This window comes from Pseudomonas sp. GW821-FHT04D07, from assembly GCF_059420225.1.
The window spans coordinates 97,157-147,844 of the sequence record NZ_JBWKTH010000016.1; the positions used below are offsets into that span (position 1 = coordinate 97,157).

Genomic DNA, 50,688 nt, shown 5'->3' on the forward strand with positions numbered 1-50,688 from the left:
CACCATATTGCGTTACTTGTGCCAAAGCTGCCTAATGGCGCACCCGGCAGGACTCGAACCTGCGACCATCCGCTTAGAAGGCGGATGCTCTATCCAGCTGAGCTACGGGCGCCTTATTAATCTGTATTCGCTGACGACTACAAACCAAGTGCTTCAATCTTGCTGAGCCAGACATCAACTCTGCTCGACCTTCTCAACCAGTGCTAGGCTATGCCCGACAAGCGCGACAGATGTTATAGACGAGTCGAAAGGTCGTCAACTCCTTTTTGAAAAAAACTCAGAAATATAAAGGGCTTAGGGGAATATCCGGACCAAGCGCCTTTGCCCTCGCGCCACGACATGCGAGAATGCGCACTCTTTTTCAACCCCTCTCGATGGTTAATCACGCGTCATGACTGCACAACTAATCGACGGCAAAGCGATCGCCGCCCATCTGCGCAAGCAGATCGCCCAACGTGTCGCCGAGCGTCGCCAGCAGGGCCTGCGCACGCCAGGCCTCGCGGTGATTCTGGTCGGCAGCGATCCTGCCTCTCAGGTTTATGTTTCGCACAAGCGTAAAGACTGCGAAGAGGTCGGCTTCATTTCACAAGCCTATGACTTGCCCAGCGACACTACGCAACAGGCGCTCACCGAGCTGATCGATCGCCTCAATGACGATCCGCAGATCGACGGCGTGCTGCTGCAATTGCCGCTGCCGGAACATCTGGACGCCTCCAAACTGCTGGAGCGCATTCGCCCGGACAAGGACGTCGACGGCTTCCATCCTTATAACGTCGGCCGCCTGGCCCAGCGCATCCCACTGCTGCGTCCGTGCACTCCGAAAGGCATCATGGCCCTGCTGGAAAGCACCGGGGTCGATCTTTACGGGATGGATGCGGTGATTGTCGGCGCCTCCAATATCGTCGGTCGCCCGATGGCCATGGAGCTGCTACTGGCCGGCTGCACCGTGACCGTCACCCACCGCTTTACCCGTGATCTGGCCGGCCATGTCGGCCGCGCCGACCTGGTCGTGGTGGCCGCTGGCAAGCCGGGCCTGGTCAAGGGTGAGTGGATCAAGGAAGGCGCCATCGTCATCGACGTCGGCATCAACCGCCAGGCAGACGGCAAGCTGGTGGGCGACGTGATCTACGAAACCGCCCTGCCCCGCGCCGGCTGGATCACTCCGGTCCCGGGCGGCGTAGGCCCGATGACCCGCGCCTGCCTGCTGGAAAACACCTTGTATGCCGCTGAAACGCTGCATGCCTGAAGCCAGGAGGCCTCCCGCGGTGCCACGCCGCTGAGAGACCTTCAGCCAACAAAAAACCGCCGAATGGCGGTTTTTTGTTTTTACCCAGGTCCGACTCAGTCAGCCAGACGCCAGGTGGTGCCGCCCTTGCCGTCTTCCAGCACCACGCCCATCGCGGTGATCTGGTCGCGGATCCGGTCGGATTCCGCCCAGTCCTTGTTGGCCCGCGCCGTCAGGCGCGCCTGGATCAACGCTTCGACTTCAGCCGCGTCGACCCGCCCTTCGGCGCCCGCCCGCAGGAAATCATCGGCTTCCAGCTGCAAGACACCGAGCACGCTGGCCAGTTCTTTCAGACGCGCGGCCAGACCGGCCGCAGCCGCCGGATCGCTCTCGCGCAGACGGTTGATCTCGCGCACCATTTCGAACAACACCGCACAAGCTTCCGGCGTGCCGAAGTCGTCGTTCATCACCTGGGTGAAACGCTCGACAAAAGCCTCGCCACCGGCTGCCGGCACCTTCGGCAGGCCTTTCAACGCATGGTAAAAACGCTCCAGGGCACCCTTGGCGTCTTTGAGGTTGTCTTCCGAATAGTTGATGGCGCTGCGGTAGTGGCTCGATACCAGCAGGTAACGCACGACTTCCGGGTGATACTTGTCCAGCACGTCGCGAATGGTGAAGAAGTTGTTCAAGGACTTGGACATCTTCTCGCCATTGATGCGAATCATGCCGCAGTGCATCCAGGCATTGGCGTAGGTCTTGCCGGTGGCCGCCTCGCTCTGGGCGATTTCGTTTTCATGGTGCGGAAACTCGAGGTCGCTGCCGCCGCCATGAATATCGAAGGTCTCACCCAGACAGCAGGTGGACATCACCGAGCACTCGATATGCCAGCCCGGACGCCCGGCACCCCATGGCGATTCCCAGCTCGGCTCGCCGGGCTTGGCGCCTTTCCACAGGACGAAGTCCAGCGGGTCCTGCTTGGCTTCGTCGACTTCGATCCGCGCACCGATGCGCAGGTCTTCGATTTTCTTGCGCGACAGCTTGCCGTAGCCCATGAACTTGGCGACGCGATAGTACACGTCGCCATTGCCCGGAGCGTAGGCGTAACCCTTGTCGATCAAGGTCTGGATCATGCTCAGCATGCCCGGGATATGATCCGTGGCGCGCGGCTCCATGTCCGGCTTGCGGATGTTCAGGCGCGCCTCGTCCTCGTGCATCGCGGTGATCATGCGCTCGGTCAGCGCCCCGAACGATTCGCCGTTCTCGTTGGCCCGATTGATGATCTTGTCGTCGATGTCAGTGATATTGCGCACATACGTCAGGTCGTACCCGCTGAAACGCAACCAGCGGGTCACCAGGTCGAAAGCAACCATGCTGCGACCATGGCCCAGGTGGCAGTAGTCATACACGGTCATCCCGCAGACATACATGCGCACCTTGTTGCCATCCAGCGGCTTGAAGACTTCTTTGCTCTTGGTGAGCGTGTTGTAGATCGTTAGCACAACGCTTTCCTTAAAGAATCACTGGCCCCACGAATCACGCAAGGTCACGGTACGGTTGAAGACCGGAGCACCGGGTTTCGAGTCCTTGATATCCGCGCAGAAGTAACCTTCGCGCTCGAACTGGAAACGGTCTTCCGGCTGTGCATTGCCCAGCGAGGGTTCAGCACGACAACCAGTGAGCACTTGCAGGGAGTCAGGGTTGATGTTGTCCAGGAAACTGGCGCTGTCTTCGGCCTTCTCGGGGTTGGCCGAACGGAACAGACGATCGTACAGGCGCACTTCGCACTCGACGCTGGCCGCCGCCGGCACCCAGTGGATCACGCCCTTGACCTTGCGGCCCTCGGGGTTCTTGCCCAGGGTCTGCGGGTCATAGGAACAGCGCAGCTCGACGATATTGCCGTCGGCATCCTTGATCGCCTCATCGGCACGGATCACATAGCTGCCGCGCAGGCGCACTTCACCGCTCGGTTCCAGGCGCTTGTAGCCCTTGGGCGGCTCTTCCATGAAGTCTTCGCGATCAATGTAGATCTCACGGGCGAATGGCAATGCGCGCACGCCCATGTCTTCTTTCGGGTGGCGCGGCAGTTCGAGGTTCTCGACCTGGCCTTCCGGGTAGTTGGTGATCACGACTTTCAGCGGGCGCAGCACGCACATGGCGCGCGGGGCACTGTGGTCGAGGTCGTCACGGATACTGAATTCCAGCATGCCGAAATCCACCACGCCATCGGAACGGTTGGTACCGATCATTTCGCAGAAATTGCGGATCGATTTCGGCGTATAGCCACGACGACGGAAGCCCGACAGCGTCGACATGCGCGGGTCGTCCCAACCGTTGACGTATCCCTCGTCGACAAGCTGCTTGAGCTTGCGCTTGCTGGTGATGGTGTAATTCAGGTTCAAACGGCTGAACTCGTACTGGCGCGGGTGCGCCGGCACTGGCAGGCTGTCCAGGAACCACTCATACAGCGGACGGTGGCTTTCGAACTCCAGGGTGCAGATCGAGTGGGTAATGCCTTCGATAGCATCCGATTGACCATGGGTGAAGTCGTAGTTCGGGTAGATGCACCACTTGTCGCCGGTCTGGTGGTGATGTGCATGGCGGATGCGATACATGATCGGGTCGCGCAGGTTCATGTTCGGCGAAGCCATGTCGATCTTGGCCCGCAGCACGCGTGCACCGTCCGGAAACTCACCAGCGCGCATGCGCGCAAACCAGTCGAGGTTCTCTTCCACCGAACGCTCGCGGAACGGGCTGTTCTTGCCCGGTTCGGTCAGGCTGCCACGGTATTCCTTGGCCTGCTCCGGGGTCAGGTCGTCGACATAGGCCTTGCCGGCCTTGATCAGTTCCACCGCCCAGTCGTGCAACTGGTCGAAATACTGCGAGGCGTAGCGCACTTCACCGGACCACTCGAAACCCAGCCACTTGACGTCGCTTTCGATGGCATCGATGTATTCCTGGTCTTCCTTGGCCGGGTTGGTGTCGTCGAAACGCAGGTGCGTGACGCCACCGAACTCCTGGGCCAGGCCGAAGTTCACGCAGATCGACTTGGCGTGGCCAATGTGCAGGTAGCCGTTAGGCTCGGGCGGGAAGCGCGTCACGATCTGAGTGTGCTTGCCCGAGTCCAGGTCGGCCTGAATGATCGGGCGCAGGAAGTTGACCGGGACAGCCGGTCCGGTCTTGGCGTTCGAGGTAGGGTCGACAGTGGGCTTGCTCATAGGATCCTTGGGCTTGCGGGTGCGCGGCCGGGTCGGCCTGATCAATCAAAACGGATATCATAGCCGATGCGATCAAGCCCCTGACAGTGGCGCGCCGAAAACGGGGCCTATTAATAGCGACTGGATGAAAAAACCGCCTCGAAATTCCCGCGCCGCACGCTAAACTGCGCAACCTGGTGGATTGATGCCAGATCGGTTCGGACCCGCGGGCGCTACCCGCACTCCGAAACCCACGAATTCCTTCAAAGAGTAGCCAAGATGACCCAAGTCAAACTAACCACCAACCACGGCGAAATCGTCCTGGAACTGAATGCCGAGAAAGCCCCGATCACCGTGGCCAACTTCATTGAGTACGTCAACGCCGGCCACTACGAAAACACGGTGTTCCACCGTGTGATCGGCAACTTCATGATCCAGGGCGGCGGTTTCGAGCCGGGCATGAAAGAAAAGAAAGACAAGCGCCCGAGCATCCAGAACGAAGCCGACAACGGCCTGCCGAACGAGAAGTACAGCGTCGCCATGGCCCGTACCATGGAGCCGCATTCGGCCTCCGCGCAGTTCTTTATCAACGTCACCGACAACAGCTTCCTCAACCACAGCGCCAAGACCGTCCAGGGCTGGGGCTACGCGGTATTCGCCAAAGTGGTTGCCGGCACTGACGTGGTCGACAAGATCAAGGGCGTGGCCACCACCATGAAGGCCGGCCACCAGGACGTACCCGCAGAAGACGTGATCATCGAGAAAGCCGAGATCGTTGAGTGATACTGCTGATTTCAGATTTGCATCTGGAAGAGGAGCGCCCGGACATCACCCGGGCGTTTCTGGATTTCCTCGCCGGACGCGCCCGTTCGGCACAAGCGCTGTATATCCTGGGCGATTTTTTCGAAGTCTGGATCGGCGACGATGCCATGACCCCCTTTCAAAGCTCGATCTGCGCCGCCTTGCGCACGTTGAGCGACAGTGGCACGCAGGTTTTCCTGATGCACGGCAATCGCGACTTCCTGCTCGGCAAGGCCTTCTGCAAAGCGGCCGGCGCCACCCTGCTCAAGGACCCGAGCGTGGTGCGGATGAATGACGAGCCCGTGCTGCTGATGCACGGCGACAGCCTGTGCACGCGGGACGAGGCTTATATGCGCCTGCGTCGTTATCTACGCAACCCCATCACCCTGTTCATCCTCCGGCACCTGCCACTGCGCAGCCGCCACAAGCTAGCGCGCAAACTGCGCAGCGAAAGTCGCACGCAGACACGGATGAAAGCCAATGACATTGTTGATGTGACGCCGCCGGAGGTCGTGCGGGTCATGCAGCAGCATGGCGTGCAGACCCTGATCCATGGCCATACCCATCGACCAGCCATTCACAAGTTGCAACTCGGCGCGCAAGCGGCGAAACGGATTGTGCTGGGCGATTGGGATCGCCAGGGCTGGGCCTTGCAGGTGGATGAGCAGGGTTTCCAGCTGGCGGCGTTTGATTTCACGCCGCCAGCCTGAACACAGAATCCCTTGTGGCGAGGGGGCTTGCCCCCTCCACATCAGCACCTCGCCGTCAGTGTCCGGCCGCCGCCGGCCCGGCCTTCGCCGCGAACGGTGGCTTGGCCAGCCATACCAACAGCATCAAGGCCATGAAGCCCCAGCCCAGCAGCGTGAAGTAATCCACGGTCGAGAGCATGTAGGCCTGGCTGGTGAGCACCTGTTCCAACTGAGCATAAGCCGGGCTGCCCGCCCCGCCGAGATTGCCCAGGACATCACGGGTCGCCGGGTCGAAGGGGGTGATGCTTTCACTCAGGTAAGCATGGTGCTGGTCGGCCCGGCGAATCCAGATCCAGGTCGTCAGCGAGGCCGCGAAGCTCCCCCCCAGCGTACGCAGGAAGGTGGCCAGACCGGCACCATCGGCGATCTGGCTCGGTGGCAGGTCCGACATCAGGATGCTCAAGGTCGGCATGAAGAACAGCGCCACGCCGATCCCCATGAACAGCTGCACCATGGCGACATGCTGGAAGTCCACCTCGTTGGTGAACCCGGCGCGCATGAAGCAGCTCAGGCCGATCGCCAGGAACGCCAGGCCGGCGAGCAAGCGCAGGTCGACCTTGTTGGCATATTTACCGACGAAAGGCGACATCAGCACCGGCAGGATTCCGATCGGCGCCACCGCCAACCCCGCCCAGGTGGCGGTGTAACCCATCTGGGTCTGCAGCCACTGCGGCAGGATCAGGTTGATGCCGAAGAATCCGGCGTAGCCAAGGACCAGCACAATGGTCCCGATCCGGAAGTTGCGATGGGCGAACAGGCGCAGATTGACCACCGGATGTTGGTCGGTCATCTCCCAGATCACGAACACTGACAGGGCAATCGCCGAGATAACTGCACCGATCACGATGAAGTTCGACTCGAACCAGTCCAGATCATTGCCTTTGTCGAGAATCACCTGCAAGGCCCCCACACCGATGATCAAGGTCAACAAGCCGACATAGTCCATTGGCTGGCGACTGATCTCCACCGGTCGGCTCTTGAGTTGCTGGCGCACCACCATGGCGGCGAATACGCCGATGGGTACGTTGATAAAGAAGATCCACGGCCAGCTGTAGCTGTCGGTAATCCAGCCACCGAGAATCGGTCCGGCAATCGGCGCGACCACCGTGACCATCGCCAGCAGCGCCAGGGCCATGCCGCGCTTGGCCGGCGGATAGACCGCGATCAACAGCGTCTGGGTCATCGGGTACAGCGGCCCGGCCACCAGCCCTTGCAGCACGCGAAAGCCCACCAGCTCGGGCATCGAGGTGGAAATACCACAGAGAAACGAAGCCATTACAAACAGGATCGTCGCCCAGATAAACAGCTTCACCTCGCCAAACCGCCGGCTCAGCCAACCGGTCAGCGGCAAGGCGATGGCGTTGCTCACGGCAAAAGAGGTGATGACCCAGGTGCCCTGCTCCGAACTCACGCCCAGGTTGCCGGAAATGGTCGGCAAGGCCACGTTGGCGATGGTGGTGTCGAGCACCTGCATGAAAGTCGCCAGCGACAGGCCGATGGTACTGAGCAACAGGCTGGGCGGAGTGAAAGATGCGTTCGAGCTCATCGCGAATCCTTGGAAACGAGGCAGCTGCCGCGACGTTCGGGTCGCGGCAGGATTGGCGACTCAGCGTTGCGCGGTTTTCGCCGCGGTGGCGCTGTTTTCATGGATCAGACGGGTAATCACCGCATCGGCATCGGCCAGTTGCTGGGTGTACACGTTGGTGCTGAACGAAGCTTTTTGTGGCGGCTGCTGGGCCAGCACCGGACCGCTCTGGTCATGCAGATTGACGTCGACCTGGGTCGACAGGCCGACCCGCAGCGGGTGTTTGGCCAGCTCTTCGGCGTTGATATGAATACGCACGGGGACCCGCTGGACGATCTTGATCCAGTTGCCGGTGGCGTTCTGCGCCGGCAGCAAGGCAAAGGCGCTGCCGGTGCCAGCACCGAGACTGTCGATGGTGCCGCTGTATTTCACCGAACTGCCATACAGGTCAGCCTCGATGTCCACCGGCTGGCCGATACGCATGTCACGCAGTTGGGTTTCCTTGAAGTTGGCATCGACCCACAGCTGGTCCAGGGGAATCACCGCCATCAGCGCGGTACCCGGCTGAACCCGCTGACCCAGTTGCACGGTGCGTTTGGCGACATAACCGGTGACCGGCGCAATCAGGGTGGTCCGGGCGTTGGCCAGATAAGCCTGGCGCAGTTGCGCGGCCGCGGCTTTGACATCCGGGTGATTGGAAACCACGGTGTCGTCCACCAGGGCGCTGCTGGTGTTGAGTTGATGCTGGGCGTTGTTCAGGGCGCTCTGGGCGGAGGTCAGGTCGTCACGGGCGTGGGACAGTTCCTCCTGGGAAATCGCACCACCGGCCGCCAGGTTCTTGCGGCGAGTGAAGTTATCCTGGGCTTTCTGTACCGCGGTCTTCTGCTCCGCGACCTGGGCCTTCATACCGTCGACATTGCTGTAGAGGCCGCGCACCTGACGCACGGTCTTGGCCAGGTTGGCCTCGGCGCTTTGCAGGCCGACCTCGGCATCGCTCGGGTCGAAGTTCAGCAGCACCTGGCCTTCGTGCACCAGGTCGCCGTCGTCGGCGCCGATGCTGACCACGGTGCCGGTCACCAGCGGCGTGATTTCCACCACGTTGCCATTGACGTAGGCGTCGTCGGTGCTTTCGCTCCAGCGCCCGTAGACTTCATGCCAGCCCCAGACGCCGAGGCCGCCGAGGATCACCAGCAGGGTGAGACCGGTCAGCATGACTTTGCGCTTGCGTGAATTGCCAGCGTCCTGGGTTGTTTCAGTAGTGTTGGTTGCAGTGGCCATGGCAGGTACCTTGAATTAATAAGTCTGAGCCGAGGGGCGGGTGGCGTTTGCGGCGATGTTGTCGGCCTGAAAACCACCGCCCAAGGCCTGCATCAGCTGGATGGAAAAATCGATCTGCTGGGCATTCAGGTCCGCCAGTTGACGCTGGGCCTGCAACAGGGTCTGCTCGATGGTGAGCACGTCCAGGTAGTTGCCGATGCCGGCGCCATAGCGCTGCAACACGGTGTTATAGGAGTCCTGGGCGATATCCGCCGCATGTTGCTGGGCCACGATCTGCTGGCCGAGGGCGCGCAACTGCTGGAGGGTGTCGCTGACATCGCCCAGCGCCTGGACCAGGCTCTTGTTGTACTGCGCCACCGCCAGATCGTAGTCGGCGTCCTTGGCATCGAGGCCGGCGCGCAGGCGACCACCGTCGAAAATCGGCAGCGAGACAGTCGGGGCAATGCTGAAGAAGCGACTGGCGGAACCGAACAGGGCGTCGCCCAGCAGCGATTCACCACCGGCGGTGGCACTCAGGTTGAGGTTGGGGTAGAAGCGGGTCTTGCCAGCGGCAATGTCCTTGCTCGCGGCCTCGACGCGCCAGCGTGCGGCCACCAGGTCCGGGCGCCGTCCCAGCAGTTCCGCCGGGAGCACCGACGGCAGAGCCACGGCACTCGGCTGGAGAATCTTCGGCCGGGCGATCTCATTACCACGATCCGGCCCCTTGCCCAGCAGGACGGCCAGGGCGACCTTGGCACTTTGCAGCTTTTTCCCGGCGTCGATCACTTGCTCTTCGGCGCTGGCGGCGAGGCTTTCGGTCTGTTGGTACTGGTAGTGGCTGTCGATGCCGGAGCTCAGGCGGCGCTTGCCCAGGTCCAGCAGCTTGTGAGTGCGCTGCAGATCATCGTTGGCCAGGTCATAGACGATATGCGCCTGCCCCAGGTTGCTGTAGGCCCGCGCCACGTCGGCGGCAAGGGTCAATTGCGCGGCCTGACGATCGACTTCGGCGGCACGCGCCTGACCCAACGCGGCTTCCCAGGCATCCCGCTGACCACCCCAGAGATCGAAGCTGTAGTTGAAGCTGACGCCCAGCTTGCGCACGGTGTCATAGACCCCGCCGCGACCGCTGGGGTCCTGGTCTCGCGCCAAGCGCGAACGGCTGACACTGCCGCTGGCATCCAGGGTCGGCATCCGCGCCGCATCGGCGGCAGAGGCCGCCGCGCTGGCCTGGTGCGCCCGCGCACTGGCGACCTGCATGTCAGGGCTGTCATGCAAGGCTTCGCGGATCAGACCATCGAGTTGCGGGTCGCCGAGGCTTTTCCACCAGTCGTTTTTCGGCCAGGCCGCGGGTGACAGGGTCACGCCCTTGAGGGATTGTGCGGCCTTGAGGTTTTTCGCCTCGAGGCTGACGCCTTCGGTGTGCAGGCCGCTATAGCTGGCGCAACCGGCCAGGAGCATCGACAGGAACACCAGGCTGAAACCGCTACGCAGGGTTTTACTGCTCATTTTTTTCACCCACCCGCAGCAGGGTGATCGAGTCCCCGGCCGCCAGCAAAATTTTTTTCAGGATGTCTTCCAGAGTCCGCAACTCTTGCTCGGTGACAGCCCCCGCCAGTTCGTTCATCGCATCGGCACCGATTTCCGGCAGACGGTCGGCGAGAACCTGCCCCTGTGCCGTGAGCACCAGTTGGACCTGACGCCGATCACCCTCCGAACGCCGACGGGCGAGCAGATCCTTCTGCTCCAGGCGATCGAGCATGCGAGTCATGGAACCGCTGTCCAGGGACAGATGGCGGCACAGTTCGGCCGGGGTATCGACCCCGAACTGGGCCATGATGATCAACACCTTGAACTGCGCGGCCGTGATGCCGTACGGCACCATGTGGGTGTCGATGATCCGGTCCTTGAGCAACGCGGCACGGCCCAGGAGCAAGCCGAGATGGCAGTTGTGAAAGTCGTCCGGGGTGAAATGCTTCATAAGGCCACCAAAAGCTGCTTAGGCAGAGAGTTGCTCAAATATTACTGCTTAGGCAGCTAATGTCAAAGCATTAGTTAGCAGGCTTTTTATTTACCCGATAGAAGGCCAGGTCGCGAATAGATAACTCTAGACACACCTTTGAATTCGATGTTTGATAGCAGGACGGCTAGGATTCCCTGACATACCTGACAAGGAGTCACAGGTGAAAAGCAGGGATTTGATCGCCGAACTGGAGGCCGCTGGCTGGATGCTGCAACGAATCAGGGGCAGTCATCATGTTTTCGTCCACCCCAGCAGCCCCCACTCGATCCCCGTGCCACATCCGAAGAAGGATCTGCCGCTCGGGACCATCAGAAGCATCAGAAAACGGGCGGGCTTGTTATGAACCCGTTCAGTCAGGAGACCATCATGCAATATCCCATCGCCATCGAATGGGGTGATGAACACACCGCCATCGGCATCCAGATTCCGGATATTCCGGGTGCCGTGACCGCCGGCGATACGTTCGAGGAGGCGTATAACGCCGCCCTGGAAATCGCCCATATCATGCTCGAGGAGATCGTTTCGAACGGCCAGCCCGTGCCGACGCCATCGCCCTCCTTCACCCATCGGAAAAATCCCGAGTTCGCGGATATGGGCTGGGGCATGCTGGAAATCGATATCTCGCCCTATCTGGGCAAGACCGAGAAGGTCAACGTGACGCTTCCCGGCTTTGTGATCCAGCGCATCGACCGTTACGTGCGCGACCACCGGATCAAGAGCCGTTCATCGTTCCTCGCGGACGCGGCGCTGGAAAAGCTGGTCCGCACTTAAGCACCGGCAAGGGCCGGGACACCGCTGTGGAAGCGGAATTCGTCGTCGGGCGACTCGATCAGTTCCTGCTCGACCGCCCGCACCCGCTCGATGACCCGGCCAATATCCTCGGCGTCGCCGTACTGGTAGGCCAGTTTCAGGTAGCCCTGGAAATGCCGGGCCTCGCTCTTGAGCAGGCCGAAATAGAATTTGCCCAATTCTTCGTCCAGGTGCGGCACCAGGGCTTCGAAGCGCTCGCAGCTGCGCGCCTCGATAAAGGCACCGACCACCAGGGTGTCCACCAGCTTGACCGGTTCGTGGCTACGGACCGCCTTGCGCAGCCCCGAGGCATAACGACCGGCGGACAACTGCTGCAACTCGATCTTGCGTCGCTTCATCAGGCGCATGACCTGTTCATGGTGCACCAGCTCTTCCCGGGCCAGGCGCGACATCAGGTTGATCAGGTCGACATGGGAATGGTACTTGGCGATCAGGCTCAACGCGGTGCTGGCCGCCTTGAACTCGCAGTTCTTGTGGTCGATCAGTAGCGTTTCCTGATCCGCCAACGCCGCCTGCACCCAGCCTTGCGGGGTCGGGCAACCGAGGAACTCGTGGATTTCCGGCAGAGTCACAGGAAAACTCCCGTCACAGGAAAGGCTTGGCAGGGGTGCAGCACGGGAATAGTCGACATGGGACTCACAAAAACCGGGGGGGGCAGGCAGGACAAGGCCGCCGATTATACGGGGCCCGGGGCAGATCGCCAGCCACCGCACTTGATATGCATCAAGGTTGCAGTCGGCAGACTGCAACTATAGTTGTAAGCAGTCGCCTTCAACCTTCCTTGGAGCACCCCGACCATGCAAGCCATCCGCAGCATCCTGGTGATACTCGACCCCGACCACGCCCACAGCCTGGCCCTCAACCGCGCCAAGCTGATCGCCGGGGTCACGGATGCGCACCTGCACCTGTTGATGTGCGACCCCAAGCACGATCACAGCGCCCTGCTCAGCCTGCTCAAGAGCCAATTGCATGACGACGGCTACAGCGCCACGGCCGAGCAGGCCTGGGACCAGACCCTGCACGACACCATCATCGGTGTGCAACAGGCCGAAGGCTGCGGCCTGGTGATCAAGCAGCATCGCCCCGACAGCCCGCTGAAAAAAGCCCTGCTGACCCCTTCCGACTGGAAACTGCTGCGTTACTGCCCCTCCGCCGTCTTGATGGTCAAGACCGAGACGCCCTGGTCAGGCGGGGTGATTCTCGCGGCGGTGGACGTGGGCAACACCGATGACGAACACCGCCATCTGCACGCCAGCATCATCGATCACGGCTATGACATCGCCAGCCTGGCTAAGGGCCATCTGCACGTGATCAGCGCTCACCCCTCGCCCATGTTGTCGGCCGCCGATCCGGTGTATCAGCTCAGGGAAACCATCGAAGGCCGTTATCGCGATCAATGCCGAGACTTCCAGACGCAATTCGATATCGATGACGAGCACCTGCACATCAAGGAAGGCCCCGCCGACGTGCTGATTCCCCATATGGCCCGCACACTCGGGGCCGCGGTGACGGTGATCGGCACGGTGGCACGCACCGGGATTTCAGGGGCACTGATCGGCAATACTGCGGAAGTGGTGCTCGATGTACTGGAAAGCGATGTGCTGGTGCTGAAACCCCAGGAAATCATCGATCACCTGGTGGAGACCGCACCGCGGCCCTGAAGGTATCTAGCGACCTTTTGATCGCCTTCGCGGGCAAGCTCCGCTCCCACAGGTCCCGTGCCGTACACAAAATTCAGACCTGACTCAAAAACACGGTGGGGGCGGAGCTTGTCGGGACGCCGCACCGCTGCGAAGAGGCCAGAATAGGCGCAACAGCTTCAGGCGCCGAACGCATCCTTGAGAAAACCCGGGGCGATATAGCGCTGGTAATGCGCCTCGGACAGCAGGAAAAACTCCCGGTCGATGGCATCGCGCAGCTCCGGCAGGCCCCAGTCGCGAAACTCCGGTAACAGCACCATGCCGTAGGCCTCCAACTGGCTGATCACCCGCGCGCCACGGGCAATCAACTGGTACGCCCAGCAATATTCCGATTGATGCGGCACGAAGCGAATCTTGCGGGCCTCCAATTGCTGGCGCAGCTTGGGCGGATCGAACACCTCGATTTTGGCGACCATGACCTGGACCAGCAATTGCTCCAGGCGCAACCACACCGCACGCTTCTCTTCCTCGTTGTAGCCGTTCCAATGGATGACTTCATGATGGAAGCGCTTGCAGCCGCGGCACACCAGATCGCCGTAAACAGTGGAGCAGAGGCCGACGCAGGGAGTCTTGATGGTCTGATTGGACATGGGCAGGGGGCACGCGAAAAAGCAAAACAGGTCCGCATGTTAGCCCTTTGTCTAACAAGGGTCACCCCCGAACCTGTAGGGCTTAACTTACCTTTCTTTGGAATATACCGTAGAATCAGCCTGCCTTTTTAGGCGCCAATGTCCGTTGGAAGCTGTTTTCAAAGCGTCACGAGCACAGTGTAGGGTGAAATTACGTCCGATGACGCTTCACCCATCGGGCGTAAATCGCCCTCGATCCTAAAGAACGGCGTTGGCGCAGGAATTCCCCCCGGAAACCCCTGCGCCGACCCTCATCAGCTCCCGTTCCGCAGGCGTAAAACTTTGAAAACAGCTTCTGTTGGAAAGCTTGGAAACTCTGGCTAAGCGGCTCAAAAAGCCCCGCAGCGCATGAGTGCCGTGCATTTCTGGATGAGCGTCCCGGACACCCATTTGGGACCACTGATGAGGGTAATAACTGTGCTTGAAGCCTACCGCAAACATATCGAAGAGCGTGCAGCACTGGGTATCGTGCCCCAGCCGCTTAACGCCGAACAAACCGCAGGCCTGGTCGAGCTGCTGAAGAATCCCCCGGCTGGCGAAGAAGCTTTCCTCGTTGACTTGATCACCAACCGCGTTCCGCCTGGCGTGGACGAAGCGGCCTACGTCAAGGCCGGTTTCCTTTCCGCCCTGGCCAAGGGCGAAGTCAAATCCCCCCTGATCGACAAGAAGCGCGCGGTAGAACTGCTCGGCACCATGCAGGGCGGCTACAACATCGTGACCCTGGTCGAGCTGCTGGACGACGCTGAGCTGGCCGCCGTTGCCGCCGCGCAACTCAAGCACACCCTGCTGATGTTCGATGCCTTCCACGACGTCGCGGAAAAAGCCAAGAACGGCAACGCTCACGCCAAGGAAGTGATCCAGTCCTGGGCCGACGGCGAGTGGTTCAAGAACCGCCCGGTACTGGCCGACAAGATCAGCCTGCGCGTGTTCAAGGTCACCGGCGAAACCAACACCGACGACCTGTCGCCGGCACCAGACGCCTGGTCGCGTCCGGATATCCCGCTGCACGCCCTGGCCATGCTGAAAATGGCCCGTGACGGTATCGTCCCGGACCAGCAAGGCGCCATCGGCCCGATGAAACAGATCGAGCAGATGCGCAACGACGGCTTCCCGATCGCCTACGTCGGTGACGTGGTCGGTACCGGTTCGTCGCGTAAATCGGCCACCAACTCGGTGCTGTGGTTCTTCGGCGACGACGTCCCTTACGTGCCGAACAAGCGCGCAGGCGGCTTCTGCTTCGGCAGCAAGATCGCCCCGATCTTCTACAACACCATGGAAGATGCCGGCGCACTGCCGATCGAGTTCGACGTTACCAACATGAACATGGGCGACGTGATCGACCTGTACCCACATGCTGGCAAAGTCACCAAGCACAACAGCGATGAAGTCCTGACCACCTTCGAAATGAAGACCCCGGTCCTGCTCGACGAAGTCCGTGCCGGCGGTCGTATTCCGCTGATCATCGGCCGTGGCCTGACCGAGAAGGCGCGCACCGAACTGGGCCTGCCACCTTCGACCCTGTTCAAGCTGCCGGAAGCCCCGGCTGAAAGCACCAAGGGTTACACCCTGGCGCAGAAAATGGTCGGCAAGGCCTGCGGCGTGACAGGCGTTCGTCCTGGCACCTACTGCGAGCCGAAGATGACCACCGTCGGTTCCCAGGACACCACTGGCCCGATGACCCGCGACGAGCTGAAAGACCTGGCCTGCCTGGGTTTCTCCACCGACCTGGTCATGCAGTCGTTCTGCCACACCGCGGCCTACCCGAAGCCGATCGACGTCACCACGCACCACACCCTGCCCGACTTCATCATGACCCGTGGCGGTGTTTCCCTGCGCCCGGGCGACGGCATCATCCACAGCTGGCTGAACCGCATGCTGCTGCCGGACACCGTCGGTACCGGTGGTGACTCCCACACCCGTTTCCCGATCGGCATCTCGTTCCCGGCCGGTTCCGGTCTGGTGGCTTTCGCCGCCGCCACTGGCGTCATGCCGCTGGACATGCCGGAATCGATCCTGGTGCGTTTCAAGGGCAAGCTGCAACCCGGTGTCACCCTGCGTGACCTGGTTCATGCCATCCCTTACTACGCCATCCAGAAAGGCCTGCTGACCGTTGAGAAGAAAGGCAAGAAGAACGCCTTCTCTGGCCGCATCCTGGAAATCGAAGGCCTGGAAACCCTGACCGTCGAACAGGCTTTCGAACTGTCCGACGCCTCGGCCGAACGTTCCGCCGCCGGTTGCACCATCAAACTGTCGAAAGAATCGATCGCCGAATACCTGAAGTCGAACATCACCCTGCTGCGCTGGATGATCGGCGAAGGCTACGGCGATGCCCGCACCCTGGAGCGTCGTGCTCAGGCGATGGAAGCCTGGGTAGCCAACCCAGAGCTGCTGGAAGCCGACAAGGACGCCGAGTACGCGGAAATCATCGAAATCGACCTGGCCGACGTCAAGGAGCCCGTGCTCTGCGCGCCGAACGACCCGGACGATGCGCGCCTGCTCTCCAGCGTTGCTGGCGAGAAGATCGACGAAGTGTTCATCGGCTCCTGCATGACCAACATCGGCCACTTCCGCGCTGCGGGCAAGTTGCTGGAACAGGTCAAAGGCCAGTTGCCAACCCGTCTGTGGCTGTCGCCGCCGACCAAGATGGACGCTCACCAGCTGACCGAAGAAGGCTACTACGGCATCTACGGCAAAGCTGGCGCCCGTATGGAAATGCCGGGCTGCTCGCTGTGCATGGGTAACCAGGCACGGGTAGAACCGAACGCCACCGTGGTTTCGACTTCGACCCGTAACTTCCCGAACCGTCTGGGCGACGGCGCGAACGTCTACCTGGCTTCGGCCGAGCTGGCGTCCGTGGCTTCGATCCTGGGTCGCCTGCCGACCGTCGAGGAATACATGGAGTACGCCGGTAAGATCGACAGCATGGCTGCCGACGTTTACCGCTACCTCAGCTTCGACCAGATCGCCGAGTTCCGTGAAGCCGCGGCGAACGCCAAGATCCCGGTCGTTCAAGCCTAAGCTCTACGCGCAATAGAAAAAGCCCCGATTAGTCGGGGCTTTTTTATGTCAGCAGAAACCTGATTTTTACCCAGGGAAATAGGACCTTGAAAACGCTATAAAACCTGTGGGAGCCGGCTTGCCGGCAATGAGGCCCTTGAGTTTTGCATCGTCCTTTCAATCGCCATCGCCGGCAAGCCAGCTCCCACAAGGTTAGCGTTCAACCTTACTGCCGAACCAACCGCAGGTTCTGAAACTCGGCCTTCTCGGTACTGCGATACGGATTGATATCCAACCCGCCCCGCCGCACATAACGCGCATACACGGTCAATTTCTCCGGTTTCAGCAAGCGCTGCAGGTCGAGGAAGATCCGTTCCACACATTGCTCGTGGAAGTCCGAGTGCTGGCGGAAGCTCACCAGGTACGCCAGCAAGCTCGCGTGATCCAGCGCCGCACCGCGATACTCCACCACCACACTGCCCCAGTCCGGCTGGCTGGTCACCGGGCAATTGGACTTGAGCAAATGGCTGTGCACCACCTCCTCGACCCGCCGCGATGCGTCGCAACGCAGCAGTTCCGGACGCGGATGGGCGTAGTCGCTGACGCTGATCTCCAGATCGTCGATGCACACCCCCGGCAAGGCGACTACGCCCTCGGCCTGTACCTCGCTCAAACGGCGGACCCGCACGCCCACCGGCTTGCCGGCCGCCGCCGATAGATCGGCACGCAGCACCGCTTCCAGGCTGGCGGTGTCGACGAACGGCGTCTGGTTCAGGGAATTGAGGTACAGCTTGAAGGACTTGGATTCGATGATATTCGGCGAATCCGCCGGGATACTGAACTCGCCGATCGCCACCACCGGCTTGCCGGACGGCAGCAACCAGGACAACTCGAAGCAGTTCCAGAAGTCCACGCCGACATACGGCAAGGTCTCGGCGCTCAGGCCCAGCTCGGCCCATTTGGCCGCCCGTGGAATCGGGAACAACAAGGAGGGTGTATAGGTGGCGATGTACTCACTGGACTTGCCCAGTGGCGAGTGTTCGGCGGCGGGATGCATGACAAAAACCTGACTGAATAAACCCCGCCAGTCTAGCGCAAATCACCCACTCGCACGAAAGCCCTCGGTCCAGCCAGATCACTTCAAGGTTCGATCTTCAACGTCCCGACCATCCCCGCCTGGTAATGCCCGGGAATATTGCAAGCAAACTGCAGGTTCTCGGCCTGACTGAAGGTCCAGGTCAACTCGGCGGTCTTGCCCGGTTCCACCAGCACACTATTGGGATCGTCATGCTTCATTTCGTGCCCCATGGACGCGTGATCCATACCGGCCATATTCATATCGTTCATCTGCATGCCGGTGGCCGTCAATTGGCCACCCTGCTGCATCTTGAGCATCTCCTGCTGGTGCTCGGCATGGGCCGCCGCATGCCCCAGGTTGAATTCATGCAGCAGATGGCCTTTATTGATCAGCACGAAACGCACGGTTTCACCGGCCTTCACATCCAGCTCCTTGGCACTGAAGGCAATATCGGTCATGGTCACTTCAATAGTGCGCGTGGCCTTGCTCGCCGGTGCCGGCTGGCCGAAGTCGTAGCTGCCCGCAGGCGAGGCCCAGACTGGCAAGCTCAGGACCAGCAAACCGACAAGCAGCAAGCTGTTACGCAAAAACATAGTCACACTCCAACTTCGATGGGCTCCAGATTGTGTGAAACTGTAAGGCCAGGTCGCTGGCATTGAGCTGACCCGCAGATTACAACTTTGTCAGTTTGCCCCTCGTCCACCGCGTGCTCGGTATAACGCACCGTTCCATTTACCACGAGTCATCCATGAAACTGCTGATCGTCGAAGACCAACCAAAAACCGGCCAATACCTGCGCCAGGGCCTGAGCGAGGCCGGCTTCAACACCGAACTGGTGGCCGACGGCACCACCGGCCAACACCTGGCCCTGACCGGCGATTACGCGCTGCTGATCCTCGACGTCATGTTGCCCGGTCGCGATGGCTGGCAAATCCTCCAGGCCGTGCGCAGCGCCGGCCTGGACATCCCGGTGCTGTTCCTGACCGCCCGCGACGCCGTCGAGGACCGGGTCCATGGCCTGGAACTGGGGGCCGACGACTACCTGGTCAAGCCGTTCGCCTTTTCCGAACTGCTGGCCCGAGTCCGCAGCCTGCTGCGCCGAGGCAGCGCCGCCACCCAGGAAACCCAGCTGCAACTGGCCGACCTGCGCCTGGATCTGATTCGCCGCCGGGTCGAGCGGGCCGGACAACGCATCGACCTGACCGCCAAGGAGTTCGCCCTGCTGGAAATGCTCCTGCGCCGCCAGGGCGAGGTACTGCCGAAATCCTTGATCGCGTCGCAGGTCTGGGACATGAATTTCGACAGCGACACCAATGTCATCGAAGTGGCTATCCGCCGCCTGCGCCTGAAGATCGACGACGCTCACAGCCACAAACTGATCCATACCGTGCGCGGCATGGGTTATGTCCTCGAAGAGCGCAACACCTGATGCGCCGCCTGTCCCTGGGCAGCCGCCTGGCCTTGCTGTTCGCCGCCTGCACCGCCGTGGTGTCGTTGAGCGCGGGGGTGCTGTTCAACCGCGCCAGCGAGTCGCACTTCATCGAACTTGACCAGCAACTGCTCGACGCCCGCCTGCTAGCGCTACGCAGCACACTCGCGGGAGTCAAGAACCTCGACGACTTCCAGCAGCGCCGCGAACGGCTGCCTGCCGAAATCAACCTCAGCCCGGATCTGGCCTTGCGCGTCAGCGGCACCGATGGCCAGCGCTGGTTCAATACAGCGAATGCCCTGCCCGGCGACTTGCCGACACAAACGGGGCTCACCAGCCTGTGGATCGAGGGCACTGCCTATCGGGTCTTCAATGCCCCGCTGGAGCCGAACCTGGCCGACTCGCCGCAACTGACCCTGATCCTCGATATCACCCACCACCAGCACTTCCTGCAACGCATGCAGCACCTGATCTGGCTGACGGTCAGCCTCTCGGCCCTGGCCACCGCCCTGCTCGGCGCCTGGGCCGCGCGCAGCGGCTTGCGGCCGTTGCGGCGCATGAGCGAAATCGCCGCCGGGGTCTCGGCCAGCTCGCTGACCCAACGCCTGCCCGAGGAACAGATGCCGCCGGAACTGGCCGAACTGGCGCAGTCGTTCAATGCCATGCTCGCGCGCCTGGATGACTCGTTCCAAAGACTCTCGGCGTTCTCCGCCGATATCGCCCACGAACTGCGCACGCCGCTGTCGAACCTGTTGACCCACACCCAGGTCACCCTGACCCGGCCCCGGCCGCTGGAGGACTATCGCGAAGCCCTGCACAGCAATCTTGAGGAGCTGCAGTGGATGGCGCAATTGGTCAACGACATGTTGTACCTGGCCAAGGCCGATCACGGCCTGCTGACGCCGCGCCGCGAAGCGCTAGAACTGGCCGATGAGGTGGACGCCCTGCTGGAGTTCTTTACGCCGCTGGCGGAAGAGAATCGGGTGCGACTCAAGCGCGATGGCAAGGCGAGCTTGGCGGGAGATCGCGGCATGCTGCGCCGCGCTCTGTCCAATCTGCTGGACAATGCCTTGCGCTTCACCCCGGAAGAGGGCGAGATCACGGTCAGGCTGGAGAATGTGCCGCAGGGCTTGCGGGTCAGCGTCGAGAATACCGGGGAAGGTATTGCGCAGGAATTGTTGCCGCAGCTGTTCGACCGATTTTATCGGGCCGATCCGGCACGCCGCGAAGGCAGCAGTGAACATGCGGGGTTGGGACTGGCGATTACCCAGTCGATCATTCGTGCCCATGGCGGGCAGATTCGTTGTGAGTCAGAGGCGGGCTGGACACGGTTTGTGATCGAGTTACCGCGTCAGGCTTAAGACCACGTCGCGGCCTTCGCGGGCAAGCTCCGCTCCCACACTGTTTCTGAGTCAGGCCTGGATTTTGTGTACGGCACAGGACCTGTGGGAGCGGAGCTTGCCCGCGAAGGGGCCATCCCCGACTACGAATAGCGCAGAGCGTGCGCCGGCTCGATCTTCGCCGCCCGATACGCCGGGTACAGCGTTGCCAGAAAGCTGAGAATAAACCCGGCCGAACAGATCAAGAGCACATCCCCCGCCTGCAACTGCGATGGCAGATTACTGACGAAATACACGTCGGAACTGAAGATATGCTGCCCGCTGACGCGCTCGATCCAGCCCACCATCTGGCTGACATTCAACGCCGCGATCACCCCCAGCACGCCACCGATCAAGGTCCCGACAATCCCGATCACCGTGCCCTGAACCATGAAGATCGCCATGATCTGCCGTGGCGTGGCGCCGATGGTGCGCAGAATCGCGATGTCCGCGCCCTTGTCGTTCACCACCATGATCAGGGTCGCGATGATATTGAACGCCGCCACCGCGACGATCATCAGCAACAACAAGCCGATCATGGTCTTTTCCATCTTCATGGCACTGAACAGACTGCCCTGGGTGTGGGTCCAGTCATCGGCCTTGAAATCGCTGCCCAGGCTCGCGGCGATATCCGCGGACACCTGCGGCGCCGCATACAGGTCCTTCATCGCCAGCCGCACGCTCTGCACCTGGTTCGGCTGCCAATGCTGGATATCCGCCGCATCGCTCATATGAATCAGCGCCATGGAACCATCCAGCTCGGCACCGACCTTGAACACCCCGACCACATTCAGGCGTTGCAGGCGCGGAGTAATACCGCCAGGCTCGGTGCTGGGTTCCGGAACGATCAGGGTCAGCTTGTCGCCAACATTCACCCGGAAGCGCCGCGCGGTGATTTCACCGATCACCACCCCGAACTCACCCGGCCTCAGATCTTCCAGGCGGCCCTGGACAATATGCTGGGCCACAATCGACACCTGGCCTTCCAGGGCTGGATCGACGCCACTGATCTGGATCGGCTGCATCGAACCCTTGTAGGAGAGCATGCCGTCCATTTCGGTAAAGGGCACCGCCGCCGTCACTTCAGGATTCTTCAGCGCTGCCGCGGCCACCGGCTGCCAGTCGTCGACAGGCTTGACGCCGACGATGGTGGCATGGGGCACCATGCCGAGGATCCGCGAACTCATTTCCTTCTGGAAACCGTTCATCACCGACAACACCACGATCATCGCCAACACGCCCAGGGCGAGGCCGATCATCGAGGTCATCGAGATAAAAGAGACAAAACGGTTGCGGCGCTTGGCGCGGGTATAGCGCGTGCCGATGAAAATCGATAACGGTCTGAACATTCGCTGGCCACCGTAGAAAAATAATCGACCCGACACCCGCGCAATTCAACGGGTGCAGGTCCTGGCGAATCAGATAGCGACGAGTTTCCCGTCTTCCAGGTGCAACACGCGATCCATCTGCCGGGCCAGGCTCATGTCATGGGTCACCACCAGGAACGCCGTGCGCATCGAGGTGCTGAGCTCCAGCATCAGGTCCTGGATGCCCTGGGCAGTGTGGTGGTCGAGGTTGCCGGTGGGTTCGTCGAGCATCACCAGTCCCGGCTTGTTCACCAGGGCCCGGGCAATCGCCACCCGCTGGCGTTCGCCACCGGACAGTTCCGCCGGTTTGTGCTCCAGGCGGTGGCCAAGGCCGACCCGCCCCAGCAACGCCGTGGCGCGCTGACGCGCCTCGGGAATCGCGGTGCGTCCGATCAACAGCGGCATGCAGACGTTCTCCAGCGCGGTGAACTCGGGCAGCAGGTGGTGGAACTGATAGACGAAGCCCAGCGAGCGGTTGCGCAGCAGGCCACGGGCTTTCTCGCCAAGGGCGGAAAGCTCCTCGCCGGCCAGCCAGACGCTGCCCTGGGACGGTGTATCGAGGCCGCCGAGGAGGTTGAGCAAGGTACTTTTGCCCGAACCCGAGCTACCGACGATCGCCACCCGCTCACCGGCGTGCAGCTCCAGTTGCAGTCCCGACAGGACCACCACCGATTCCGGGCCTTCCTCGTAGGACTTGCCCAGGTTGCGGCAACTCAGCACTGCTTTTTCACTCATGCCCAACTCACTCATAACGTAGCGCCTCCGCAGGCTGGGTGCGCGCCGCACGCCAGGCTGGATACAAGGTGGCGAGGAAACTCAGGAGCAATGCCGCGCCGCAGACCATCAACACATCCTCGGCCATCAATTGGGACGGCAGGTAGTCGATGAAGTACACGTCGGCATTGAGAAACTTGTGCCCGATCAGGCGCTCGAGGGCGGCAATCGCGGCGCTGACGTTCAGCGCCGCAAGAATCCCGACCACCGCGCCGATCAGCGTACCGATCACCCCGATCACAGTGCCCTGGACCATGAAGATCGCCATGATCTGTCCGGGCGTGGAGCCCAGGGTGCGCAGAATGGCGATATCACCCTTCTTGTCGTTCACCACCATCACCAGGGTCGAGATGATGTTGAACGCCGCCACCGCCACGATCAGCAACAACAACAGGCCGATCATGGCCTTTTCCATCTTGATCGCCTGGTACAGGTTGCCGTGGGTACGGGTCCAGTCACGGGCATAGTAATGACCATCGCCCAGTTGCTGGGCAATTTCCCAGGCCGTGCGTGGTGCCTGGAACAGGTCGTCGAACTTCAGGCGCAGGCCCTGGACCTGGTCCGGCTTCCAGCGGTGCAGGCGCGCCAGGTCGTCGAGGTTGGTCAGGCCCAGGTAGCCGTCCAGCTCACCGGCGCCAACATGGAAGATACCGACCACGGTAAAGCGCTTCATCCGCGGAAACATGCCCGCCGGGGTCACCGTGACTTCCGGGGCGACGAAGGTCAGCTTGTCGCCGAGTCCGACGCCCAGCTTGGTCGCGGCCTTGTCGCCGATGACGATGCCAAAACTGCCTGGGGTCAACCCGTCGAGCTGGCCCTGCTGCATGAACTGGTCAATGATCGAGACCTTGCGCTCCTGCGCCGGATCGATGGCATTGAGGATCACCTTCTGCACCTGGCCGTTGTTGGTCAACAAGCCCTGCATCTGGGTGAACGGCGCGACCGCCAGCACTTTCGGGTTCTTCAGGACCTTGTCGGCCAGCGCCGGCCAATTGCTAATCGGCTCGTCGGACTCGATGGTCGCGTGGGGCACCATGCCCAGCACGCGGGTGCGCATCTCATGATCGAAACCGTTCATCACCGAGAGCACCACGATCATCACGACCACGCCAAGCGCGAGTCCGATCATCGAAGTCAGGGAAATGAAAGAGACAAAATGATTGCGACGCTTTGCACGGGTATAACGCGTGCCGATAAATACGAAGAGTGGTCTGAACATGTCGGGGCTTGTTCGGAGGAAAAGAAGACGTCCTTGTGGCGAGGTAGGGTCAGCAGCTTTACACTCAGACCATCACCTCTGCCCTGGGTTCGCCATGTCGACATTAGATGAAGAAGATCGCCGCGAATACTACCGTATCGAGGACACGATCGCACTGGAAATCAGCCCCTTGTCCGCCCCCGACGCGGCGAACAAGGAAGTGTTACAAGATGCTTCGCCGCTCTTCAACCTGCTGAGCGAACTGCACCTGAGCGAATTCGAGTCCCAGCACCTGCTGCGCCAGATCAGCGAGCGCGATCGAACCCTGACGGCCTTCCTCAAGGCCCAGAACAAGCGTATCGACCTGCTGAGCCAGGTGATGGCCTATTCGGTCCTGGGCGAGTTCGGCGAACCGCAACGAGTGACCCTGTCCGAAGGTGGCCTGGAGTTCGAGCATCATATCGCCTACCCCGCCGGCAGCCACCTGGCGGTCAAGATGGTATTGATGCCCCAGGCGCTCGGGCTGTTGCTGCGGGCCCAGGTGACCCATTGCGCGCCCCGCCACTTCGGCACCTTCGACATCGGCGCCGAGTTCGAAGCATTGACCGATGCCCAACGCCAGTTGCTGGCGCGGCATATCTTGCAGAAACAGGCGCAGGAGCGACGCCTGGCCCGGGAACAGAACGGCCCCGAGGCCACTTGAAGCCGGCGACTGAAACCACCCTACCGTCTTAACCTTGCAACAACATTTTCCCCCTGAAGGAGCAGTCGTGACTCTGATTTATGGCCATCGTGGCGCCAAAGGTGAAGCACCGGAAAACACCCTGACCAGTTTCCAGGAATGTCTCAAGCACGGCGTACGCCGTTGCGAACTGGACCTGCACCTGTCCATGGACGGTGAGTTGATGGTCATCCATGACCCAACCCTCAAGCGCACCACCGACCGCCGTGGCAAGGTGGTCGAGCATTCCGCCGCCGAACTGGTGACCTATGACGCGCGCCAGGGCGGTCCGGGCTGGATCAAGCCTTGCCCGATTCCACGTCTGGACGAGTTGTTCGAACAGTGCGATTTCGAGCATTGGCAACTGGAAGTCAAGAGCGCCTCGCGCACCCGAGCAGCGACCACCGTGCTCGCGATCCGCGAAATGGCCCAACGTTTCGGCCTACTGGACAAGGTCACCGTCACCTCCAGCTCGCGGGAAGTGCTCAAGGCGGCCCTGGAACTGACCCCGGACCTGTCACGCGGGCTGGTAGCCGAATACGCCTGGCTCGACCCGTTGAAGGTCGCCCAGAGTTATGGCTGCGAGATCCTGGCATTGAACTGGACACTCTGCACCCCGGAACGCCTGATCAAGGCCCAGCGCCAGGGTCTGCATGTGTCGGTGTGGACGGTCAACGAACCCGCGCTGATGCGCAGGCTCGCCGACTTCGGCGTCGATAGCCTGATTACAGACTTTCCCGGTTTGGCCACGGCCACACTTGGGAAAGGCTGAAATCGGTCTCCCCGGCCGGCTCAGGCCACCGGCCGGAGCCGCTCAAAAAAGCCGGTTGAGACCATCGTAAGCAGCTACCCGATAGGCTTCGGCCATGGTCGGGTAGTTGAACGTGGTGTTGACGAAGTACTTCAGGGTGTTGTTCTCGCCCGGCTGGTTCATGATCGCCTGACCGATGTGCACGATCTCCGATGCCTGATAGCCGAAGCAGTGCACACCCAGCACTTCCAGGGTTTCACGGTGGAACAGGATCTTCAGCATGCCTTGCGGCTCGCCGGCGATCTGCGCCCGGGCCATGCTCTTGAAGAACGCCTTGCCCACTTCGTAAGGCACCTTGGCCTTGGTCAATTCTTGTTCGTTCTTGCCGATCGAGCTGATCTCCGGAATGGTGTAGATCCCGGTTGGCACGTCATTGACGAAACGCCAGCTGCCATTGTCGACAATGCTGCCCGCCGCCGAACGCCCCTGGTCATGGGCGGCACTGGCCAGGCTCGGCCAACCGATCACATCGCCGGCGCCGTAGATGTTCGGCACACAGGTACGATAGTTCTCGTCGACTTCGATCTGGCCGCGGCTGTTGACCTTGACCCCGATATTTTCCATGCCCAGCTTGTCGGTGTTGCCGGTACGGCCGTTGCACCAGAGCAAGGCGTCGGCCTTGATCTTCTTGCCGGACTTGAGGTGCAGGATCACCCCGTTGTCCAGGCCTTCGACCCGGTCGTACTCCTCGTTGTGGCGCACGGTGATGTTGTTGTTGCTGAAGTGGTAGCTCAACGCCTGGGAAATCTCCGAGTCGAGGAAGCTGAGCAACTGGTCGCGGTTGTCCACCAATTCCACCAGCACCCCGAGACCACTGAAGATCGAGGCATATTCGCAACCGATGACACCGGCCCCGTAGATGATCAGTTTGCGCGGCGTGTGGCCGAGGCTGAGGATGGTGTCGCTATCGTAGATACGCGGGTGATGGAAATCGATATCGGCCGGACGATACGGGCGCGAGCCGGTGGCGATGATGATGTGCTTGGCCACCAGTTTCTCGACCACCCCGTTGGAGCAGACCACTTCGATGGTCTGCTCGTCGGCGAAGCTGCCTGTGCCGAAGAACAGGTCGACGCGGTTGCGGGCGTAAAAGCCGGTGCGCGAAGCGACCTGCTTGGCGATGACCTTCTCCGCGCTTTTCAGCACGTCCGGAAAGGAAAACCAGCGTGGCTCACCAATGGCCCGAAACATCGGGTTGGTGTTGAACTGCATGATCTGCCGGACCGAGTGACGCAAGGCCTTGGACGGGATGGTCCCCAGGTGGGTGCAGTTACCGCCGACCTGGCGACGGCTGTCGACCATAGCCACCTTGCGCCCCGCTTTCGCGGCGTTCATTGCCGCGCCTTCACCAGCCGGGCCGGAACCCAGTACCACTACGTCGTAGTTGTAGACAGCCATGCGTACTCCTCAGAACAGGCCGAGGCACCCCTCTGGCACCTGCGGCTAAATCATGTCGCGGCCAGCGACATGAAGGATCAAATCTCGGTGTGCAGTCTATAGAAGCTTCAACGCCGCGCACATTAACCCTTGGTCGCGTCGTAGGCCAGCTTTGCCTGCACTACATGTTATGCCCGTCACCCGTGACCAGGCGTTCGAACGCCTGGTTTGTCCGTGTCACGAAACCTGTATCGGCACGCATCACAAAAAATGCGCCGATGTTGTGTTTCTCCGCGTACTCCCAGCCGCGCTCGGGACCCAGTATCAGCAGCAGGGTCGAGAGGCCGTCGGCCATCAGCGTCGACGGATGAATCACCGTGACCGACGCCAGATTATGGGTAATCGGCGCGCCGGTCAGGGCGTCGAAGGTATGGGAATAGCGTTTGCCGCCCTGTTCGAAATAATTACGGTAGTCGCCCGAGGTGGAGACCCCATAACCATCCAGGGCGATGATCCGTTGCGCCACTTGTTCGTCGTCCCGTGGCACCTCCAGGGCGATCCGCCAAGGGCTGCCATCGGGCTTCTTGCCCACGGCCTTCAGTTCACCAGTGGCGTCGGCGAGAAAGCTGTCGAGGCCCATCGCTTTCAACCGAGCGACGATACGGTCCACCGTGTAACCCGCCGCGATGCTGTTGAAGTCCACCTCCACCGCGGCATCCTTGCACAACTGGTCGCCGTCGATACGCAGGTACCGGTGTCCGACGCGCTGGCGCACCTCGGCCAGTTGCGCCGCGTCCGGCACCTTCTCTTCGCGCCCCTGCGGGCCAAAACCCCAGAGGTTCATCAACGGCTCGACCGTCAGATCATAGGCACCGTCGCTGTCCTGCGACAGCTGTTCACCGACCCGGACCAGTTCCAGGATCGCCGCTGGCATGACCTGGCAACTGTGGGCCGGCAGCTCGTTGAAGCGCGCGATCAGCGAGTCACCGCGATAGGTCGACATCTGCCGGTCGACCTCGGCCAGGATCGCCTCGACCTCAGGCTGAACCTCGGCGACCGCCGGGCCACCGGCATGCCGGATATACTGGATGGAATAGGTACTGCCCATGGTCGGGCCGCCGAACTGCTCCAGCGAGTCGGCGTTGCCGCAAGCGCCGAGCAAGGCCAAAAAACCACCCAGCACCAGGGTTCGTAACAAAGACGCGCTAGCTTGTAGATTTGGCATAGTTTCAGGGAAGGCTCTTTTCGAGATTGGCCATTATGCGTCAGACAACCAGCGGCTTATTACCGATCTTCTCACCAGCCTGGGCCAGCCCTGCCAAACACCTGCGGGAAGCCCTCTAGATCAAGGGTTATGCCACTTAGCCAGCAAGCCAGGTTTTTTGTTGCCTGATGACGCTATTACACATATCGTTACAAAGCTGTCCTGCCAGCGTGCGTATGCCTGAACGGTTCAGTGAGGACGAGCAGAGACGACGGATTGCTTATAAGACAGATAAAGCGAGTGGACAAAAATGGCCTCAAATACAGGCAAGGGCAAGGCGATTTTTCGCGTTGTCAGCGGCAACTTCCTTGAGATGTTCGACTTCATGGTTTATGGCTTTTATGCCACGGCCATCGCTAAAACCTTTTTCCCCAACGACAGCGCTTTTGCGTCCCTGATGCTCTCGCTGGCTACCTTCGGTGCCGGCTTCCTGATGCGCCCGCTGGGTGCAATCTTCCTCGGTGCCTACATCGACCGTCACGGCCGTCGCCAAGGCCTGATCATCACCCTGGCCCTGATGGCCGCGGGTACGGTACTGATTGCCTGCGTGCCGGGGTATGCGACCCTGGGTGTCGCGGCACCGCTGCTGGTCCTGCTCGGCCGTTTGCTGCAGGGCTTCTCCGCCGGCGTGGAACTGGGCGGTGTCTCGGTGTACCTGGCCGAGATCTCGACGCCGGGTCGCAAGGGCTTCTTCGTCAGCTGGCAATCCGCTAGCCAACAGGCCGCGGTGGTCTTCGCCGGTTTGCTGGGCGTGGGCCTCAACCATTGGCTGAGCCCAGAACAAATGGGTGACTGGGGCTGGCGCGTGCCGTTCCTGGTGGGCTGCATGATCGTTCCGGCGATTTTCATCATTCGCCGTTCGCTGGAAGAAACACCTGAGTTCCAGGCACGCAAACATCGTCCGAACCTGTCGGAAGTAATGCGTTCGATCGGTCAGAATTTCGGTCTGGTACTGGCAGGCACGGCCCTGGTGATCATGACCACCGTGTCCTTCTACCTGATCACCGCCTACACCCCGACCTTCGGTAAAGCCGAACTGCACCTGTCGGATTTCGACGCGCTGCTGGTGACCGTGTGCATCGGTATATCGAACTTCTTCTGGCTGCCGGTCATGGGTGCGCTGTCTGACAAAATCGGGCGCAAGCCGCTGCTGCTGGCGGCGACCATCCTGGCGATCCTTACTGCGTATCCGGTGTTGTCCTGGCTGGTATCGGCGCCGAGCTTCAGTCACCTGCTGATTGCCTTGCTGTGGCTGTCGTTCCTCTACGGCTCCTACAACGGTGCCATGGTGGTGGCCCTGACCGAGATCATGCCGGTCGAAGTGCGGACCACCGGTTTCTCCCTGGCCTACAGTCTGGCGACGGCGACCTTCGGTGGCTTTACCCCGGCGGTCTGTACCTACCTGATCCACGTACTGGACAACAAGGCGGCACCCGGCATCTGGCTCAGTGCCGCAGCGGTACTCGGGTTGATCGCGACCCTGGTGTTGTTCCGTGGCAACAAGCATGAACTGCGCACCGCGCAGATGGCCGTGTCCAGCCGCGGCTGAGCAGACGCCTTCACCCGCCGGCAAACGCCCGCAATGCAGGCGCTTGCCGGTCACCTCGCGCGCGGCACGGACGCCGCGCGGCGGTTTGCCAAGGACTCTCCGCGCCCATCACGACCCCGGTTTTGGCGGTTCCGCCCGCTGCTCACCGGCGACCTTCAAGGACTGGCTCCACCCCCCTCCCAGAGCTTTGTACAGGTTCACCTGATTGATCTCCCGCGCCAACTCCAGTTGCGACCATTTCTGCTGCGCCTCGAATAGCGAGCGATGGGCATCCATCGTCGAGAAGTAGCTGTCCATACCCGCCTCGAAACGCAATCGCGACTGGCGATAGGCCTCCTGATAATCCTCCACCAGACGCTTCTGCGCCGCCACCTGGGTGAGCATCTCCTGACGCGCATTGAGCGCATCGGCGGCTTCGCGAAAGGCATTCTGCACCGTCGCTTCATAGGCCGCGGCCCGGCCATCGAATCGCGCGTGCGCACCATCCACCTGAGCCCGTCGGGCACCGCCATCGATCAGGGTCACGGAACCACTCAGGGCGGCCGACCAGAACTGCGCCGGGGCGCTGAGCAAGCGGGAAAAATCGCCGCTCAGGCTGCCCAGTGCCGAAGTCAGGGAAAAGGTCGGGAAGTAGGCGCTACGCGCTGCGCCAATGTCCGCATTGGCCGCTCGCAGCAAGGCTTCGGCCGCCATGATGTCAGGGCGGCGCGTCATCAGTGACGAAGGCAGCCCGGCCGGCACATCGGCGGTGGCCAGGGACTCGCCCAGCACCCCGCTGGGCAATAACGCCGCCGGCACCGGCTGCCCGACCAGAACCCGCAGTGCGTTCATATTCTGCGCCACTTGCATGCGATAGGTATTGATCTGCACCGCCGCGGTATTGGTTTGCGCATCGGCCTGATGCACATCGATCTGCGCGCTGGAACCCAGGTTGTAGCTCTTGCGCAGCAACTGCCCGTAGTTGTTCTGGGTCTCGTAGGTGGTTTGGGCCAGATCCAGCAGGTTCTGGCTGGCCTTGAGGCTCAACCAGGTGCTGGCAACCTCGCCGATCAGCGCCAACCGAGCCGTCTGATAGTCCGCCTCGGAGGCTTCGAAACGAGCACCGGCGGCGCTTCTCTGGCTGCGTATGCGCCCGAACAGATCCAGCTCGTAGGAGGTGAAGCCGGCTGTCGCCTGGAAGGTGTTGGCGATACTGCCCGCGCTGTCGCCACCGCCCGGCGTGCGCACCAGCGGCGGCAACTTGCTGCGTCCAGCGTAGGTATCGATACCGATCGAGGGAAACAACCCTGACTGTGCGCCGGCATAGCCGGCCCGGGCCTCTTCCACGCTGGCGGCGAACTGACGCAGACCGCGATTGTTCTCCAGTGCCAGCTCGATCAGGCTACGCAGCCGCTGATCGACGATAAACCCATGCCAATCGTGATCGAACGCCTCCCTGGCCGCACAGCAGGAGCCTGTCGAGCTGGCCGGCCACTGCTCGTCGATCGGCGCATCGGGCTTTTTGTAGGACGGGTCCAGTGAACAAGCGCTGAGCAGCAACAACGACAGCAGACAAGTAGAAGGTACGCAACGGTTCATGATCCACCTCTATCAACGCATGCCCAACAAGGCCCGCAAGGGTGAAACCAGGGCATCCCACAGGCCACCACGGGCCCCGGCCACCCGTGACAGGGGCTGTTTGCGCAAACGCACAGCCGCTCGATAACTTGGTAGCGCGTCATATGACGGTAGCCTGGATGGCCGAGAGAAAGACGGCCGTGAACGGCGCTCGCCCAGCAGCGAACGGCGCAACAAAGTGCCAAAGGCCATGGCCGGCTCGGCCTGGCTGGCCACATTGACGCTGGCATCACTGAACAGCCGGGCGATAAGGCGCTGGCGCAGCCGTTCATCGAGGTCGACAAAACGCACCCCCAGACGCTCATTGCCCTGGTTGCGCATGACCTCGACCTCAAGCCAACCGAGCGAGCGGATCCACAATTGGCCACGCACACCTGGTTTGATCAAGGCGGCCAAGGTGCAAGACAAGGACGCCCCGCTGACCGAAACATCCACCAGACGCCCGGCAAAGGTTTTCGTCCCCAGGCGCAAGCCAGTGGCTTCATCGAAGGGAAAGCGTTCTTCGCCATGCAGCCGCGGCCGGTCAACGCAGGCCACCAGCGTCGCCAGGTTGTAGATCAGCGCGACCACGGTCCAGCACAGGTTGAACAGCATGTTGCCGTCAAAGGCCGCGGCCGTGGCAATGGCGGTGAACGCGCCCACCTGGGAAAACAGGATCAACGCCAGAAAGAACCCGAACAGCTTCCAGTGGATCAGCGTACGGGTCCGATCGAGGCCCTTGGCGGTCACCTTGAAGGGGCGGCCGAACGGACGAATCATTGCACTGGCAATCGTCGCGGTGACCGCCAGGGACGCGACGATCTGCGTGACTTCGGTGAACACCGGCAAGGTTCGACGTGCCGTGACCCAGGTGCCATACCCCCAGAAGGCGATCAGTGCCGGCATGCCGAAGGCCAGGAAGTCCACGGGTTTGGCATAGAACCCGGCAATGCCGAAGTACCAGTAGAGCACCGGTGACACCAGCAGCATCAGGATGAAGGGCTTGGAGAACCAGTGCATCAGGCCGTGCAGATAGTGCACGCGATCATTGAGACGGTAGCCACTGCCACGCAGCGGCCCCTCCTTCAACAGCGCGACCTGCAGGGTTCCCAGACACCAGCGCGCGCGCTGGTTGATGTATTCGGTCAAGCCCTCCGCCGACAAGCCAATGGACAGCCGTTCGTTGAGCCAGCGGGTCACGTAGCCTTGTTGCAGCAAGCGGCAGGTGGTGTAGATGTCCTCGCAGACCGAGCCGGTGGGAAAACCGCCGATGCGGGTAATCAGGTCGCGTCGCACCACAAAGGAGGTGCCTACGCAAAACGCCGCGTCCCAGCCGTCCTTCGCCGGCTGGAAGACATCGAAGAAGACTCGCTGCTCGTCCACCCAGCAGTCGGAGGAGCCAAGGTTGTGCTGGATCGGATCCGGGTTGTAGTAGAACTGCGGCGTCTGCACCAGGCCCACCCGTGGGTCATCGAACAACCCCAGGATGCGCATCAGGATCGGTTGCTGGGCGGCGAAGTCGGCGTCCAGCACCAGGATGTACGGCGCATTGCTGCTGGCGGCCGACTGGCGCAGCCCATTGTTCAGATTGCCGGCCTTGGCATGGGTATTGTCCGCACGCCGGGCATACTGCACCCCGGCCTGGGCGCAATACTCTCGCAACCAGTCGCGCCGGGTATCGTCCAGCACCCAGACGGTGAAATTGGGGTAATCGATGGCCTGGGCGGCAATAATGGTTTTCTCGAGGATCTCCAGGCCTTCGTTGTAGGTGGCGATAAACACATCCACCGCCGGCACGTCGTGCCCGGCCGCCCGTAAACGGCGCTCGCCAGCATCGGCACTGGCCCGATGATCGCTACGACCGAGCATGACGATAATGGAAAACAGCGTGTAACCAATGGCCATCAGCTCGAAAAACAGAAAGCTGTAGGCCCATACCGTGGCAAATCCGCCATGCCCGTCGGGCAAGGTATCGCGGATGCGCCAAGCGGCGTAATTGATCAGCAGCAAGGCGGTGATGGCACCAAAACCAGCTCGGGCCCCCCATTGCTCACGCCGGGTCAGGCAACTGAAAAGAATGACCACCGCCAGGGTCCAGAAATTGATTTGCAGCAGTTGCAACGAGTCCAGTGCCTGCATGTCAGTTCGCCTCCTGGGCGCCGGTAAAAGGGTTGACGCCGGTGGCCGCAATAGCGGCCCATGCCGTGGCGCCCAGATGAGGCAGGTGGTAGTAGAAAAAATCGTTGCGCGGCGAGTCCGGGCCGATGGCCAGCCCGGTGCTGATTTGCGCCTGCGGCGTCGCGAAGAGCCAACCGTGGCTGGCCTGCAACGCCAGTAACACCTGCCACAAGGGTTGGGCCCGGTCGGGCAGGCCACTCAGGCGCGCCACCGCCGCGGCCTGGGCGGTGCCCTCGGTCCAGACGCCGTCGGGATTGCGGTTGAACCCATAGCCGTCGGCGAAACGGTGGCTTTGATCGATAAAGGCAAATACCCGACGCCAGTCCTGCGGTGGATCGGGAACCGCCAGCAACGGCCAGAGCTGCGCATCCAGCCCTGAGCGCTGGCGATCCGACGTCCGGCCGTCTTCGCCCGTACCAATCAGGAAGCGCCCCTCACGGTCATCCCACTGGCTTTGCACGAAGCGCAGGGCAACCTGCGCCTGCAGCCGGGCATCCGGGTCCGCCGCCAGGCGGTCGAGTGCGGTCCAGGCGGCCATCAGATCGACATTGTGCTCGGTGGACTTCCAGCCTTGCCGAACCTGCCGGTTGAGGTAGCCATAGACGCCACCGCTGAAGCCCAGGGGTACCTGGGTGTCGTAGGTGTTCTGCTGGACCCAGTGCAGCACCCGGCGTGCCGCTGCAAGATAAGCCGGCTCGGCGGTCTGGCGGAACGCCTCGAGCAGCGCCAGCGCCCCCCAGGCCTGATTGCCGGTGGCACTGCTGACCTGATAGGCATCCTGACTCCAGGCGTTGCGCTCGGCACTCCAATACCCCGACAAGCCCATGGCCTGGCCCTTGATGGGACCGGCCGCATAGGCATTGCGCAAGCGCCCGTCGCCGTACTCGGGGTCATGCTCCACGGCGAACGCCAGGGCATCGGCCAGCCGGCGAGCGGACTGCGCCTTGCCACAGGCAAACAAGGCGATGCTGGCCAGAGCGTTGTCATAGGTGAAGGCCACCCCCCGCAGGGCCAGTATTGCCGGAGGCTGTCCGTCCAGGGCCGGATAGCTGGCCAGCAGCACCGGGGCGGTCCCCGGATAGGCCCGTGTCGCCTGCTCCAATGCCGCACAGGTGTCCGTCGCCAGTTGCACCCGAGCCGGCACCGCCCAGGCCAACGGCCCGACGCCCAGCAGCAACCCGCCGAGCGCCCAGGCCACGCCGCGCCCGCGGCTCATTTCCCCACAACCTCGGCGGAAGCCCAGAGCCCGGGCTTGCACACCATGCTTCGTTGCCTGTCACTGAGACTCGCGGCAAAGGTGGCGACCACATACACCGAGTTCTGCTCGGCGTAGGGGAAAGGCACGCTGTACGTTCCCGGCTGCAGGTCGGATGAGTGGGACAACAGTTGCTCGACCTTGGCAATCAGCGGCTCGTCCAGGCCACGGATGCTCACCTTCAGCACCGTGTCACGATCGATTTTGCTCGCCACACGCTCGGGAAACACCGCGATGACGTAACTTTGCTCACAATTGGTCGCGCGTACCAGGGTCGAGCCGGCGCGCACCAGCGTACCTTGGGGCGCCACCACCTCCTGGACCGTCCCGGCGGAATAAGCCACCACGTCATAGCCGGACATCAGCTTGATCCGGCTGTTTTCCGCCTCGATCAACCCGTCGAGCTTTTGCAGTTCCTGCTGCACCGTGGAGCGGTTGCGCTCCTGATTGTCCAGGCTCAGCTTCAAGGTGACCAGATGCGAGCTGAGGTCGAACATACGCAACTGGTCAGGGTCCAGGTAGACCTGCTGATTGGCCGCGCTCAGATCGCCATTACTGATACCCAACTGCGACCTGACTGTCTCCGCAGCGCCCTGCAACGAGGCCAACTGGGCTTTCGACGAGTCGACCAAGGCATTGCTCACCGCGCCCTGGCGGAACAACTCGAGATTGCGCTCCACCGTTTCCTCAGCCTCTTTCAAACGCGCGTTGGCGGCGAAATTTTCGGCGCGCAGGGCTTTCTGGCCGAACAACTGGCGGGTACGGAAAGCCGACTGGTATTGCTGGCTGCTTTTCTCCAGCGCCAGGTAGTACTGCTGGTCGTGTTCGAACTGGCTGAGGGAAGACGACAGCTCCTGCTCCAGGCTCAAGCGCCGGGTTTGCAAGGTCAGCAAGGTGTCTTGATTAGCCCGGGGGTTTTCCACCACGGCCACCTTCTGTCCCTGGACAAAGGAGGTTCCCGACTTGATGTCGAGGGAACTCACGACACCATCGATGGGGGTCGTCAGCAAAATCACCGGCGCATTGAGAATGGCCCGAGTGGCCGACGTCGATAGCAACGGCATGAACAAGGTCGACAGCAGCAACCAGAGGATAAAGACCAGGATGCCCACACCCACCAGACGGGGTAACAGGGACAATGGAAAGTGCCTTTTGCGCTCTTCGGTCATGTCAGGTTCTCCCGATAGGACATGAAGACATTCATTCTCGACAAGCAGCCAATAGCCGCACGTTATCGTGAAAGGCATAAAGCAGTGTTACCAGCAAAGATGTCCCATCATCAGGCCACTACTTGACCCACCTGACTTAGTTGGTTTCTTAGTGTTGTGAGCAGGAATGATATTCCTGTCTTTTTGGAAGTTGGCATGCGCTCATAGTGACCACTTATCCACTATTTATGTTGCCTGTTTATTACCGAAAGGAATCTAACAACTTCACCCTTGCCTGATGGCTAAACGCAGGCATTTTGATAGCTATCGCTTGGAAAGCTTGGGCGTTGTCAGAGGCGACACTAAGTTCAGTCCTTTTCAGTGTCAAGCGCCAAAGTGCGAACAATTTAATGACGCCAATTATATAGCGCCTCAAAAAAATGGATCCATTAGATGGCCACTCTCAACAAGCGACCCGCAAGTAATTATTTTTTCTAGACTTTTTAATTCATCGAAAAATAAAATTAAAAATCCTTCTATATTAATATCGTTTCAACCCAACAACTTACCAGATGAAAGCGATATAAATCACCGCCTCATTCAGCACATCGAAACAGCCCTCGCGCGCCCTCTGTCACACACTTCGCCAATAAAAAAACGCCCCGACAAGTCGGGGCGTTTTCATGTGCGGCGAGTGCTTAGCGCGGGAACGCAGGTGGGTTGACCCCGGCCATGTCTTCCATCACGCGCACCACCTGGCAGCTGTAACCGAATTCGTTGTCGTACCAGACATACAGGACAACACGGTTATCGTTGCAGATGGTGGCTTCGGCATCGACCACGCCGGCGTGGCGCGAACCGACGAAGTCGGTGGAAACCACTTCCTGGGAATTGACGAAGTCGATCTGCTTGTGCAGATCCGAGTGCAGCGCCATGTAACGCAGGTACTCGTTCATCTCTTCGCGAGTGGTGGCTTTCTCGAGGTTCAGGTTGAGAATGGCCATCGACACGTTCGGCGTCGGCACACGGATGGCGTTGCCGGTCAGCTTGCCGGCCAGCTCAGGCAGGGCCTTGGCAGCAGCGGTGGCGGCACCGGTCTCGGTGATCACCATGTTCAGCGCGGCGCTACGGCCACGGCGATCGCCCTTGTGGAAGTTGTCGATCAGGTTCTGGTCGTTGGTGTACGAGTGAACCGTTTCAACGTGACCGTTGATGATCCCGAACTTGTCGTTGACGGCCTTGAGCACCGGCACGATGGCGTTGGTGGTGCAGGACGCCGCGGAAACGATCTTGTCGTCGGCGGTGATTTCGCCATGGTTGATACCGTGCACGATGTTCTTCAGCTTGCCCTTGCCCGGCGCGGTCAGGACCACGCGGTCGATACCCGGGCAGGCCAGGTGCTGACCCAGGCCGTCGGCGTCACGCCAGACACCGGTGTTGTCCACCAGCAGGGCATGCTTGATGCCGTACTGGGTGTAATCCACCTCGGTCGGGTTCTTCGCGTAGATGACCTGGATCAGGTTACCGTTGGCGGTGATGGTGTTGTTTTCTTCGTCGATGGTGATGGTGCCGTTGAAGGAACCGTGCACCGAGTCGCGACGCAGCAGGCTGGCGCGCTTGGTCAGGTCGTTCTCGGCGCCCTTGCGCACGACGATGGCACGCAGGCGCAGGCCGTCGCCGCCACCGGTTTTCTCGATCAGGATACGGGCCAACAGGCGACCGATACGACCGAAACCGTACAGCACCACGTCGGTGCCCTTGCGACCGGAAACGTTCTGCTGACCCACCACATCGGCGAGTTCTTCGCGAACGAACTGCTCGGCGCTACGGCCATTGCCTTGCGCCTTGAATTTCACGGCCAGCTTGCCCAGGTCCACCGAAGCGGCACCCAGTTTGAGCTCGCTCATCGCCTTGAGCAGCGGGAAAGTCTCGTGGACGGACAGTTCGACATCATCGCACTGACGATGGCGAGCAAAGCGGTGAGCCTTGAGAATCGCGATGACAGACTGGTTGATCAGGCTGCGGCCATAGATCGAACTCACCACATTGTTATTGCGGTAGAGCTGACCGATAAGCGGGATCATCGCTTCTGCAAGCGCTTCACGATCAATCCACTCACCAAGACACTGGTCGGGCTTCTGAGTCACGGGAACCTTCCACATGTAGGGGCTGAAAAAAGGGGCTACATTATGCCGCCGAGTGGCCCTGCGAGCAATGCGCGCCTGTCGTGCACAGGCCAAGAAAAAACCATTTGAAAAAAACGCCCCCCGCGCCAGCCCAGCAAATACGCGGCTTGCAGCAGGGCACGGAATGAGCGCTCATTGGCGACTTGTCCGTAACCCTCCAAAACATACGCCCAATACGGCACTACATAATGGCTCGAAAAGCGCTATTTATTGTCATAGCCACTACATTTCCCTCAATGCGTAATAGAAACAGTCTGCAACTGACAGGCGGCACCCGGGACCGTTACAATTACCGACTTTGTCGCAACGCTTGGAGCTCAACCTTCCGTGCCCGTTCTGCGTCTACCGCTTCTCCCTGCCGCGGCAGGTAAACAGCACTGGGGCAATCTCCCCGGTGCCGCCCTGAGCCTGGCGATTGCCGAGGCTGCCAGCGCTGCCAAGCGCTTCACCCTGCTGCTGACCGCCGACAGCCAAAGCGCCGAGCGCCTGGAACAGGAGCTGAGCTTCTTCGCTCCCGACTTGCCGGTGCTGCATTTCCCGGACTGGGAGACCCTGCCCTACGACCTGTTTTCGCCGCACCAGGACATCATCTCCCAGCGTATCGCCAGCCTTTACCGGCTGCCGGAACTGGCGCATGGCGTGCTGGTGGTGCCGATCACCACCGCCCTGCACCGCCTGGCTCCGACCAAGTTCCTGCTGGGCAGCAGCCTGGTCCTGGACATCGGCCAGAAGCTCGATGTGGAGCAGATGCGCACACGGCTGGAGGCCACGGGTTATCGTTGCGTCGACACGGTCTACGAGCATGGCGAGTTCGCCGTGCGCGGCGCCCTGATCGACCTGTTCCCGATGGGCAGCAAGCTGCCATACCGCATCGACCTGTTCGACGACGAAATCGAGACACTGCGTACCTTCGATCCGGAAAACCAGCGTTCCATCGACAAGGTCGAGTCCGTGCGCCTGCTGCCGGCCAAGGAGTTCCCGCTGCAGAAAGAGGCGGTGACCCGTTTCAAGTCGCGTTTTCGCGAGCGTTTCGATGTCGACTTCCGCCGCTGCCCGATCTTCCAGGACCTGAACAGCGGGATTACCCCCGCCGGTATCGAGTACTACCTGCCGCTGTTCTTCGAGGAAACCTCGACCCTGTTCGACTACCTGCCCCAGGACACCCAGGTGTTCTCCCTGCCGGGTATCGAGCAGGCGGCGGAAAACTTTTGGAACGATGTGCGCAACCGCTACGAAGAGCGCCGCGTCGACCCGACAAGACCGCTGCTGCCACCGGCCGAACTGTTCCTGCCGGTGGAAGACTGCTTCGCCCGCCTGAAAAGCTGGCCGCGGGTGGTCGCCAGCCAGCAGGACGTGGAAACCGGCATCGGCCGTGAACGCTTCGCCGCCCGCGAACTGCCGAACCTGGCCATCGAGGCCAAGGCCAACCAGCCGCTGGCGGCACTCTCCGCGTTCCTCGATGAGTTTCCTGGCCGCGTGCTGTTCACCGCCGAATCCGCCGGGCGCCGGGAAGTCCTGCTGGAACTGCTCGAACGCCTGAAGCTGCGGCCCAAGACCGTCGACAGCTGGCCGGACTTCGCCGCTGGCCAGGAGCGCCTGGCGATCACCATCGCGCCGCTGGACGAAGGCCTGGTGCTGGACGATCCGGCCCTGGCGCTGATTGCTGAAAGCCCGCTGTTCGGTCAGCGTGTGATGCAGCGCCGGCGCCGGGAAAAACGCGCCGACGCCAACAACGACGCGGTGATCAAGAACCTCACCGAACTGCGCGAAGGCGCGCCGGTGGTGCATATCGACCACGGTGTCGGCCGCTACCTGGGCCTGGCGACCCTGGAGATCGACAACCAGGTCGCCGAATTCCTCACCCTGGCCTACGCCGAGGGCGCCAAGCTCTACGTGCCGGTGGCCAACCTGCACCTGATCGCCCGCTACACCGGCAGCGACGACGCCCTCGCCCCGCTGCACCGCCTGGGTTCGGAAATCTGGCAGAAGGCCAAGCGAAAAGCCGCCGAACAGGTGCGCGACGTCGCCGCCGAACTGCTCGACATCTATGCCCGTCGCGCCGCCCGCGAAGGTTATGCGTTCGCCGATCCGAAGGCCGACTACGCGACCTTCAGTGCCGGCTTTCCGTTCGAGGAAACCCCGGACCAGCAGACCACCATCGAAGCGGTGCGCGCCGACATGCTGGCGCCCAAGCCGATGGACCGCCTGGTCTGCGGCGACGTCGGCTTCGGCAAGACCGAGGTGGCCATGCGCGCGGCCTTTATCGCCGTGCATGGCGGCAAACAGGTGGCGATCCTGGTACCCACCACCCTGCTCGCCCAGCAACACTACAACAGCTTTCGCGACCGCTTCGCCGACTGGCCGGTGACGGTCGAAGTAATGAGTCGCTTCAAGTCCACCAAGGAAGTCAACGCCGCGGTGGCGGACCTCGCCGAGGGCAAGATCGATATCGTCATCGGCACCCACAAGCTGCTGCAGGACGATGTGAAGATCAAGAACCTGGGCCTGGTGATCATCGACGAAGAGCACCGTTTCGGCGTGCGCCAGAAAGAACAGCTCAAGGCCCTGCGCAGCGAAGTCGACATCCTCACCCTGACCGCCACGCCGATTCCGCGCACGCTGAACATGGCCGTGTCGGGCATGCGCGACCTGTCGATCATCGCCACCCCGCCGGCGCGCCGGCTGTCGGTGCGCACCTTCGTCATGGAGCAGAACAAGAGCACGGTCAAGGAAGCCTTGCTCCGCGAGCTGCTGCGCGGCGGCCAGGTCTACTACCTGCACAACGATGTGAAGACCATCGAGAAATGCGCCGCCGACCTCGCCGAACTGGTGCCGGAAGCGCGTATCGGCATCGGCCACGGGCAGATGCGCGAGCGCGACCTCGAACAGGTGATGAGCGACTTCTACCACAAGCGCTTCAACGTGCTGATCGCCTCGACCATCATCGAGACCGGCATCGACGTGCCGAGCGCCAATACCATCATCATCGAGCGCGCCGACAAGTTCGGCCTGGCCCAGTTGCACCAGTTGCGCGGCCGGGTCGGGCGCAGTCACCACCAAGCCTATGCCTACCTGTTAACCCCGGGGCGCCAGCAGATCACTCCCGACGCGGAAAAGCGCCTGGAAGCCATCGCCAATACCCAGGACCTCGGTGCCGGCTTCGTGCTCGCCACCAACGACCTGGAAATCCGCGGGGCCGGCGAACTGTTGGGCGACGGCCAGAGCGGACAGATCCAGGCGGTGGGTTTCACCCTCTACATGGAAATGCTCGAGCGCGCGGTCAAAGCCATTCGCAAGGGCGAGCAACCCAACCTCGACCAGCCCCTGGGCGGTGGTCCGGAAATCAACCTGCGCCTGCCGGCGCTGATTCCCGAAGACTATCTGCCCGACGTGCACGCCCGGCTGATCCTCTACAAACGCATCGCCTCGGCAACCGACGAAGAGGGCCTCAAGGACCTGCAAGTGGAGATGATCGACCGTTTCGGCCTGCTGCCGGAACCGACCAAGAACCTGGTGCGCCTGACCCTGCTCAAACTGCAGGCCGAGCAGCTTGGGATCAAGAAGGTCGACGGTGGTCCGCAAGGCGGGCGCATCGAGTTCGCCGCGGACACCCCGGTCGATCCGCTGGCGCTGATCAAGTTGATCCAGGGCCAACCCAACCGCTACAAATTCGAAGGCGCCACCCTGTTCAAGTTCATGGTACCGATGGAACGTGCGGAAGAACGCTTTAATACACTGGAGGCGCTGTTCGAGCGCCTCGCCCCGAAAACTGCCTGAAGGACGCCGTATGCGCCTGATACCCTCGCTGGCCTTGTTGTTGGTCCTGATCGCTCCCGCGGCACTGGCCGACGAGTTGTATCAGGTCGAAATGATCCTGATCCGGCAGAACCTCGAGCAACCCTTCCAGAGCCAGCCGGCGCCCGAGGATTGGGCCAAGGGGGCCAAACCGCTCACCGCCGACCAGGAGCGCACCCCCAGCCTCAACGACATGACTGCCAAGCTCGGCGCCAGCGGCAACTACGAGGTGCTGCTGCACAAGGCCTGGCAACAGACCCTGGGCGACCAGCCGAGCATGGTGTCGATCACCGAAGGCCAGGAACAGTTCGGCCAGTTCCCGGTGCAGGGCACGCTGAGTCTCACCCTCAAGCGCTTCACCGACGTGCAGGCGCAGTTCTGGGTCAACCAGTTCGACAACAACGGCGTGGTCAGCGCCAGCGAACGCCTGAACCAGACCAGCCAGACCAAGAACGGCCAACTGAATTTCCTTGATGCCGGCCATCTCGCCCTGCTGCTCAAGGTGACCTCACTCGCCGCATCGAAACGCGAAGCGCCGTCACAGAATCTCGACCAGTGAACGTCCGATGCCCTCGTCCCTGACGCCCACCCTGACGAAACCGCTCGCCGCGTCCTGGGTCAGTCGCTTCAAGGAACAGAGCCTGGAACGGGGCCGGCGCTACGCCCTGGAAAACCGCGTGAGGATCGTCCAGGCCGGTGACAGCACCATTACCGCCAGTTGCGAAGGCTCCGGCGGTAATACCTACCGTCAGACCATTCACCTGCGCGAGTCTGCCAAAGGCACGCTGCTGGTGATCGACGCCACTTGCACCTGCCCGGTGCGCAACTGCTGCAAGCACACCGCCGCGGTGCTGCTGCAAGTCCAGGAAACCCTGGCCTACCCTGCCGCGGAAAAGGACGCCGAGCTGCTGCAAAAACTCCAGGCCGTGCTCGATGCGCGCACGCCGGCGCCCTTGCCGCAACAGCGTATCGACGACCTGATGCCAGTGCCGCGACTGTGGCTGGCAAGCATCGAGTTCAGCGCCTTCGAGCCGCGCAACGGGCGCATGCAGCGCTATATCCAGCACCGCGCGGCCCTGTCCTTCGACTACCTGGGCGAATATGTCAGCGGGCAGAAAAACGCCGACATCATCCTGCGCCAGGAACACCAGAGCCTGCGTATCAAACGCCAGCTCGAAGCGGAAAAGGCCTGCCGCGAACAGCTGCGCCTGCTCGGGTTCAAAATCGCCACGCGCCAGAGCAAGGCCCTGCCGGAAAGTGCTGGCGAGCTGTTCGAAATGGTCAACGACAGCGCCTGGCTGAACTTCACCCTCAACGAACTGCCCGGCCTGCGCGCCCAGGGCTGGCAACTGCAGATCGAGGAGGACTTCGGTTTCGACCTCAGTCCCGTGCAAGACTGGTACGCCACGGTCGACGAAGCCCCCGGGCGCGACTGGTTCGACCTGGAGCTTGGGATCATCGTCAATGGCGAGCGCCTGAGCCTGCTGCCGATCCTGCTGAATCTGGTGCGTTCGCATACCGAACTGCTCAACCCCGAACGCCTGGCCCGGCGCCGCGACGACGAACTGATCCTGGTGAATATCCCAGCCTCCCCCGGTGGCAACCACGGGCCGCTCCAGGTCGCCTTGCCCTATGGACGCCTGCGACCGGTGCTCAACACCCTGGGTGAGTTCTACCTCCAAGAACCCGGCACCACCCGTCTGCGCCTGCGCCATGCCGATGCGACCCGGCTCAATCCGCTGGATGAGCTGTCGTTGCTGTGGGAAGGTGGCGAACAGGTCCGTGGCTTCGCCCAGCGGCTGCGGGATATCCGCGATTACAGCGCGGCGATCCCCGAAGGCCTCAACGCCACATTGCGCCCTTACCAGCACGAGGGTCTGAGCTGGATGCAATCGCTCAGGCAACTGGAAGTCGGCGGTATCCTCGCCGATGACATGGGCTTGGGCAAAACCTTGCAGACCCTGGCGCATATCCTCAGCGAAAAGCTCGCCGGGCGCCTGGATCGCCCCTGCATGGTAGTGATGCCCACCAGCCTGATTCCCAACTGGCAGGACGAAGCCGCGCATTTCACCCCGCAGCTCAAGGTACTGGCGCTCTACGGGGCCGGACGCAAGAAGCATTTCGAGCAGTTGCAGGATTACGACCTGCTGCTCACCACCTACGCCCTGCTGCCCAAGGATATCGAACAGCTCAAGGCCCAGCCGCTGCACGTGCTGGTACTCGACGAGGCGCAGTACATCAAGAATCCCGGCAGCAAGGCCGCCCAGGCCGCCCGTGAACTGGACGCGCGGCAACGCCTGTGCCTGAGCGGCACGCCGCTGGAAAACCATCTGGGCGAGCTCTGGTCGCTGTTTCACTTCCTGCTGCCGGGCTGGCTGGGGGACGTGAAGAGTTTCAACCGCGATTACCGCACGCCGATCGAAAAACACGCCAGCGAAGTCCGCCTGCTGCACCTCAATGGCCGGATCAAACCCTTCCTGCTGCGGCGCACCAAGGAACAGGTGGCTACCGAGTTGCCACCCAAGACCGAGATCATCCACTGGGTCGAACTCAACGAGGCCCAGCGCGATGTCTACGAGACCATGCGCCTGGCCATGGATAAGAAGGTCCGCGCCGAGATTACCCGCAAGGGCGTGGCCCGCAGCCAGATCATTATCCTCGAGGCGCTGCTCAAGCTGCGCCAGGTCTGCTGCGACCTGCGCCTGGTCAACGACGCGCCCCTACCCGCACGCGGCAGCACCTCTGGCAAGCTCGACAGCCTGATGGAAATGCTCGAAGAGTTGTTCGACGAAGGTCGGCGGATCCTGTTGTTCTCGCAGTTCACCTCGATGCTGTCGCTGATCGAGGTCGAATTGCACAAGCGCGGGGTGGCTTATGCCCTGCTGACCGGACAGACCCGCGACCGGCGCACACCGGTCAAGGACTTCCAGAGCGGCAAGTTGCAGATTTTCCTGATCAGCCTCAAGGCCGGCGGCGTGGGGCTGAACCTCACCGAGGCCGACACAGTGATCCACTACGATCCGTGGTGGAACCCGGCCGCCGAACACCAGGCCACCGACCGCGCCTACCGGATCGGCCAGGAGAAGCCGGTGTTCGTCTACAAGATGATTGCCCGCGGCACGGTGGAGGAAAAGATCCAGCACCTGCAACAGGAAAAATCGGACCTGGCCGCCGGCGTGCTCGACGGTCGCCAGACCGGCGACTGGCAACTGCAGAACGACGACATCGAAGCCCTGTTCGCGCCGCTGCCGGACAAGAAAGCAGGTCGTTGAACGCGCCTGAGCCCAACGCTATTTCACCTTAGAACACCGAACCCATGTAGGAGCTGGCTTGCCAGCGATGGCGCCCGCGAGAACGATGCACGACTTGAGGGCCTCATCGCTGGCAAGCCAGCTCCTACAGGGATCCCGGTCTGCCTTTAGAGCCCCGACAGGACCCGCGCCAGGGTCGACTTCACCTGGCCCATGCCATCATGCAAGGCCTGCTCGATCTCGGCCATGGTGATCACTGCCGTCGACTTGCCCGCCGCCGGGTTCACCACCAATGCCAGGCAGGCATAGTCCAGTTCCAGCTCGCGAGCCAACGCGGCTTCCGGCATGCCGGTCATGCCAACGATATCGCAGCCATCACGTTCCAACCGGGCGATCTCGGCCACCGTCTCCAGGCGCGGCCCCTGGGTGCAGGCATAGACGCCATGGCTGCTATAGGCACAACCCTCGGCGGCCAATGCCGCAATCAGCCGCTCGCGCAGGCCTTCACTGTAGGGATAGCTGAAATCGATATGGGTTACCTGCTCCAGATCATCGGCAAAGTAGGTGTGCTGACGACCGCTGGTGTAATCGATCAACTGATGCGGCACGCAAAAATGCCCGGTGCCCATCGCCGCATGAATCCCGCCCACCGCGTTGACCGCCAGGATCGCCTCGGCGCCCGCCTGTTTCAGCGCCCAGAGGTTGGCCCGGTAGTTCACCTGATGCGGCGGAAAACGGTGCGGATGCCCATGACGTGCCAGGAACAGCACTTCACGCCCGGCGTATTCGCCGATCTGGATCTCTGCCGATGGGGCACCGTAGGGCGTGTCCAGCGCCAGGGACTGACGAATGCTCAAGCCTTCAAGCTGGGTCAGGCCCGTGCCACCGATAATTGCGTAAACCGTCATGCAAGCTTCCTCAGTCAATCAGTTGAGCGTCTTTGAGCGCCATGAGCGCCGTCAGCCAACGCGGGTCCTGGCGATAATCGGTGCGGGCGAACCCCTGGCCGCGCATCCGCGCAATGCGCGGCGACGGCCGGACCTTCAAGCGCTGGGCGGCACTCAGGGCCAGCTCGGCGGCGGCCCGGTCGTTGCACACCAGGCCCATGTCACAACCCGCGGATAAGGCCGCTTCGATCCGGCTGGCGGCATCGCCGACCACATGGGCACCGGCCATCGACAGGTCATCGCTGAAGATAACCCCGTCAAATTGCAATTCGCCACGCAGGATTTCCTGCAGCCAACGACGCGAGAAGCCGGCGGGTTGCGCATCGACCTGTGGATAAATCACATGGGCCGGCATCACCGCGGCGAGCTGCCGGCTCAGGCGGGCGAAAGGCAACAGGTCATTGGCGCGGATTTCATCCAGGCTGCGCTCGTCCGTGGGAATCGCCACGTGGGAGTCGGCTTCGGCCCAGCCATGACCGGGAAAATGCTTGCCGGTGGCGGCCATGCCGGCGCTGTTCATACCACGGATAAATGCTCCGGCGAGCAACGCCGCACGTTCGGGATCACCCTCGAAGGCACGGCTGCCGACCACGGCACTGCGTTGGTAGTCGAGGTCCAGGACCGGCGCGAAACTGAGGTCCAGGCCCGCCGCCAGCACCTCGGTCGCCATCAACCAGCCGCACTGCTCAGCCAGGTATTCGGCGTCCGGACTGTCGGCAAGAGCGCGCATCGCCGGCAAGCGCACAAAGCCCTGGCGCAAGCGCTGCACCCGCCCGCCTTCCTGGTCGACCGCCAGCAACAGGTCCGGGCGCACGGCGCGAATGGCCGCGCTCAGCTCGCGGACCTGACGCGGGTGCTCGATATTGCGCGCAAAGATGATCAACCCGCCGACTTGCGGCTGGCGCAACAACTGGCGATCTTCAGCCGTCAGCCAGGTACCGGCGACGTCCACCATCAGGGAGCCTTGCAGGGCAGTACTCATAGGGAATCCTTGGACAAAAGTGCCCATTGCCCTCCCGAACCACCGCGCCAGCCGTCGACAGACAGGCACGGCAACGCCTTGCCATGGGCGACGCCAGGCAAGCGGGAACGGACAAGCGGGACTTGGAACAGAAAAAAATCAGGCATGGGCGGCAGCTTAGCGGAACAAAGCCGGCGCGCCCACCCGTAACAGATTAAACCTTGGCTACCGCCGGCACCGGCGTCGACTTGCTGCGTGGGCGCAACTGCGCCGCCGCCATGGAGGCATCGGTGACACCGCTGTCGGCGCGCATACCGGCCGCGAGGAACGGCACCATCAGGCGCATGACCTGCTCGATGGAGGTGTTGACCCCGAAGTCGGTCTCGGCAATCGCGCGCAATGCCTTGATACCCGACATGCTGAACGCCGCCGCGCCGAGCATGAAGTGCACGCGCCAGAACAACTCTATCGGTGGAATCCGTGGCGCGGCATCGTTGACCAGCAACATGTAGCGGCGGAACACCTTGCCGTACATGTCTTCCAGGTAACGTCGCAGGTGACCCTGGCTCTGGCTGAAGGCCAGCCCCAGCAAACGCATGAAGATCGACAGGTCGTTGCCGCTGCGTGGTTGCACCACCATCGCCTGCTCGACCAGGATCTCCAACAGTTCTTCCAGCCCGGGCTTGACCTCGGGCTTGGCCTGGCGTCGCTCCAGCTCACGGTCGAGACTGATGCAGAACGGTCCGAGGAAACGCGAGAACACCGCCTGGATCAGGGCCTTCTTCGAGCCGAAGTGATAGTTCACCGCCGCGAGATTGACTCCCGCCTTGCTGGTAATCAACCGCAATGAGGTCTCGGCGAAACCTTTTTCCGCGAACAATTGCTCGGCAGCATCGAGAATGCGTTCAACGGTTTCCGACTGGGCCATGGTTACTCCGCCTGACAAACACTTGTTTGAAACATACGTTTCAGCCTCGCGAATGTCAAGTCTGGCGGTCCATTTGTGGCCCGCTGGTCAAGCATTAAATCATACAAACCCTGGCCTGTAGCCATCCCTCCGATCCGGCTCGGACAGTGCGGCCCGGTGACCGTCCGGCGGGCGCGAGAAAAAGGAGGATTGCCAAGCGCCTTGCACTGTATATAATCCCAGTCACTGTATAAAAAGACAGAGCGCTCAAAATGATAAAACTGACGCCACGCCAAGCTGAGATTCTGGCCTTTATCAAACGTTGCCTGGATGACAATGGCTATCCGCCGACCCGCGCGGAAATTGCCCTGGAGCTGGGCTTCAAGTCACCGAACGCGGCTGAGGAGCACCTCAAGGCTCTGGCCCGCAAGGGCGCGATCGAAATGACCCCGGGCGCGTCCCGCGGCATTCGGATCCCCGGCTTCGAAGCCAAGACCGATGAATCCACCCTGCCGATCATTGGCCGCGTGGCCGCCGGTGCACCGATTCTCGCCCAGCAGCACGTCGAAGAATCTTGCAACATCAACCCGACCTTCTTCCATCCCCGGGCCGACTATCTGTTACGCGTTCACGGCATGAGCATGAAGGACGTCGGCATTTTCGACGGTGACCTGCTGGCCGTACACACCTGCCGCGAAGCCCGCAATGGCCAGATCGTGGTGGCGCGGATCGGCGACGATGTCACCGTCAAGCGCTTCAAGCGCGAAGGCAGCAAAGTCTGGCTGCTGGCGGAAAACCCCGAGTTCGCCCCCATCGAAGTCAACCTGAAAGATCAGGACTTCGTCATCGAAGGTTTGAGTGTCGGCGTCATTCGCCGCTGAAGGAGGCGTCATGCAATTCCAGCAAACCCCACAACACGCACAGCTTTCCCTGTTTGAGGCGTTCATGGCGCAACCCCTCGCGCCCCTGCTCAAAGAGGTGGTCGAAGCCCCCTGGAGCCCCGAGCCAGAAGTTTTCAGTGAGCTGTCGTTGCGGGGCGCTGCCGGGAGTTGCCTGAGCCTGCTGGCCCCGATCCTGCGGGAGTTGAGCCTGGACCAGGAAGCCCGCTGGCTGACCCTGATCGCCCCGCCGTCGAGCCTGACCCAGGCCTGGCTGCGGGATGCCGGACTCAACCGCGAACGGATTCTGCTCCTGCAGCCGAGCAGTGCCCAAAACGCCCAGCAATTGACCTGTGAGGCCTTGCGTCTGGGCCGCAGCCACACCGTGGTCAGCTGGCTGAACCCGCTGAACGCTCATGCTCGCCAACAGCTGATCAGCGCGGCTCGTCAAGGCGATGCGCAAAGTCTGAATATTCGCTTGGGCTGACGAATTGAACGGCCGTCAGGGCCGATAGTACACACCGACCGCCTCAGGGCCTCTCCAGGACAGAGAAGCCGATCTGAAACGTTATCGCGCCGGACGAGCCTCGGTTCAGTGAAGAACCCGTGGCCCGCCGTCGTCTTTCTCGATTTCACCTTCGACCAAACGCCCCGCCATCTGCACGCCCACGCTCAACATGGCCTTGGCCACTTCAACGTGCTGGCCCTGCAGGAATGCCTTGGCATCTTCGGAAAAGTTAAGGGTCACCAGAGAACCTTCGTCCTCGGCCCGGCGCAGCTCGATACGGCCGTCCGGCAGCTCGACAATTTCTAGAAAGGACGTAGGCATAGTGTCTGTTCTCCACGAAAGGCCATCATTATATCAGTCATCGATGGCTCCTCGCAGGGGAACTGCAGCGCTTTCTTTACCGCTTGATGAACATCTGACAGATGGATACCACTTATATCGAAGAAAAAGACGACAAAACAATCGCCCTTTGTTCATCCATATGCCCGTTCAATCACTCAGCATTCGTTGAGCCCATCGCGGAAACGGATCGCCAGCGCCTTCAGATTCTGCCGCCAGCTCTCCAGCTCCTCACGGCCCAGCTCGGGCATCTCGTCCTCATCCAGGCTGACTGCCACGATCAACGGCTGCAACACGTCGCCCTTGACCTTCCTGGGAGCCTGGGGCGGTAGATACAGCGCGGCATGGGCACTGATCAAGCGGGCCAGCCAGGTTTGCGGGCTATGGGCCAACTCCACCAGCTCGGCCATTTCAGGGATGGCGATCGCCTCCAGCACCTCACGGGTCAGCAACAACTCGGCCCGCGGCGCAGCGGCCTGGGGCAAGCGGTAGAAACCGGCAATCTCATGGCACAGCCCGAGCAGCGCACCATACAGATGGAACACCGCCGCTTCACGCTCGGCCTGGATCAGCGCCAGGGCATTCATCGCCCCGCTCGCCTCGGCCTTGCCCAGGGCTTCCAGGGCGAGGCCGGCGTAAAAGATCTTCTGGTTGGTGCGGGTATAGAGTTCGTTGGCCATGACGGCGCGCTCCATGGAAAAAGGCTACAGGCAGGTCAGTCAGTTTCAGGGATCGACCAAGTTTGCTGCAAGCCCCAAAAAAAGGTCGCGTAAAAACCCTGATGAGGGAAGCACAGCCTGAAAACGCCAGAGAACCTGTGGGAGCGGGGGGGGGGGGGGGGGGGGGGGGGGGGGGGGGGGGGAGGGGGGGGGGGGGGGGGGGTGG

Annotated in this window: 42 protein-coding genes and 1 tRNA gene; 17 read left to right on the forward strand and 26 right to left on the reverse strand. The window is 61.7% G+C overall.

Annotated features, from left to right (window positions below; translation table 11 throughout):
* Positions 1-35: 35 nt before the first annotated feature.
* Positions 36-112 (reverse strand) — tRNA-Arg (locus AC07T0_RS19155).
* A 279-nt stretch (positions 113-391) separates the two neighbouring features.
* Between AC07T0_RS19155 and folD the strand changes: the two genes are divergently transcribed.
* A complete protein-coding gene (gene folD / locus AC07T0_RS19160) occupies positions 392-1,246 on the forward strand; it encodes a bifunctional methylenetetrahydrofolate dehydrogenase/methenyltetrahydrofolate cyclohydrolase FolD (RefSeq protein ID WP_495002698.1) in 855 nt (284 codons plus the stop codon).
* Positions 1,247-1,341: 95 nt separating this feature from the next.
* Here the strand turns inward: folD and cysS are convergent, their stop codons facing one another.
* Both cysS and AC07T0_RS19170 read right to left on the reverse strand, forming a co-directional pair.
* Positions 1,342-2,724 (reverse strand): cysteine--tRNA ligase, encoded by a 1,383-nt coding sequence (gene cysS / locus AC07T0_RS19165; RefSeq protein WP_495002699.1) that lies wholly within the window; start codon positions 2,722-2,724, stop codon positions 1,342-1,344.
* An 18-nt stretch (positions 2,725-2,742) separates the two neighbouring features.
* Positions 2,743-4,440: a glutamine--tRNA ligase/YqeY domain fusion protein gene (locus tag AC07T0_RS19170; RefSeq protein WP_495002700.1), complete on the reverse strand. Its 1,698-nt coding sequence runs from the start codon at positions 4,438-4,440 to the stop codon at positions 2,743-2,745.
* 258 nt (positions 4,441-4,698) lie between these two features.
* Here AC07T0_RS19170 and AC07T0_RS19175 point away from each other — a divergent pair, with 258 nt between their 5' ends.
* Both AC07T0_RS19175 and AC07T0_RS19180 read left to right on the forward strand, forming a co-directional pair.
* Complete coding sequence (locus AC07T0_RS19175) at positions 4,699-5,202, forward strand: peptidylprolyl isomerase (protein ID WP_495002701.1); 504 nt, start codon at positions 4,699-4,701, stop codon at positions 5,200-5,202.
* Positions 5,199-5,930: a UDP-2,3-diacylglucosamine diphosphatase gene (locus AC07T0_RS19180; RefSeq protein WP_495002702.1), complete on the forward strand. Its 732-nt coding sequence runs from the start codon at positions 5,199-5,201 to the stop codon at positions 5,928-5,930. Before AC07T0_RS19175 ends, AC07T0_RS19180 begins: the two co-directional genes overlap by 4 nt.
* A gap of 55 nt (positions 5,931-5,985) precedes the next feature.
* Here the strand turns inward: AC07T0_RS19180 and AC07T0_RS19185 are convergent, their stop codons facing one another.
* The 4 genes from AC07T0_RS19185 to AC07T0_RS19200 are packed head-to-tail and all read right to left on the reverse strand — an operon-like array spanning position 5,986 to position 10,729.
* Positions 5,986-7,515, reverse strand: coding sequence for a DHA2 family efflux MFS transporter permease subunit (locus AC07T0_RS19185; protein ID WP_495002703.1), 1,530 nt, complete (start codon positions 7,513-7,515; stop codon positions 5,986-5,988).
* A 60-nt stretch (positions 7,516-7,575) separates the two neighbouring features.
* Entirely contained in the window at positions 7,576-8,772 is a 1,197-nt protein-coding gene (locus tag AC07T0_RS19190) for an HlyD family secretion protein (RefSeq protein ID WP_495002704.1), read from the reverse strand.
* 15 nt (positions 8,773-8,787) lie between these two features.
* Positions 8,788-10,257, reverse strand: coding sequence for an efflux transporter outer membrane subunit (locus AC07T0_RS19195; protein WP_495002705.1), 1,470 nt, complete (start codon positions 10,255-10,257; stop codon positions 8,788-8,790).
* Positions 10,247-10,729, reverse strand: coding sequence for a MarR family winged helix-turn-helix transcriptional regulator (locus AC07T0_RS19200; RefSeq protein WP_495002706.1), 483 nt, complete (start codon positions 10,727-10,729; stop codon positions 10,247-10,249). Before AC07T0_RS19200 ends, AC07T0_RS19195 begins: the two co-directional genes overlap by 11 nt.
* A gap of 202 nt (positions 10,730-10,931) precedes the next feature.
* Here AC07T0_RS19200 and AC07T0_RS19205 point away from each other — a divergent pair, with 202 nt between their 5' ends.
* Together AC07T0_RS19205 and AC07T0_RS19210 are read left to right on the forward strand one after the other, a co-directional pair.
* Positions 10,932-11,114, forward strand: coding sequence for a type II toxin-antitoxin system HicA family toxin (locus tag AC07T0_RS19205; RefSeq protein WP_100942776.1), 183 nt, complete (start codon positions 10,932-10,934; stop codon positions 11,112-11,114).
* Positions 11,115-11,137: 23 nt separating this feature from the next.
* Positions 11,138-11,542 (forward strand): type II toxin-antitoxin system HicB family antitoxin, encoded by a 405-nt coding sequence (locus AC07T0_RS19210; RefSeq protein ID WP_103499481.1) that lies wholly within the window; start codon positions 11,138-11,140, stop codon positions 11,540-11,542.
* Here AC07T0_RS19210 and AC07T0_RS19215 read toward each other — a convergent pair.
* Positions 11,539-12,153 carry a MiaE family protein gene (locus AC07T0_RS19215; RefSeq protein ID WP_495002707.1) on the reverse strand — a complete coding sequence of 205 codons (615 nt, stop codon included), beginning with the start codon at positions 12,151-12,153 and terminating at the stop codon, positions 11,539-11,541. The two genes, AC07T0_RS19210 and AC07T0_RS19215, sit on opposite strands and share 4 nt — an antisense overlap.
* A 225-nt stretch (positions 12,154-12,378) precedes the next feature.
* On the opposite strand from AC07T0_RS19215, the gene AC07T0_RS19220 reads away from it, so the two are divergent.
* Positions 12,379-13,242, forward strand: a complete 864-nt coding sequence (locus tag AC07T0_RS19220; RefSeq protein WP_495002708.1) for a universal stress protein — start codon at positions 12,379-12,381, stop codon at positions 13,240-13,242.
* Positions 13,243-13,400: 158 nt separating this feature from the next.
* Here the strand turns inward: AC07T0_RS19220 and AC07T0_RS19225 are convergent, their stop codons facing one another.
* Positions 13,401-13,871 carry a DUF1289 domain-containing protein gene (locus tag AC07T0_RS19225; protein WP_495002709.1) on the reverse strand — a complete coding sequence of 157 codons (471 nt, stop codon included), beginning with the start codon at positions 13,869-13,871 and terminating at the stop codon, positions 13,401-13,403.
* Positions 13,872-14,327: 456 nt separating this feature from the next.
* Between AC07T0_RS19225 and acnB the strand changes: the two genes are divergently transcribed.
* The gene (acnB, locus tag AC07T0_RS19230) at positions 14,328-16,928 is read left to right on the forward strand and encodes a bifunctional aconitate hydratase 2/2-methylisocitrate dehydratase (RefSeq protein WP_495002735.1); all 2,601 of its coding nucleotides are present in this window, start codon (positions 14,328-14,330) and stop codon (positions 16,926-16,928) included.
* A gap of 205 nt (positions 16,929-17,133) precedes the next feature.
* Here the strand turns inward: acnB and queF are convergent, their stop codons facing one another.
* Positions 17,134-17,964: an NADPH-dependent 7-cyano-7-deazaguanine reductase QueF gene (gene queF / locus AC07T0_RS19235; RefSeq protein WP_495002710.1), complete on the reverse strand. Its 831-nt coding sequence runs from the start codon at positions 17,962-17,964 to the stop codon at positions 17,134-17,136.
* An 83-nt stretch (positions 17,965-18,047) separates the two neighbouring features.
* Positions 18,048-18,578 carry a copper-resistant cuproprotein CopI gene (gene copI / locus AC07T0_RS19240; protein ID WP_495002711.1) on the reverse strand — a complete coding sequence of 177 codons (531 nt, stop codon included), beginning with the start codon at positions 18,576-18,578 and terminating at the stop codon, positions 18,048-18,050.
* 155 nt (positions 18,579-18,733) lie between these two features.
* Between copI and AC07T0_RS19245 the strand changes: the two genes are divergently transcribed.
* Complete coding sequence (locus AC07T0_RS19245; protein WP_495002712.1) at positions 18,734-19,414, forward strand: heavy metal response regulator transcription factor; 681 nt, start codon at positions 18,734-18,736, stop codon at positions 19,412-19,414.
* Positions 19,414-20,775, forward strand: coding sequence for a heavy metal sensor histidine kinase (locus tag AC07T0_RS19250; RefSeq protein WP_495002713.1), 1,362 nt, complete (start codon positions 19,414-19,416; stop codon positions 20,773-20,775). The genes AC07T0_RS19245 and AC07T0_RS19250 overlap by 1 nt, the downstream gene beginning before the upstream one ends.
* A gap of 122 nt (positions 20,776-20,897) precedes the next feature.
* On the opposite strand, the gene AC07T0_RS19255 is transcribed toward AC07T0_RS19250, so the two are convergent.
* The 3 genes from AC07T0_RS19255 to AC07T0_RS19265 all read right to left on the reverse strand — a co-directional run bounded on the left by AC07T0_RS19255 (position 20,898) and on the right by AC07T0_RS19265 (position 24,153).
* Positions 20,898-22,142 (reverse strand): lipoprotein-releasing ABC transporter permease subunit, encoded by a 1,245-nt coding sequence (locus AC07T0_RS19255; RefSeq protein WP_495002714.1) that lies wholly within the window; start codon positions 22,140-22,142, stop codon positions 20,898-20,900.
* A gap of 69 nt (positions 22,143-22,211) precedes the next feature.
* Positions 22,212-22,895: a lipoprotein-releasing ABC transporter ATP-binding protein LolD gene (lolD, locus tag AC07T0_RS19260; protein WP_495002715.1), complete on the reverse strand. Its 684-nt coding sequence runs from the start codon at positions 22,893-22,895 to the stop codon at positions 22,212-22,214.
* A gap of 7 nt (positions 22,896-22,902) precedes the next feature.
* The gene (locus AC07T0_RS19265; protein ID WP_495002716.1) at positions 22,903-24,153 is read right to left on the reverse strand and encodes a lipoprotein-releasing ABC transporter permease subunit; all 1,251 of its coding nucleotides are present in this window, start codon (positions 24,151-24,153) and stop codon (positions 22,903-22,905) included.
* 94 nt (positions 24,154-24,247) lie between these two features.
* Between AC07T0_RS19265 and AC07T0_RS19270 the strand changes: the two genes are divergently transcribed.
* A complete protein-coding gene (locus tag AC07T0_RS19270) occupies positions 24,248-24,835 on the forward strand; it encodes a PilZ domain-containing protein (RefSeq protein WP_495002717.1) in 588 nt (195 codons plus the stop codon).
* Positions 24,836-24,902: 67 nt separating this feature from the next.
* Positions 24,903-25,625 (forward strand): glycerophosphodiester phosphodiesterase, encoded by a 723-nt coding sequence (locus AC07T0_RS19275; protein WP_495002718.1) that lies wholly within the window; start codon positions 24,903-24,905, stop codon positions 25,623-25,625.
* 42 nt (positions 25,626-25,667) lie between these two features.
* On the opposite strand, the gene sthA is transcribed toward AC07T0_RS19275, so the two are convergent.
* Both sthA and AC07T0_RS19285 read right to left on the reverse strand, forming a co-directional pair.
* On the reverse strand, positions 25,668-27,062 hold the full coding sequence (sthA, locus tag AC07T0_RS19280) for a Si-specific NAD(P)(+) transhydrogenase (protein ID WP_495002719.1): 1,395 nt from the start codon (positions 27,060-27,062) through the stop codon (positions 25,668-25,670).
* A 160-nt stretch (positions 27,063-27,222) separates the two neighbouring features.
* On the reverse strand, positions 27,223-28,266 hold the full coding sequence (locus AC07T0_RS19285) for an FAD:protein FMN transferase (protein WP_495002720.1): 1,044 nt from the start codon (positions 28,264-28,266) through the stop codon (positions 27,223-27,225).
* A 289-nt stretch (positions 28,267-28,555) separates the two neighbouring features.
* On the opposite strand from AC07T0_RS19285, the gene AC07T0_RS19290 reads away from it, so the two are divergent.
* Positions 28,556-29,854: an MFS transporter gene (locus tag AC07T0_RS19290; RefSeq protein ID WP_495002721.1), complete on the forward strand. Its 1,299-nt coding sequence runs from the start codon at positions 28,556-28,558 to the stop codon at positions 29,852-29,854.
* A 108-nt stretch (positions 29,855-29,962) separates the two neighbouring features.
* Here AC07T0_RS19290 and AC07T0_RS19295 read toward each other — a convergent pair whose 3' ends face one another.
* The 5 genes from AC07T0_RS19295 to AC07T0_RS19315 all read right to left on the reverse strand — a co-directional run bounded on the left by AC07T0_RS19295 (position 29,963) and on the right by AC07T0_RS19315 (position 38,193).
* The gene (locus AC07T0_RS19295) at positions 29,963-31,432 is read right to left on the reverse strand and encodes an efflux transporter outer membrane subunit (RefSeq protein ID WP_495002722.1); all 1,470 of its coding nucleotides are present in this window, start codon (positions 31,430-31,432) and stop codon (positions 29,963-29,965) included.
* A 12-nt stretch (positions 31,433-31,444) separates the two neighbouring features.
* A complete protein-coding gene (locus AC07T0_RS19300) occupies positions 31,445-33,589 on the reverse strand; it encodes a glycosyltransferase family 2 protein (RefSeq protein ID WP_495002723.1) in 2,145 nt (714 codons plus the stop codon).
* A gap of 1 nt (position 33,590) precedes the next feature.
* A complete protein-coding gene (locus AC07T0_RS19305; protein WP_495002724.1) occupies positions 33,591-34,844 on the reverse strand; it encodes a hypothetical protein in 1,254 nt (417 codons plus the stop codon).
* Positions 34,841-36,022, reverse strand: coding sequence for an HlyD family secretion protein (locus AC07T0_RS19310; protein ID WP_495002725.1), 1,182 nt, complete (start codon positions 36,020-36,022; stop codon positions 34,841-34,843). Before AC07T0_RS19310 ends, AC07T0_RS19305 begins: the two co-directional genes overlap by 4 nt.
* Positions 36,023-36,729: 707 nt before the next feature.
* The gene (locus AC07T0_RS19315) at positions 36,730-38,193 is read right to left on the reverse strand and encodes a glyceraldehyde-3-phosphate dehydrogenase (protein ID WP_495002726.1); all 1,464 of its coding nucleotides are present in this window, start codon (positions 38,191-38,193) and stop codon (positions 36,730-36,732) included.
* Between the two features lie 351 nt (positions 38,194-38,544).
* Between AC07T0_RS19315 and mfd the strand changes: the two genes are divergently transcribed.
* The 3 genes from mfd to AC07T0_RS19330 are packed head-to-tail and all read left to right on the forward strand — an operon-like array spanning position 38,545 to position 45,284.
* On the forward strand, positions 38,545-41,994 hold the full coding sequence (mfd, locus tag AC07T0_RS19320) for a transcription-repair coupling factor (protein WP_495002727.1): 3,450 nt from the start codon (positions 38,545-38,547) through the stop codon (positions 41,992-41,994).
* Positions 41,995-42,004: 10 nt separating this feature from the next.
* The gene (locus AC07T0_RS19325) at positions 42,005-42,571 is read left to right on the forward strand and encodes a CsiV family protein (protein WP_495002728.1); all 567 of its coding nucleotides are present in this window, start codon (positions 42,005-42,007) and stop codon (positions 42,569-42,571) included.
* A 19-nt stretch (positions 42,572-42,590) separates the two neighbouring features.
* The gene (locus tag AC07T0_RS19330; protein WP_495002736.1) at positions 42,591-45,284 is read left to right on the forward strand and encodes an SNF2-related protein; all 2,694 of its coding nucleotides are present in this window, start codon (positions 42,591-42,593) and stop codon (positions 45,282-45,284) included.
* A gap of 146 nt (positions 45,285-45,430) precedes the next feature.
* Here the strand turns inward: AC07T0_RS19330 and AC07T0_RS19335 are convergent, their stop codons facing one another.
* The 3 genes from AC07T0_RS19335 to AC07T0_RS19345 form a co-directional block, all read right to left on the reverse strand.
* Complete coding sequence (locus tag AC07T0_RS19335) at positions 45,431-46,171, reverse strand: S-methyl-5'-thioinosine phosphorylase (protein ID WP_495002729.1); 741 nt, start codon at positions 46,169-46,171, stop codon at positions 45,431-45,433.
* Between the two features lie 10 nt (positions 46,172-46,181).
* Positions 46,182-47,180, reverse strand: coding sequence for a beta-N-acetylhexosaminidase (gene nagZ / locus AC07T0_RS19340; RefSeq protein ID WP_495002737.1), 999 nt, complete (start codon positions 47,178-47,180; stop codon positions 46,182-46,184).
* A 205-nt stretch (positions 47,181-47,385) separates the two neighbouring features.
* Positions 47,386-48,099 carry a TetR/AcrR family transcriptional regulator gene (locus AC07T0_RS19345; protein ID WP_495002730.1) on the reverse strand — a complete coding sequence of 238 codons (714 nt, stop codon included), beginning with the start codon at positions 48,097-48,099 and terminating at the stop codon, positions 47,386-47,388.
* Between the two features lie 251 nt (positions 48,100-48,350).
* Here AC07T0_RS19345 and lexA point away from each other — a divergent pair, with 251 nt between their 5' ends.
* Together lexA and sulA are read left to right on the forward strand one after the other, a co-directional pair.
* Positions 48,351-48,959 (forward strand): transcriptional repressor LexA, encoded by a 609-nt coding sequence (gene lexA / locus AC07T0_RS19350; RefSeq protein WP_248800523.1) that lies wholly within the window; start codon positions 48,351-48,353, stop codon positions 48,957-48,959.
* Positions 48,960-48,969: 10 nt separating this feature from the next.
* A complete protein-coding gene (gene sulA, locus AC07T0_RS19355) occupies positions 48,970-49,443 on the forward strand; it encodes an SOS-induced cell division inhibitor SulA (protein WP_495002731.1) in 474 nt (157 codons plus the stop codon).
* Between the two features lie 105 nt (positions 49,444-49,548).
* Here the strand turns inward: sulA and AC07T0_RS19360 are convergent, their stop codons facing one another.
* Both AC07T0_RS19360 and AC07T0_RS19365 read right to left on the reverse strand, forming a co-directional pair.
* Entirely contained in the window at positions 49,549-49,785 is a 237-nt protein-coding gene (locus AC07T0_RS19360; protein ID WP_040063188.1) for a hypothetical protein, read from the reverse strand.
* 176 nt (positions 49,786-49,961) lie between these two features.
* Complete coding sequence (locus AC07T0_RS19365) at positions 49,962-50,483, reverse strand: DUF6586 family protein (RefSeq protein ID WP_495002732.1); 522 nt, start codon at positions 50,481-50,483, stop codon at positions 49,962-49,964.
* Positions 50,484-50,688: the final 205 nt, after the last annotated feature.

Coding starts and splice junctions, on each gene's coding strand:
- folD (WP_495002698.1), top strand. CDS start 392: ATGACTGCACAACTAATCGACGGCAAAGCGATCGCCGCCCATCTGCGC.
- AC07T0_RS19170 (WP_495002700.1), bottom strand. CDS start 4,440: ATGAGCAAGCCCACTGTCGACCCTACCTCGAACGCCAAGACCGGACCG.
- AC07T0_RS19175 (WP_495002701.1), top strand. CDS start 4,699: ATGACCCAAGTCAAACTAACCACCAACCACGGCGAAATCGTCCTGGAA.
- AC07T0_RS19185 (WP_495002703.1), bottom strand. CDS start 7,515: ATGAGCTCGAACGCATCTTTCACTCCGCCCAGCCTGTTGCTCAGTACC.
- AC07T0_RS19190 (WP_495002704.1), bottom strand. CDS start 8,772: ATGGCCACTGCAACCAACACTACTGAAACAACCCAGGACGCTGGCAAT.
- AC07T0_RS19195 (WP_495002705.1), bottom strand. CDS start 10,257: ATGAGCAGTAAAACCCTGCGTAGCGGTTTCAGCCTGGTGTTCCTGTCG.
- AC07T0_RS19200 (WP_495002706.1), bottom strand. CDS start 10,729: ATGAAGCATTTCACCCCGGACGACTTTCACAACTGCCATCTCGGCTTG.
- AC07T0_RS19210 (WP_103499481.1), top strand. CDS start 11,138: ATGCAATATCCCATCGCCATCGAATGGGGTGATGAACACACCGCCATC.
- AC07T0_RS19220 (WP_495002708.1), top strand. CDS start 12,379: ATGCAAGCCATCCGCAGCATCCTGGTGATACTCGACCCCGACCACGCC.
- AC07T0_RS19225 (WP_495002709.1), bottom strand. CDS start 13,871: ATGTCCAATCAGACCATCAAGACTCCCTGCGTCGGCCTCTGCTCCACT.
- queF (WP_495002710.1), bottom strand. CDS start 17,964: ATGCATCCCGCCGCCGAACACTCGCCACTGGGCAAGTCCAGTGAGTAC.
- copI (WP_495002711.1), bottom strand. CDS start 18,578: ATGTTTTTGCGTAACAGCTTGCTGCTTGTCGGTTTGCTGGTCCTGAGC.
- AC07T0_RS19245 (WP_495002712.1), top strand. CDS start 18,734: ATGAAACTGCTGATCGTCGAAGACCAACCAAAAACCGGCCAATACCTG.
- AC07T0_RS19250 (WP_495002713.1), top strand. CDS start 19,414: ATGCGCCGCCTGTCCCTGGGCAGCCGCCTGGCCTTGCTGTTCGCCGCC.
- AC07T0_RS19255 (WP_495002714.1), bottom strand. CDS start 22,142: ATGTTCAGACCGTTATCGATTTTCATCGGCACGCGCTATACCCGCGCC.
- lolD (WP_495002715.1), bottom strand. CDS start 22,895: ATGAGTGAAAAAGCAGTGCTGAGTTGCCGCAACCTGGGCAAGTCCTAC.
- AC07T0_RS19265 (WP_495002716.1), bottom strand. CDS start 24,153: ATGTTCAGACCACTCTTCGTATTTATCGGCACGCGTTATACCCGTGCA.
- AC07T0_RS19270 (WP_495002717.1), top strand. CDS start 24,248: ATGTCGACATTAGATGAAGAAGATCGCCGCGAATACTACCGTATCGAG.
- sthA (WP_495002719.1), bottom strand. CDS start 27,062: ATGGCTGTCTACAACTACGACGTAGTGGTACTGGGTTCCGGCCCGGCT.
- AC07T0_RS19285 (WP_495002720.1), bottom strand. CDS start 28,266: ATGCCAAATCTACAAGCTAGCGCGTCTTTGTTACGAACCCTGGTGCTG.
- AC07T0_RS19290 (WP_495002721.1), top strand. CDS start 28,556: ATGGCCTCAAATACAGGCAAGGGCAAGGCGATTTTTCGCGTTGTCAGC.
- AC07T0_RS19295 (WP_495002722.1), bottom strand. CDS start 31,432: ATGAACCGTTGCGTACCTTCTACTTGTCTGCTGTCGTTGTTGCTGCTC.
- AC07T0_RS19300 (WP_495002723.1), bottom strand. CDS start 33,589: ATGCAGGCACTGGACTCGTTGCAACTGCTGCAAATCAATTTCTGGACC.
- AC07T0_RS19305 (WP_495002724.1), bottom strand. CDS start 34,844: ATGAGCCGCGGGCGCGGCGTGGCCTGGGCGCTCGGCGGGTTGCTGCTG.
- AC07T0_RS19315 (WP_495002726.1), bottom strand. CDS start 38,193: ATGTGGAAGGTTCCCGTGACTCAGAAGCCCGACCAGTGTCTTGGTGAG.
- AC07T0_RS19325 (WP_495002728.1), top strand. CDS start 42,005: ATGCGCCTGATACCCTCGCTGGCCTTGTTGTTGGTCCTGATCGCTCCC.
- AC07T0_RS19335 (WP_495002729.1), bottom strand. CDS start 46,171: ATGACGGTTTACGCAATTATCGGTGGCACGGGCCTGACCCAGCTTGAA.
- AC07T0_RS19345 (WP_495002730.1), bottom strand. CDS start 48,099: ATGGCCCAGTCGGAAACCGTTGAACGCATTCTCGATGCTGCCGAGCAA.
- lexA (WP_248800523.1), top strand. CDS start 48,351: ATGATAAAACTGACGCCACGCCAAGCTGAGATTCTGGCCTTTATCAAA.
- sulA (WP_495002731.1), top strand. CDS start 48,970: ATGCAATTCCAGCAAACCCCACAACACGCACAGCTTTCCCTGTTTGAG.
- AC07T0_RS19360 (WP_040063188.1), bottom strand. CDS start 49,785: ATGCCTACGTCCTTTCTAGAAATTGTCGAGCTGCCGGACGGCCGTATC.
- AC07T0_RS19365 (WP_495002732.1), bottom strand. CDS start 50,483: ATGGCCAACGAACTCTATACCCGCACCAACCAGAAGATCTTTTACGCC.